This is a genomic window from Nocardia sp. NPDC059195 (genome assembly GCF_042754695.1).
Lineage (GTDB): Bacteria > Actinomycetota > Actinomycetes > Mycobacteriales > Mycobacteriaceae > Nocardia.
This window is the reverse complement of record NZ_JBHZBG010000014.1, coordinates 114,463-161,944: the sequence shown is the minus strand read 5'-3', so window position 1 is coordinate 161,944 and position 47,482 is coordinate 114,463. Positions and strand designations below refer to the sequence as shown.

General features: G+C 68.4%; 42 protein-coding genes and 1 pseudogene (1 of these 43 cut by a window edge). 21 read left to right on the top strand and 22 right to left on the bottom strand.

The genetic code is table 11. From position 1 onward, the window contains the following. Positions 1 to 216: 216 nt before the first annotated feature. From serC to ACFXKN_RS19815, 3 genes are all read left to right on the top strand, one after another. Positions 217 to 1,338: a phosphoserine transaminase gene (serC, locus tag ACFXKN_RS19825; protein WP_378974570.1), complete on the top strand. Its 1,122-nt coding sequence runs from the start codon at positions 217 to 219 to the stop codon at positions 1,336 to 1,338. Positions 1,339 to 1,746: 408 nt separating this feature from the next. Continuing rightward, positions 1,747 to 2,763 (top strand): septation protein SepH, encoded by a 1,017-nt coding sequence (gene sepH / locus ACFXKN_RS19820; RefSeq protein ID WP_379433558.1) that lies wholly within the window; start codon positions 1,747 to 1,749, stop codon positions 2,761 to 2,763. A 147-nt stretch (positions 2,764 to 2,910) separates the two neighbouring features. Beyond that, complete coding sequence (locus ACFXKN_RS19815) at positions 2,911 to 3,648, top strand: DUF6928 family protein (RefSeq protein ID WP_378974560.1); 738 nt, start codon at positions 2,911 to 2,913, stop codon at positions 3,646 to 3,648. 4 nt (positions 3,649 to 3,652) lie between these two features. Here ACFXKN_RS19815 and ACFXKN_RS19810 read toward each other — a convergent pair whose 3' ends face one another. Together ACFXKN_RS19810 and ACFXKN_RS19805 are read right to left on the bottom strand one after the other, a co-directional pair. Then, positions 3,653 to 3,952 (bottom strand): DUF2537 domain-containing protein, encoded by a 300-nt coding sequence (locus ACFXKN_RS19810; protein ID WP_378974555.1) that lies wholly within the window; start codon positions 3,950 to 3,952, stop codon positions 3,653 to 3,655. Further along, entirely contained in the window at positions 3,949 to 4,752 is an 804-nt protein-coding gene (locus ACFXKN_RS19805) for a TrmH family RNA methyltransferase (protein WP_378974547.1), read from the bottom strand. The genes ACFXKN_RS19810 and ACFXKN_RS19805 overlap by 4 nt, the downstream gene beginning before the upstream one ends. A 25-nt stretch (positions 4,753 to 4,777) precedes the next feature. Here ACFXKN_RS19805 and ACFXKN_RS19800 point away from each other — a divergent pair, with 25 nt between their 5' ends. Further along, positions 4,778 to 5,179 (top strand): YccF domain-containing protein, encoded by a 402-nt coding sequence (locus ACFXKN_RS19800; RefSeq protein ID WP_378974542.1) that lies wholly within the window; start codon positions 4,778 to 4,780, stop codon positions 5,177 to 5,179. Here the strand turns inward: ACFXKN_RS19800 and ACFXKN_RS19795 are convergent, their stop codons facing one another. Further along, a complete protein-coding gene (locus ACFXKN_RS19795; RefSeq protein ID WP_378914000.1) occupies positions 5,180 to 5,617 on the bottom strand; it encodes a MarR family winged helix-turn-helix transcriptional regulator in 438 nt (145 codons plus the stop codon). Between the two features lie 62 nt (positions 5,618 to 5,679). Between ACFXKN_RS19795 and ACFXKN_RS19790 the strand changes: the two genes are divergently transcribed. Continuing rightward, a complete protein-coding gene (locus ACFXKN_RS19790; RefSeq protein WP_378974537.1) occupies positions 5,680 to 5,940 on the top strand; it encodes a DUF2530 domain-containing protein in 261 nt (86 codons plus the stop codon). Here the strand turns inward: ACFXKN_RS19790 and ACFXKN_RS19785 are convergent. After that, the gene (locus ACFXKN_RS19785) at positions 5,937 to 7,961 is read right to left on the bottom strand and encodes a neutral/alkaline non-lysosomal ceramidase N-terminal domain-containing protein (RefSeq protein ID WP_378974534.1); all 2,025 of its coding nucleotides are present in this window, start codon (positions 7,959 to 7,961) and stop codon (positions 5,937 to 5,939) included. The two genes, ACFXKN_RS19790 and ACFXKN_RS19785, sit on opposite strands and share 4 nt — an antisense overlap. Here ACFXKN_RS19785 and ACFXKN_RS19780 point away from each other — a divergent pair. Next, positions 7,939 to 8,706: a TetR/AcrR family transcriptional regulator gene (locus tag ACFXKN_RS19780; protein WP_378974529.1), complete on the top strand. Its 768-nt coding sequence runs from the start codon at positions 7,939 to 7,941 to the stop codon at positions 8,704 to 8,706. The two genes, ACFXKN_RS19785 and ACFXKN_RS19780, sit on opposite strands and share 23 nt — an antisense overlap. 4 nt (positions 8,707 to 8,710) lie before the next feature. Here the strand turns inward: ACFXKN_RS19780 and ACFXKN_RS19775 are convergent, their stop codons facing one another. Continuing rightward, entirely contained in the window at positions 8,711 to 11,962 is a 3,252-nt protein-coding gene (locus ACFXKN_RS19775; protein ID WP_378974526.1) for a sacsin N-terminal ATP-binding-like domain-containing protein, read from the bottom strand. Positions 11,963 to 12,846: 884 nt separating this feature from the next. Next, positions 12,847 to 13,689 (bottom strand): annotated as a pseudogene (locus tag ACFXKN_RS19770) (DUF3027 domain-containing protein); the annotation flags it as partial. Between the two features lie 8 nt (positions 13,690 to 13,697). On the opposite strand from ACFXKN_RS19770, the gene ACFXKN_RS19765 reads away from it, so the two are divergent. The 3 genes from ACFXKN_RS19765 to ACFXKN_RS19755 all read left to right on the top strand — a co-directional run bounded on the left by ACFXKN_RS19765 (position 13,698) and on the right by ACFXKN_RS19755 (position 17,031). Beyond that, positions 13,698 to 14,474: a glutaminyl-peptide cyclotransferase gene (locus ACFXKN_RS19765; RefSeq protein WP_378974522.1), complete on the top strand. Its 777-nt coding sequence runs from the start codon at positions 13,698 to 13,700 to the stop codon at positions 14,472 to 14,474. Between the two features lie 68 nt (positions 14,475 to 14,542). Further along, a complete protein-coding gene (locus tag ACFXKN_RS19760) occupies positions 14,543 to 16,504 on the top strand; it encodes an MFS transporter (RefSeq protein WP_378974517.1) in 1,962 nt (653 codons plus the stop codon). After that, entirely contained in the window at positions 16,501 to 17,031 is a 531-nt protein-coding gene (locus ACFXKN_RS19755) for a DUF2771 domain-containing protein (RefSeq protein WP_378974512.1), read from the top strand. Before ACFXKN_RS19760 ends, ACFXKN_RS19755 begins: the two co-directional genes overlap by 4 nt. Before the next feature lie 54 nt (positions 17,032 to 17,085). On the opposite strand, the gene ACFXKN_RS19750 is transcribed toward ACFXKN_RS19755, so the two are convergent. After that, a complete protein-coding gene (locus tag ACFXKN_RS19750) occupies positions 17,086 to 17,511 on the bottom strand; it encodes a cold-shock protein (protein WP_378974577.1) in 426 nt (141 codons plus the stop codon). 162 nt (positions 17,512 to 17,673) lie between these two features. On the opposite strand from ACFXKN_RS19750, the gene ACFXKN_RS19745 reads away from it, so the two are divergent. Beyond that, a complete protein-coding gene (locus ACFXKN_RS19745) occupies positions 17,674 to 17,910 on the top strand; it encodes a hypothetical protein (RefSeq protein WP_378974509.1) in 237 nt (78 codons plus the stop codon). A gap of 373 nt (positions 17,911 to 18,283) precedes the next feature. Beyond that, on the top strand, positions 18,284 to 18,892 hold the full coding sequence (locus ACFXKN_RS19740; protein ID WP_378913991.1) for a transglycosylase family protein: 609 nt from the start codon (positions 18,284 to 18,286) through the stop codon (positions 18,890 to 18,892). A gap of 65 nt (positions 18,893 to 18,957) precedes the next feature. Here ACFXKN_RS19740 and ACFXKN_RS19735 read toward each other — a convergent pair whose 3' ends face one another. Next, positions 18,958 to 19,149, bottom strand: a complete 192-nt coding sequence (locus ACFXKN_RS19735; protein ID WP_378974505.1) for a hypothetical protein — start codon at positions 19,147 to 19,149, stop codon at positions 18,958 to 18,960. A gap of 80 nt (positions 19,150 to 19,229) precedes the next feature. Here ACFXKN_RS19735 and ACFXKN_RS19730 point away from each other — a divergent pair, with 80 nt between their 5' ends. Continuing rightward, complete coding sequence (locus ACFXKN_RS19730) at positions 19,230 to 21,521, top strand: helicase-associated domain-containing protein (RefSeq protein ID WP_378974498.1); 2,292 nt, start codon at positions 19,230 to 19,232, stop codon at positions 21,519 to 21,521. Here ACFXKN_RS19730 and ACFXKN_RS19725 read toward each other — a convergent pair. Next, on the bottom strand, positions 21,518 to 22,027 hold the full coding sequence (locus tag ACFXKN_RS19725) for a hypothetical protein (protein WP_379433557.1): 510 nt from the start codon (positions 22,025 to 22,027) through the stop codon (positions 21,518 to 21,520). The two genes, ACFXKN_RS19730 and ACFXKN_RS19725, sit on opposite strands and share 4 nt — an antisense overlap. A 110-nt stretch (positions 22,028 to 22,137) precedes the next feature. On the opposite strand from ACFXKN_RS19725, the gene ACFXKN_RS19720 reads away from it, so the two are divergent. After that, positions 22,138 to 22,980, top strand: a complete 843-nt coding sequence (locus ACFXKN_RS19720; protein WP_378967942.1) for a hypothetical protein — start codon at positions 22,138 to 22,140, stop codon at positions 22,978 to 22,980. Here the strand turns inward: ACFXKN_RS19720 and ACFXKN_RS19715 are convergent. The 3 genes from ACFXKN_RS19715 to ACFXKN_RS19705 all read right to left on the bottom strand — a co-directional run bounded on the left by ACFXKN_RS19715 (position 22,977) and on the right by ACFXKN_RS19705 (position 27,026). After that, a complete protein-coding gene (locus tag ACFXKN_RS19715) occupies positions 22,977 to 24,368 on the bottom strand; it encodes a M1 family metallopeptidase (protein WP_378967931.1) in 1,392 nt (463 codons plus the stop codon). The genes ACFXKN_RS19720 and ACFXKN_RS19715 overlap by 4 nt on opposite strands. Before the next feature lie 225 nt (positions 24,369 to 24,593). Beyond that, positions 24,594 to 25,259 carry a DUF3239 domain-containing protein gene (locus ACFXKN_RS19710; RefSeq protein ID WP_378967908.1) on the bottom strand — a complete coding sequence of 222 codons (666 nt, stop codon included), beginning with the start codon at positions 25,257 to 25,259 and terminating at the stop codon, positions 24,594 to 24,596. A 99-nt stretch (positions 25,260 to 25,358) separates the two neighbouring features. Further along, a complete protein-coding gene (locus tag ACFXKN_RS19705) occupies positions 25,359 to 27,026 on the bottom strand; it encodes a DNA repair helicase XPB (RefSeq protein WP_378967898.1) in 1,668 nt (555 codons plus the stop codon). A gap of 324 nt (positions 27,027 to 27,350) precedes the next feature. On the opposite strand from ACFXKN_RS19705, the gene ACFXKN_RS19700 reads away from it, so the two are divergent. Continuing rightward, complete coding sequence (locus ACFXKN_RS19700; protein ID WP_378967872.1) at positions 27,351 to 27,995, top strand: LysE family translocator; 645 nt, start codon at positions 27,351 to 27,353, stop codon at positions 27,993 to 27,995. Between the two features lie 168 nt (positions 27,996 to 28,163). Continuing rightward, the gene (locus ACFXKN_RS19695) at positions 28,164 to 28,853 is read left to right on the top strand and encodes a trimeric intracellular cation channel family protein (RefSeq protein WP_378967857.1); all 690 of its coding nucleotides are present in this window, start codon (positions 28,164 to 28,166) and stop codon (positions 28,851 to 28,853) included. 6 nt (positions 28,854 to 28,859) lie between these two features. Here ACFXKN_RS19695 and ACFXKN_RS19690 read toward each other — a convergent pair whose 3' ends face one another. Next, the gene (locus tag ACFXKN_RS19690; RefSeq protein WP_378967850.1) at positions 28,860 to 30,038 is read right to left on the bottom strand and encodes a pyridoxal phosphate-dependent aminotransferase; all 1,179 of its coding nucleotides are present in this window, start codon (positions 30,036 to 30,038) and stop codon (positions 28,860 to 28,862) included. A 173-nt stretch (positions 30,039 to 30,211) separates the two neighbouring features. Here ACFXKN_RS19690 and ACFXKN_RS19685 point away from each other — a divergent pair, with 173 nt between their 5' ends. Then, entirely contained in the window at positions 30,212 to 30,427 is a 216-nt protein-coding gene (locus tag ACFXKN_RS19685; RefSeq protein WP_266297096.1) for a hypothetical protein, read from the top strand. 49 nt (positions 30,428 to 30,476) lie between these two features. On the opposite strand, the gene sigJ is transcribed toward ACFXKN_RS19685, so the two are convergent. After that, positions 30,477 to 31,376, bottom strand: a complete 900-nt coding sequence (gene sigJ / locus ACFXKN_RS19680) for an RNA polymerase sigma factor SigJ (protein ID WP_378967842.1) — start codon at positions 31,374 to 31,376, stop codon at positions 30,477 to 30,479. 113 nt (positions 31,377 to 31,489) lie between these two features. Between sigJ and ACFXKN_RS19675 the strand changes: the two genes are divergently transcribed. The 3 genes from ACFXKN_RS19675 to ACFXKN_RS19665 are packed head-to-tail and all read left to right on the top strand — an operon-like array spanning position 31,490 to position 32,977. After that, positions 31,490 to 32,326, top strand: a complete 837-nt coding sequence (locus tag ACFXKN_RS19675) for an SMP-30/gluconolactonase/LRE family protein (protein WP_378967827.1) — start codon at positions 31,490 to 31,492, stop codon at positions 32,324 to 32,326. After that, the gene (locus ACFXKN_RS19670; protein WP_378967819.1) at positions 32,323 to 32,457 is read left to right on the top strand and encodes a hypothetical protein; all 135 of its coding nucleotides are present in this window, start codon (positions 32,323 to 32,325) and stop codon (positions 32,455 to 32,457) included. Before ACFXKN_RS19675 ends, ACFXKN_RS19670 begins: the two co-directional genes overlap by 4 nt. Next, on the top strand, positions 32,447 to 32,977 hold the full coding sequence (locus tag ACFXKN_RS19665) for an SAM-dependent methyltransferase (RefSeq protein WP_378967812.1): 531 nt from the start codon (positions 32,447 to 32,449) through the stop codon (positions 32,975 to 32,977). The genes ACFXKN_RS19670 and ACFXKN_RS19665 overlap by 11 nt, the downstream gene beginning before the upstream one ends. Before the next feature lie 132 nt (positions 32,978 to 33,109). Here the strand turns inward: ACFXKN_RS19665 and ACFXKN_RS19660 are convergent, their stop codons facing one another. The 4 genes from ACFXKN_RS19660 to ACFXKN_RS19645 all read right to left on the bottom strand — a co-directional run bounded on the left by ACFXKN_RS19660 (position 33,110) and on the right by ACFXKN_RS19645 (position 38,846). Further along, positions 33,110 to 34,306 (bottom strand): PrsW family intramembrane metalloprotease, encoded by a 1,197-nt coding sequence (locus tag ACFXKN_RS19660; RefSeq protein ID WP_378967802.1) that lies wholly within the window; start codon positions 34,304 to 34,306, stop codon positions 33,110 to 33,112. Then, positions 34,303 to 34,965, bottom strand: coding sequence for a hypothetical protein (locus ACFXKN_RS19655; protein ID WP_378967793.1), 663 nt, complete (start codon positions 34,963 to 34,965; stop codon positions 34,303 to 34,305). Before ACFXKN_RS19655 ends, ACFXKN_RS19660 begins: the two co-directional genes overlap by 4 nt. A 23-nt stretch (positions 34,966 to 34,988) precedes the next feature. Beyond that, the gene (locus ACFXKN_RS19650) at positions 34,989 to 35,783 is read right to left on the bottom strand and encodes a CPBP family intramembrane glutamic endopeptidase (RefSeq protein ID WP_378967788.1); all 795 of its coding nucleotides are present in this window, start codon (positions 35,781 to 35,783) and stop codon (positions 34,989 to 34,991) included. Between the two features lie 204 nt (positions 35,784 to 35,987). Continuing rightward, complete coding sequence (locus tag ACFXKN_RS19645) at positions 35,988 to 38,846, bottom strand: ATP-dependent RNA helicase (RefSeq protein ID WP_378967773.1); 2,859 nt, start codon at positions 38,844 to 38,846, stop codon at positions 35,988 to 35,990. Positions 38,847 to 39,081: 235 nt separating this feature from the next. Here ACFXKN_RS19645 and ACFXKN_RS19640 point away from each other — a divergent pair, with 235 nt between their 5' ends. Together ACFXKN_RS19640 and ACFXKN_RS19635 are read left to right on the top strand one after the other, a co-directional pair. Continuing rightward, positions 39,082 to 39,819 carry an NYN domain-containing protein gene (locus ACFXKN_RS19640; RefSeq protein WP_378967762.1) on the top strand — a complete coding sequence of 246 codons (738 nt, stop codon included), beginning with the start codon at positions 39,082 to 39,084 and terminating at the stop codon, positions 39,817 to 39,819. Between the two features lie 51 nt (positions 39,820 to 39,870). Further along, positions 39,871 to 40,488 carry a LysE family translocator gene (locus ACFXKN_RS19635; protein WP_378967754.1) on the top strand — a complete coding sequence of 206 codons (618 nt, stop codon included), beginning with the start codon at positions 39,871 to 39,873 and terminating at the stop codon, positions 40,486 to 40,488. A 50-nt stretch (positions 40,489 to 40,538) separates the two neighbouring features. Here ACFXKN_RS19635 and ACFXKN_RS19630 read toward each other — a convergent pair whose 3' ends face one another. The 4 genes from ACFXKN_RS19630 to ACFXKN_RS19615 all read right to left on the bottom strand — a co-directional run. Continuing rightward, complete coding sequence (locus ACFXKN_RS19630) at positions 40,539 to 41,627, bottom strand: 3-deoxy-7-phosphoheptulonate synthase (protein WP_378967745.1); 1,089 nt, start codon at positions 41,625 to 41,627, stop codon at positions 40,539 to 40,541. A 338-nt stretch (positions 41,628 to 41,965) separates the two neighbouring features. After that, positions 41,966 to 42,436, bottom strand: coding sequence for a carboxymuconolactone decarboxylase family protein (locus tag ACFXKN_RS19625; protein WP_378967737.1), 471 nt, complete (start codon positions 42,434 to 42,436; stop codon positions 41,966 to 41,968). Positions 42,437 to 42,517: 81 nt separating this feature from the next. Then, entirely contained in the window at positions 42,518 to 43,381 is an 864-nt protein-coding gene (locus ACFXKN_RS19620) for an oxidoreductase (RefSeq protein ID WP_378967729.1), read from the bottom strand. A gap of 160 nt (positions 43,382 to 43,541) precedes the next feature. Next, on the bottom strand, positions 43,542 to 47,482 hold the 3' portion of the coding sequence (locus tag ACFXKN_RS19615) for an AMP-binding protein (RefSeq protein WP_378967716.1). Its footprint extends 106 nt past the window's final position; 3,941 of the gene's 4,047 nt are visible here — the last part of the coding sequence; its start codon lies off the right edge, out of view — the gene reads right to left on this strand; the stop codon is at positions 43,542 to 43,544.

Sequence of the window (47,482 nt, the reverse complement as noted above, 5' to 3'; positions counted from 1 at the left end):
GGCTCTAGTCTCGAGCGCTAACCGGCGGCCCCTCAGGGCCGCGGACACGCGCGCGCCAGCGCGCCAATAAACACAGCGTCAAACCTGCCTGGGACAACTGGGCAACGGATCCCGACTCCCCCGCCCAACCTCTACCCACCACAGACGCCCAGTGTCCCGCCTCACAGCGCCACCCACCCCGACAACCGCGATCCGCCCACCACTAAACTCGCCCCCATGACCAGTGCGTTCCCGACAATTCCCGCCGACCTCAAGCCCGCAGACGGACGGTTCGGCTGCGGCCCCTCCAAGGTCCGCCCGGAGCAGCTGCAGTCCCTGGTGACTGTCGGCGCCTCGGTGTTCGGTACCTCGCATCGACAGAAGCCGGTCAAGGACGTGGTCGCCCGCGTTCGCAACGGCCTGCGTGAGCTGTTCTCCCTGCCCGACGGCTACGAGGTCGTGCTCGGCAACGGTGGCACCACCGCGTTCTGGGATGCCGCCGCCTTCGGCCTGATCCGCGAGCGTTCGCTGCACCTCACCAACGGCGAGTTCTCCTCGAAGTTCGCCTCGGTCGCCAAGGGCAACCCCTTCATCGGTGACCCGATCGTCGTCAAGGCCGAGCCGGGCAGCGCGCCCGAGCCCGTGTCGGACCCCTCGGTCGACCTCATCGGCTGGGCCCACAACGAGACCTCCACCGGTGTGTCCATCCCGGTGTCGCGTCCGGTCGGCTCGGAGAACGCCCTGATCGCCATCGACGCCACCTCGGGCGCGGGCGGTCTGCCGGTGAACATCGCCGACTCCGACGTGTACTACTTCGCCCCGCAGAAGTGCTTCGCCGCCGACGGTGGCCTGTGGATCGCGATCATGAGCCCGGCCGCGCTCGCCCGCGTCGCCGAGATCAAGGAATCGGGTCGCTGGACCCCGGAGTTCCTGTCGCTGCCGATCGCGGTCGACAACTCCTCCAAGGACCAGACCTACAACACCCCGGCGCTGGCCACCCTGCTGCTGTTCGCCGATCAGATCGAGTGGATGAACGCCAACGGCGGCCTCGACTGGACCGTGAAGCGCACCCTGGACTCGTCCTCGCGCCTGTACTCGTGGGCCGAGTCGAGCTCGTTCGCCACCCCGTACGTGACCAACCCGGCGCACCGCTCGCAGGTTGTCGGCACCATCGACTTCGACGACGCGGTCGACGCGGCCCAGGTCGCCAAGATCCTGCGCGCCAACGGCATCGTCGACACCGAGCCCTACCGCAAGCTGGGCCGTAACCAGCTGCGTGTCGGCATGTTCCCGGCGATCGACCCGGAAGACGTTTCGCAGCTGACCCGTTCGATCGACTGGGTCGTCGGCCAGCTCTGAAATAAGACCGACATCGGGCCGGGGGGGTGGGGGGGGGGGGAGAGGTGACCACCACCCCCCCGAGCCTGCCAACGTCACAAAAAAACAGGTGTGTTTTGATTAATTTTAAATCCCCCCCCCTGGGGGCGGGTGTTTGACCACCTCACTGTGTGCCCAACACACCGGCCCTTTGCATACATTCGCAAAATTCGCCGAGTTTTGACAGATCTCGGTACCGAGATTTGATGTTGATCTATCACCAAAACCCCTGTACACAAGCGGAATTCGTGTGGTGAGCCGCTCAGATTAGCCCCCTGTGCAGGGTTGGCGCGCGATTTAAGTCGTGCGTGTCTGCTGCCACGGCCAAGTAATGTGCACTACTGTCAAGGAAAGTGGGCGGTGTCGTAGCCGACGCGATAGGGAGGTAACGTGCGTGAACTTCGAGTGATCGGGGTGACGCCCGACTCCACGCACATCGTGTGCAGCGACACCGAGTCCGGTACCAAGTTCCGGTTGCCCGCCGACGACAAGCTCCGCGCGGCGGCGCGCGGCGACCTCGCACGATTCGGCCAGATCGAGATCGAAACGGAGGCGACTATGCGTCCTAAAGATATTCAGGCCCGTATTCGCGCTGGAGCGTCCGTCGAGCAGGTCACGGCGGAGTCCGGGATGCCGGAATCCAAAGTCGAACGATTCGCCTACCCTGTACTACTCGAGCGCGCCCGCGCCGCCGAACTGGCGCAGAAGGCCCACCCGGTGCGCCCCGACGGCCCCGCGGTGGAAACGCTGCACGAGATCGTCACCGCTGCCTTCGCCGAGCGCGGCCACACCATCGAACAGGCCGAGTGGGATGCTTGGAAAGACGAAAAGGGTTTCTGGGTCGCCCAATTGCAGTGGCGGCACGGGCACTCCGAGATCGCGGCGCACTGGCGCTACCAGCCCGACGCGCACGGCGGCTCGGTATCCGGTCTCGACGATCCGGCCAACGACCTGATCGATCCCGACTTCGGCCGCGCGCTGCGTGGGCTGGCGACGATCCTGCCCACGCCGGTTCCGGCCGCCTCGCCGGTGATCGAACCGCCGACCCCGGTGGAGCCGCGTCCGCGCGAGCAGATCGCCGCACCGGCCGCCCGGCCGCAGAGTCGTCCGGCGCCGAACGTGGACGAGTACTACGAGCAGCGTCAGGTCGCGGCAGGCGGTGGCACGGCGGCGATTCCGGCCGCGCCCATCCCCGCGGCACCGATTCCGGCCACGCCGAAGCCCGCCGCCCCGGTACCCGCCGTACCCGCGGCGCCGAGCCAGCCCGCGGCACAGCAGGAGAAGCCCGCTGCTGAGGAACCAGCTGCGGAGAAGCCCGCACCGAAGCCTGCGCGAACCAAGCGAGGCAAAGCGCCTATGCCTTCGTGGGAAGACGTCCTGTTGGGCGTCCGCAGCTCCGGAAACTAACCAACGCCAAGTAGTCGCGAGTACATGGGTAACTCACCGGGCACGCGCTGACATATCACCGACCAGACAGTCGGCCGCCGATGTGACGGAACTCCCGACTGGGTCTGGCTTGATACGCGCAGTGGCGGCACAGATGGGAGGTGGCTGATGTCCGCGGCTTCTTCGATCTGGTACGTCGATACTCCTGATCCTGTCGCGGTGCTGACGGGAAACGTCGAGTCCGATCCTGTTGCGGCGGCGGCGTTGGCCGGGCAGTTGTATCCGGACCATGATGTTCAGCCACACATGGTCGGGACGCTGAGTGGTTGTGCGGCGCCGGATCGGGACGAGGTCTACATCGGGTGTTATCCCGGGTTGACCGTGGTGTGTACGGCCGAGGCCGCGCTGGTCCGGCCGACGAAACTGCCTGATCTGCTGGTGCGGCCGCTCGCTTCCGAGCACACCTATCTGGTGTCCTACGACTCGAAGCCGCACTGGGGCGCGTTCGCGCATTGGGAGCGTGGCGAGTTCCGGCGGTCGTTCAGTTCCACCAGGGTGGACATTCTCGAGAACGAAGGGCTCCCGATGGTGTGGGAGCGAACGTTCTGGGCGGGTGAGCATCCGGTGCCGTGGCGGGGTGCGGATCATCCCGCACCGCAGTCGCTGCCGTTCGATCCGCCGGATTTCGCCGACGCCGCCAATGCCGAATGGCTCGGCTTCCGCTACCTGACCCCGGCCGCTCCCGGCCGGCTCGCACCCGGTGACCTCGCGGTCTGTGGTTTCACGCTGTACCCGAAAGGCCAGGCGCCCGAACAGCAGCAACTGCTGGTGGGCCGCCCCGGTGCGGCGACGCGGCGCAGGCGCGGGCTACTCGGGTGGCTGCGCGGTGTCGATCGGGTGGTGTGAGCCCTCAGCTGATCTCGTCGATGATCACGGCGATCCAGCCGAGCACCACCGCCGCGGCCGCACCGGCCAGCACCCACCGCACCACCGGCGTGAACCGCCACCGCCAGGCCGTCGGCGCTACCCCGCCCGCGGCCACCACGTTCACCGCGATCGCCAGCAGCGGATTGACCGCGGCCAGCGCACAGCCGAAGGCATACACCGCGACCCCGCCGAGCAGCGCGACCAGCACGACAACGGTGCCGCCCGCCGCCCATGGCACCGAATCCGCTTGCGCCCGATACGGACCCTCGCACTCCTGGGTCATGAGATACGCACACGTTCGTAGAACGCCATGGCCGCGGCGGTCGCGACATTGAGCGAATCGGTACCGGGCGACATCGGGATGCGGGCACGAATATCGGTGGCGCGCATGGCTTCCTCGGTCAAGCCGGGCCCTTCGGCACCGAGCAGCAGCGCCACCCGCTCCCCCGTCATGGCCGTCGCTAGATTCACCGCTGCGGGATTCGGCGTCAACGCGATGATCTGGAAACCCTTGTTCCGCACGAGGTCCAGACTCTCCGGCCACTGCGGCAATTGCGCGAACGGCACCCGGAGCACATGCCCCATCGACACCCTCACCGCCCGCCGATAGAGCGGATCGGCACACCGGTCGCCGAACAGCACCGCGTCGGCGCCGAGCCCCGCGGCGTTGCGGAACATCGAACCGAGGTTCTCGTGATCGTTGACGCCTTCCAGGACCGCCACCGTGCGCGCGCCGTCGAGCACCTCGTCGACGGTGAGCTCAGCCGGACGCGGCGCGACGGCGAGTACCCCGCGGTTGAGATGGAAGCCGACCACCTCCGCCATCACCGCCGCGCTCGCGCGGTAGTACGGCAGGTCCCGATCGGCGAGGTCGTCGGCGAGGGTTTCGAATCGTTTCCCCACGCCGAGCAGTGCGCTCGGCGTGAAACGTGAGTCGAGCATCCGCTGGACTACCACTACGCCCTCGGCGATGACCAGGCCTTTTCGGCCCGGCAGGTCCGGCCTGCGGTCGGCATTGGACAGGTCACGGAAGTCGTCGACGCGCGGGTCGGTGGGGTCCTCGATATCGATCACTTCGGCCACCGGCTAATCCTGGCATGCTGGAAGCATGAAGATTGTCCAGTTGATCTTGAACGTGCTCTGGGTGGTGCTGTGCGGGTTCTGGATGGCACTGGGGTACCTACTCGCGGCACTGATCTGTTTCATCCTGATCGTCACCATCCCGTTCGGGATCGCCTCGCTACGGCTGGCCGGGTACGTGCTCTGGCCGTTCGGCCGCACGGTAGTCGACAAACCGAGCGCGGGCGCGGGTTCATTGATCGGCAATGTGATCTGGTTCGTATTCGCGGGTTGGTGGCTGGCGCTCGGCCACGTGTTCACCAGCATCGCGCTCGCGGTGACGATCATCGGCCTGCCGTTCGCCTGGGCGAATCTCAAGCTGGTGCCACTGTCGCTGTTCCCGCTCGGCCATGACGTGGTGTCGGCGGATGCGGCGCGGCCGTCGAGCTGATCACTCCGATTCGGCGACGATCTGGTTCATGATGCCGACGGCTTCCCCGAGCACCGCGATCTGCTCGGGGCGCAGGCCGGCGAGCTGACCGGTCATCCATACCTCGCGGGCATTGGTCTCGTCGGCGATCAGCGCGCGACCGGCGGACGAGAGCGAAACGATGATCTGTCGGCCGTCGGTCGGGTGCGGGCGACGCTGGACCAGGTCGAGGTCGGAGAGCGAGGCGATGACGCGGGTCATCGACGGTGGTTGCACGCGTTCTTTGCCTGCCAGCGCGCCGGGCGTCATCGCGCCGTCACGAGCCAGCGTCGCCAAAGCCGACAGCTGAGTAAGCGAGATCTGCGCGTCGGTACGGCGCCCGCGCAGGTGTCTCGTGAGCCGCACGACGGCCAGTGAAAGATCACCGGCCAGGGCACGGACGTCCGATGGCGTTGTCACAGTGCAGAACTCTACGGTAAATCCGGCTGGGCTGATGGGTTTCACACGGCTACTGTTTGGGTATGGATGCCGGACCTGTCAGTCCCGAGATACCTCAACTGCCCCGAATCCTGGTCGACCCGCGCCCCGTTGTGCTGGGTGGCTTCGCCCTGTGGGCCATCGCGACGGCGGTGGTGTGGATCAACGCGAGCTGGGCCGATGCCCGCCCGGTGTGCCTGATGGGGCTCGTTGTGGGCGTGCTGGGGTCGTCGATCTTCCTCTTGCAGCGTCGTTCCGCGCGGCGCGGGGACAAGGGCGCTCAGGTGGGGCTCGACACCGACTAGGCCACTGCGAATTCGTCGCTGGTCCCGGTGATGGGGCGGAGCGTGCCGTCGGCGCCCAAGACATCGGCGTAGTGCACGAATCGATGCACGCCGGGTTCGGCGGTCGTGGGGATATCCCACGTGAAGCGGGCGATCGAGACCGCGGCGCCCGCTGTGCGCCAGTGGAAGCGGACGTCCCATTCGCCTTCGTTGGCCACCCGCGCCCAGCCCGCCGCGGTCTTTCGCTGCACGTGCAGGAAGGTGTCGCCGCGGCGCGGATTGTGTTTCGGGTGGGCCGAGACGAATTCGACGGCCGCCTGTTCGCCGCGTCCACACGATGACGGCTGGATCAGGACATCACCGAAGCCACGGCCCTGCGGGGTCGCGTCGGGCCCTGGCACGGCGGCGAAGTTCGGCTGTAGCGCCGAGACATCGCGCGGTGCCGGGCCGCGCCCGACCGCCTGCCCCGTGGCGAACGCCTCCGCCAGTCTGGTGAATTCCTGCACATACCCACACAGCGTGTAGCGGCCGAACAGGGTCGAGGCGCCCTCGTAGTGCTGCGCATCGTATTCCTCAGGTGTGGTGACGTATTCGTGGTAGCTGTTCGAATAGCCCTGTAGCAGCACCTGTTCCAGCTCGACGCCGAGTACCGCCGCCACCGCGCGTCGCACGCGCAGCCCGGCGACGATCGTGAATTCGGCGCCCGCGGCGGCCAGATACAGGTCACCGATGCGAATCAGCTGGATCGGCACCACATTCGGCACCCACGGCACCGGCGGCATCAGTCCGAGTGGGGCGAAGATCGCCTTCGGGGCCTGCGCGTCGGCGAGCCAGGCGGGGTGTGGATGGTCGATGCCGCCGAGGAAGTCGACCAGCGGGTTGCGCACACCTTCGGGGATCGGGCCGCCGGGCAGGCCGGGGCCGTCCTCGACGCTGCCCGCCGCCAGGGAGACGCCCGCCGCGGCCGGGGAGGTGCGTCGCGGGGCGCCGTCGGGGGTGAAGCGGCCGTCGATCGTGAGCGCGGCGAGGTCGATGTAGCACAGCATCGAGGCGACCTCGGCCTGCTGCGCGGTACCCTGCGCCGCGGCCTCTTTCGCCGCGTGGTGCTGGCGTTCGCCGAGGATCCTGGTGTTGTCGAACTCATTGTCGGTCGGTCCATGGCCGGGTTGGAGGTCGAGGTTGGGCGACATGTCGCCGGCATTGGTCTGCGCGAAGGCGGCGATGAAGTCGGCGCCGTCGAGGTGGCGCACGCCGTGTTCGAGGTGTTCGGCGGCGTAGCTGGCGTAGCCCTTGTTGTCGGAGCTGATCAGGCGGTTCGCGTTGGTCATCGAGGTGTTGTGGGTGGCGAACCAGGTGAGCGTGCCGACCTGACGACCCTTCCTGGCGAACGCCAACGTGGTCACCGCGGGGTCGATCGCATCGGGGAACACCGTGCGATCGGCGGCCGGATTGCGGTCGAAGGCCACGCGCGAGCGGTTCACGCTGGCGTCGTGCAGTTGTGCGCGGCCGAGGGAGATGGCACCAGGCGCGAAGTCCGCGTCGGCCGCGATGATCGCCTCCACGATCCCGTCGACCTCGGCGTCGAAGACCTGCTGCTGAAATCCCAGCGTCGCCAGCGTGTAGGCGTAGTCGTGCGCGGAACCACCACAACTGGCGTGGGTATGCGTGGAGGTGAGTACGACATTTCGTTCCGAATACCGATCACCGAAACGGCGCGCGAGCGCGAGCAGCACCGCGCCGTGTACCGAGCCGAACACCGCGCCATTCTCCACCGCGACGAACGCGATCCGATTTCCGCCCGCACCGATCACGAACGCACGAGCGCGCGGGCGCAGATGAATTCCCGCCGTGGTCTGTTCGAGTTGGGAGTAGCCCATCATGCCGCATTCCGCGGCCGGGCCCGTGAGGTCGGCGATACCGAGCCCGAATTCGAATCCATCCGGATTCGCGTGCGCGACGGGCATTCCCATACTCGAGAGGACGGGCAGCGCTGTGGCACCCAGTGCCGAGGCGGCGAGCATGGTGCGGCGGGACAGGGACATCGGGCGACTCCTTCGCGACTTCCATCTGGGAGACAACCACATAAACTGGTCAAATGTCCAGGATTTTCCGGCGGACCGGCGAATTGACTGTTCGTGGCGCGAGCGCTTAACTCGCACAGTGTCCTCCCGATTGAGCGTCGAAGAACGACGAGCCCACCTGATCGAGGCAGCGATCGGTCTCGCCGAGAAAAAGGGCGTGGCGGGCGTGACCACGCGCGATGTCGCCCAAGCGGCGGGCGTCTCGCTAGGTGTGGTGCATTACTGTTTCGAAAACAAGGACGCGCTGATGACCGAGCTGGTCAAAGCGCTGTCTATGGAATTGCGGGATTCCGTTGATGCCGATGAATCGGTATGGGAAGACGCCGGAACAGGAAAAGAAGCATTTCAGAAATTGGTGCGCCGCGGATTGGAACTGATGTGGCGCAACATCGAAGCCACTCCCGAACGGCAGTTGCTGACCTACGAGACCACCACCTACGCGTTGCGCGAGGGTGAGTCGACTCCCGCCAAGCTGGCGATCGCGCGCGAGCAGTACGGGTTCAATGACAACACCGTCGCCGATGTGATCGACCATTGCCGCGAGGCGACCGAAACGCAGTGGACCACGCCGGTGACGGCGCTGAGCCGGTTCATTCTCAATGTGATCGACGGGATTGTGCTGCGGTGGCTGGTCGATGACGACAGTGAGTCCGTGCAGGTTCAGCTCGATCTGCTCGCCGAGATGATCACCGCCCACGCGGAGTAGTCCACTACTGGCCTCGCGGCACCTGTACGTGGACCACATCGCCTTCGCACCACCACGGGACGCGGACAGTGCCCGAGATCGCGCCGCGCAGATGCACTTCGAGAGTCTCGTGCAAGACCAGGTCGCCGGTGGCGTCCCGCGGGGACCACAGCTGGCGCAGCACCACGCCCAAAGGTTCCGCGGCCCAGGTGCTTCGGCGACCGGTGCCGAGCACCTCGGCGCTGATCTCGTCCGAGACCAGCGGTAGGTCCAGCAGGGTGGCCAGCGCCTCGGCGTGCGCCGTGTCACCGACGACGAGGCGCACCGAGGGGACGACCAGGCCGAAGCAGGGCTGATCGAGGACCATGACGGTGCTCGCGTCGACGACGTCGCCGGACAAGGCGCGGATCTGCTCGGGGAGATCGAGTTCGCGCGGATCGAGAACGCCCGCCGCGACCGCGGCGGCCAGGCGGGCATGGGTTCGGGCGATTATCTCGGGGGCAGGGGTTTTCGATGGATCGGCCAGGGCGTCGAGGAGTTCCTCGGCCAGCTCGGCGGACATGATGTCAGGGCGGACGAGCACGGGGCGCAAGGTGTCGAGATCAGCGCCCTCTATGCCGATCGCCTCGAAAACTGGTAGGAGCCCGGCGAATTCGTTGTCGTCGGGGTGGTGGAGCCGACCCAGCGGAATGCCGTCGATGTGAGCGTGGCGGTGCAGCCACCAGGTGGTGTAGCCGTCGCGATCGGCGAGCAGCGCGCGGGTGCGTGGCTCGGACAGCAAGTGGCGCAAGGCTTGCGGCCAGCGGTCTTCGTCGACCAGGTCTAGATCCCGGACCGCTGTCAGCTCGCGTGGATCATCGGAAAGGCTGTTCCACCAGGACTGTTCGTCGTCGAGGTCGTGGTCGGGGCCGATCGGCTCCGGGTCGGTGAGTATCGCGAAACCCCAGCCGACACCGATCGCGCGCAAGGCCCGCTCGCCGTACTCGGCGACGGTGGTGTCGGCGATGGTGCCGAAGGGCGAGTCCGCGGCCAGGATGTCGGCCAGCGGGGCTCCTGGGAGCAGTAGCTCGTCGGCCGGGCGGAGTTCGCCGGTGTCGTCGGGCAGTTCGAGCAGGCCGAGCCAGTCCGGTAGCGAATCGGCGGAGGCGAAAGGTGCCAGTTGGAGGACGGCGGCGACGGTGTCCGGGTCGGCCGGATCGTGCTCGAGCAGGTCGCGCAGAGCCGGATCGGTGAGCAGGTCATCCGAACTCGCACTGCGGGCACCCAGCCGACCCAGGAGCGGGTGCGTGGCGTCCGGGTGGGCCAGGCGAGCCCAGTGCACCGGCACCGCCACCGTGAGCTGATCATCGAGCACCACGGTCCGCGGCCCGGTCACCAATCGCCCGTCGGTCAGCGGCACGGCCAGCGCGCCGAATTCCTCAGCGGTCCTGGTATCGACAACGAACGGTTCCAGCGCGGCGTAAAGCCGCCGCCACCACCGTGGTTCACGTTCCAGCCCGCTCGACAACTCGGCCAGTGCGGCCGGCCCGAGCCGATGGACATCGAGGACCGCCAGCTTGTCCTGACCGGCGCGTCCGGACAGCTCCGGAATCACCAGTGGCCCGGTGATCTCGGCCAGAATCGTCGCCAATTCCGGTGTGAGATCGGGAAATACGCGCGCCCGGGTCGGCGTGCTACATGGCAAGTCCGCTCCGGCGGGTCCGTACGTGGCCGATGCTTCCGACGCGAAGGGGTCGGGGAGGTCGCCGCGCAACGGTGCGGACTCACCCGGCCCGAACGTCGTCGCGAGGCCGGAGCCGTCGTCCCCGTCAGCTGCGAGGAGATCCATGAGGTCTGGAACATCCTTGCCGATCGGCGCGGTTTCACCGGGGACAGCGAGGCTGTCGTCACCGGGCGCTGCCGATTCGCCAGTTGTGCCGCCGGGCCCGGCATTTCGCGGTGTGGGTTCGATGGGGTCCCACGGGTCCGCTGGTTCGGTGTTGCGAACGGCACAGACCGGCAACCAGGGGTTGGTGCGAAGCTCGGCGATCACGGCTTCGCGGAGGAGACCGTCGGCTTCGCTGCGGGCGAAGCCGGGGGTGGGGACCAGGACGAGGCGGTCCCGGGGCGGGAGCGCGCGGGCGAAATCCGCGTAACCCGTTGCCAATTCGGTGAGGCGGGCGCCGGGGAGGAGGCGGCGGCGATCGGGTTGCATGGGGATGTCGGCGACCAGGATCGCGGGGAGGGAGAGTTCCTCGTCGGAGCGCGTGGGTGCTCGCAGGACGTCCGGGGCGGTGGCGACTGGGCGGCCGTCTCGCAGTGGGAGTAGCCAGCGGGCCCTGGGAGTGCGGTACTGCCACCACGTTCGGCGTGCTCCGGACGGGAGGGTGATTGTCAGCTGGGAGAAGGTGCCGGTCTCATCGGCGGTGGCGGTGGCGGTAGCGGCCGTGGCGGTAGCGGCATCAGCCGTGGCGGCAGCGGCCGTGGCCGTGGCGTCGGCGGCTGTGGCGTCGGCGCCGGCATCAGCTGCGGCGTCAGCGGCAGCGGCGGTGTCAGCGGCAGCGGCGGTGTCAGCGGCAGCGGCGGTGTCAGCGGCGGAGGCGGCACGAGCCCGCGTTGGGTCGGGGCGAACGGCGTCAGCGGGTTGGGCAGTGGCGAGGATGGTTATTGCGCTGGTGCATTCGTCGGTGTCGATTCGGATGCGCTGCAGGGCAGGCAGTTCCAGGAGGAGGTCGGGGGCCTCGGCTCGCATGGCGTCGAGGAGGGCTTCGGCGTCGATGTCGTCGCGGAGGTGGACGACGATTTCGGTGTCGGTGCCCGCTGGCGGGGTGGTCGGGACGGGCCAGGCCAGTCGCAGGACCGGGGGTGCGATCGCGGCCAGGTCATCGGGGACGCCGATGCCGATGTCGTGCAAGGCGTTCAGCGTCGCCACGCGGGAGAAGCGGATGGATCCGGTCGTCGAGCGGATCTCGATCTCATCGCCGACGGACCGCACCGCGGTGAAGCCGACACCGAAGCGACCCACCTGGGTGGTGTCGGCCTTTCCGGAGGCACGCAGCGCTGTCAACGCGTGCACACCGGAAACGCTCAGTGGCGCACCGGTGTTCGCGACGTGCAGGCGCCCGTCGAGCACCCGCACGAGCAGCGCACCCGCGACACCGGCCTTCGCCGCGGCGTCGGCCGCGTTCTGCGCGAGCTCGGTGAGCAACCGATCCCGGTAGCCCGCGGCCACCAGATCCGCCTCACTGGCACTGTCCTCCCGCAACCGCGTCGGCGAATCCCGCCACGCCGCAAGCACTCCGGCCCGCAGCTGCGCGGTGCCGAACGGGTCCCCCGCTCCGTTCAGCGCGACACCGACGATCCGTGCTCACTGACATCAGCAGACTCCGCACTCTCGCCGGATCCCGCACCGCTTGCCGCAGCATCGTCTTCCGCGGGCGCGTCAGCACTCACGTCCGCTGTCTCGGCGACTGGCGCAACATCCGTGCCCGACGCAACATCGGGCGACGTTGCGGCCACGCCCGAAGCGACATCCGCGACCGGCGCGGCATCCGTCTTCGACGCAACCTCAGCAACCGGCGCAGCATCCGTCTCCGACGCAACCTCAGCAACCGGCGCAGCATCCGTCTCCGACGCAACCTCGGCAACCGGCGCAGCCTGAGTATCCGCAACGGCGTCAGCGTCGAGCGCAACATCCGTGCCCGACGCTGTGTCGGCGGCCGACACGACCTCGGCGGTCGGCTCGCCGTCGGTGTTGGGCCCGGCATCGATGGCGAGGTCGTTCGCGACAACCTCGGCAACTGATGCGATCTCAGCTGTGACGACCTCGTCAGCGGACTCCGGCAGCGCGCCCTCGACGAGCGCCGAACGCTCGGCCGCCACCGCGGCGACTGCTTCGGCCTCGGCGGTTTCCTGCTGATCGCCCGCCTGCTCGGCCGCGGCCTCGCCGATCTCGGTCAACGAGTCAGCGGGACCCTGCCCGGTCGCGGCCTCGGAGACCGAGGCGATCGTTTCAGCTGAGACCTCGACGACATCGATTGCCGGGTCGGTCGTCTCGGCGACAACCTCCACGACCACCGTCGCGGAATCGGCATCAGCGGGCTCAGCCACGACATCGCCGACCACCGTCGCGGGATCGGCATCAGCGGGCTCAGCCACGACATCGCCGACCACCGTCGCGGGATCGGCGTCGACGGGCTCAGCCGTGGCATCGCCGGTCACCGTTGCCTGATCGTCGGCGGCCTTGTCGATCGCGTCCTCGACAGCGGGGCGGACGATCTCGACGAAATCGACCGCGTGGTCGTCGAAGGCCTCGTACAGGGGGGAACCGTTGCCGCTGGGGGCGGCCACGTCGGAGTGCGCGCCGCAGCCGTAGGCCACGTTCACAACGTGCCCGTCGGCGCCCATCGCATTGCCGCAGACGCCGAAGGACTCGCGCAGCGCGCCGGCCAGCGGCAGGTAGAAGCCGCACAAGCCGCAGGTCGACGGGGCGGCCTTGGCCATTTCGGTGTCGGGGCCGAACTCGGTGAACCAGCGCTCGGCGGCATCGGCGCGGCCTTCGACGCTGAGTACCTGCACGCGGCCGAGGCCGACCTCGCGGGCCACCTCGTCGATCACCGGATCGCCCGTGGCCACGTAGCCGGGGACCAGGCGCGGGTCGTCGGCGGGCGTGGCGAGCAGGTCGCCGGGGCCGAGGTCGCCGGGGCGGACCCGCTGGTCCCACGGGATGAAATCGGGGGCGATCAGGGCACCGATGGCAGGCAGCAACGCCGACTCGCTGACCGTCGCGTGGTCGGCGCCAGGGGGCGCGGCGACGACGACGGCCCACTGCCAGCCGCGGTAGCCGGGCAGGGTCGCCTCGAACCGGTGGGTGGCCGCGGTGTCGTCCTCGGCGCTCACCCCCAGATGGACTCCTACCCCGTCGGGTTCCAACGCGACGAGCGCACGACGTGCGACCTCGGCCGCGTCGGCCAGAACGGGACGCACGCCGGACTCCGAAACAGATACTGCGCTCACGGCATACATTTTGCCGTATGAAGTGCAATCGCAGTTCGTTGGCCGTCGCAGTGCTGGTCAGTGTGCTCGGCGCGGGTGCTTGTAGCGGATCCCCCGAGCCCGGACCGCCGCGCTTGCGAGTCGAGGTGATCGGCTCGTCACCGCACGATCCGCAGGCCTTCACCCAGGGTCTGGAGGTGGTCGACGGCGTCCGCTACGAGAGCACCGGCATGTGGGGCGTGTCGACCGCGCGGGCCACCGACCAGCGCACGGGCACCGAAACAGCTCGGGTCGACCTGCCCGGCCGGGTGTTCGGCGAGGGCATGACCAGGGCGGGCGCGATCGTCTGGCAGCTGACCTGGCAGGACGGCTTCGCCATCGCCCGCGACCCGGTCACCCTCGCCGAAACCGGTCGCGCCGACTACGCGGGCGAGGGCTGGGGTCTGTGCGCGCAGCCAGACCGGCTGGTGATGAGCGACGGCACCGGCACCCTCACCTTCCGCGACCGGGTGACGTTCGCCCAGACCGGTTCGGTGACCCTGTCCGGTTACCGCGATCCGAAGCCGAACGAGTTGGACTGCGCCGAAGACGGCACCGTCTACGCGAACAACTACCCGTCGGACGAAATACTGCACATCGATCCCGAGACCGGCCGGATTCTCGCCGTCATCGAGGCGGGCGGGCTGCTCACACCCGCCGAACGAGCGGGCGCCGACGTGCTCAACGGCATCGCTCACCTGCCCGGCACCGATCGGTTCCTGCTGACCGGAAAGTACTGGCCGCGCATATTCGAAGTGCGGTTCGTCGCGAAATAACACGATGTGGCCGACATTGCCGCGGCGCGAGTGAACACGCACAGCCCGAGTGCGACAGAATTGGACTTGTGACGACGCCCCGCGATCCATCCGGTCCCGACCGTGGTCGCCGGGACGGTACCGCCGCCGATCCGCACCCCGGCTACGGGCAGTACCCGCCGCGCGCACCGCGCAAGGTCTTCCCCCGGCCCGAACGGCCGCTGCCCGCCGAGCCGCCGACGGTCCGGTCGAAAAGCCTGTTCCACCGCAACCGCCCCGCCGACCCCGCCGCGCCGACCACCCCGGTGCCGAACGCAGGACGTGCCGGGCGCACACCGGACTCACGCGATCAGCCCCCGAACGCAGGACGTCCCGGACCCACACCGGACTCACGCGATCAGCCCCCGAACGCAGGACGTCCCGGACCCACGCCAGACCCTCGCGATCAGCATGAGAAGGGCCTGCCGATCCCGTCGCGCGACGAGCACGCACGACCGGTTCCACCTCGCGATGAGTATCCGGCTCCGGGCCGCGATGACCGAGGTCGGCACGCCGACCTCGGCCCCGAAGGCACCCGCCCCTTCCCGCGCGACGAAGGCGCCGACGACCCGGTCAACCAGCGCGTCCCCCGCAAACTCACCGTCACCCGGGTAGCCGCCATGCGCAGCCGCGAACTCACCGAACGCGGCATCGCCACCTTCCAGCGCGCCGCCAAGGCCGACGGCGCCGATCAGTCCGGCCTGACCGCGCTCACCTACGCCACCATGGCGAACTTCGCGCTCGACGCCGCGATCGCCGTGGCCCTGGCCAACACCCTGTTCTTCGCCAGCGCCACCGCCGAATCCAAAACCAAGGTGGCCCTGTACCTGCTGATCACCATCGCCCCGTTCGCGCTGATCGCGCCGCTGATCGGCCCGCTGCTCGACCGCCTGCAACGCGGTCGCAGGCTGGCGCTGGCGACGACCTTCGCCCTGCGCGTGGGTTTCGCGCTGCTGTTGATCTTCAATATCGACACCTGGGGCCTGTATCCGCTGGCCCTGTGCATGATGGTCGGCTCGAAATCCTTCGCGGTTCTCAAGAGCGCGGTGACTCCGCGCGTGCTGCCACCGGATATCGACCTGGTCCGCACCAATTCCCGGCTCACTGTCTTCGGGCTGGTCGGCGGCACCATCGGCGCGGGCTCGCTGGCCGCACTCGCCGCCCTGATCGCCGGTTCCACCGGCGCGTTGATCTTCGCCATCGGCATCGCCATCGCGGGTGCGTATCTCAGCCTGCGCATTCCACGCTGGGTCGAGGTGACCGAGGGCGAGGTCCCCGCGACGCTGACCTATCACGGTCCCGATGCCCATACCGAGGTCATCGAACGCGGCCAGGAATCCTCGGTGCCGCCACGGAAACGGCGTCAGCCACTCGGGCGCGCCGTCGTTACCGGCTTGTGGGGTAACAGTTCGATTCGCGTGCTCACCGGCTTTCTCACCTTCTACATCGCCTTCGTCGCCAAGGGTTCGGGCGGCAGCCCCACCGAACAGGCCGCGATGCTCGGCCTGGTCGGCGCGGCGGCGGGCATCGGCAACTTCGGCGGCAACGCGACCGGCGCCCGGCTGCAACTGGGCAGGCCGTCACCGGTGGTCCTCGGCTGCACCGGCGCGTGCGCGGTGGTCGCGCTGTTCGCGGCGTTCACCGGAAACCTGTTCGGCGCCGCCGTGGCCGCGCTGGTGGCCTCGGCGGCCAGTGCCCTGGCGAAGGTATCTCTCGACGCCGCCATCCAGGACGACCTCCCGCCGGAGTCGATCGCGTCCGGCTTCGGGCGCTCGGAGACCGTGCTGCAACTGAGCTGGGTGGTCGGCGGGGCGGCCGGTGTGCTGATGCCGACCGAGTACTGGAAGGGTTTCGCGTTGATCAGCGTGATCCTGCTGGCCGGACTGTTGCAGACTTTCGTCAGCTACACCGGGCACTCGCTGCTGCCGGGTCTGGGCGGCAATCGCCCCCAGCACGTCGAGCAGGAAGTACCCAACACCCATCCGAGAGGGACAGGAGACCCCACCTGGTGAGCAAGCTCAACGCTCGAACGATCGTCGCGCTGGTCGCGGCCGGACTGTTCGCGGTCGTCGCGGTGACCGCGGTGTGGGTGGGGGTGGCGGTATCGAAGGCGCCAGCGCACAACCCGCAGCTCACCGCGTATGCGAACGGCACGACGATCACCGTCGACCCGTTCATGTACTGCACGGTGCGGATGGAGAACTGCCGGTACGGCGAGACCGCGCCGCTGGAGGTCCCCGACGGTGCGCCCGTGCAGCTGTCGCTGCCCGACGCGGTCTCCGAGTCACCCTGGCTCATCCAGCTGATCTACCAGCGCCCCAACGGCGAACAGCTGGACCGGGTCCTCAGCTTCGCCGATTACCCGGACCGCGCCAGGGCACTCACCATCGAGTCGAAGCCGGAACCGGACCTGCGCCTGATCGGCATCGAAGTGCAGCTGCCGATCCTGGCCCGTGACATCGCCACCGGGCAGGAAAGCTACATCCCGCACGCCGCCTGGTCGATCGTCACTCCCGAGCCCGCGCCTCGCGAGTCCTGAGCCGAGAGAACCGGCCCCGAACGAATGTCGTTCGGGGCCGGTTTCTTTCACATCTCAGTGGTCGAGTTCGCGAGCCACGGCCCGCACCACCTCGGAAATCCGCTGGGACATCTTGCGATCCGGATACTTGCCCCGCCGCAGGTCCGGCTGCACCGTGCTCTCGAGCAGCGTGATCATGTCCTCGACCAGGCCGTGCAGCTCGTCGGGCGTCTTGCGTGGCCCGGCGTCTTTGCGCTCGGGCGCGCGCCCACGGTCACGATCGCGAACGACAGTCGGCGGAGCCTCGAGCACCGTCACGCTGAGCGCCTGCGGGCCACGGCGACCGGCGGCCATGCCGAATTCGACACGCTGTCCGGGCTTGAGTCCCTCGACGCCCTCGGGCAGCGCGGACGAGCGCACATAGACGTCCTCGCCCTCGTCTTGAGACAGGAAGCCGAAGCCCTTCTCGACGTCGTACCACTTCACCCGGCCGGTCGGCACTGCGCTCACCCGTTCATCATTCGGCACCCGAACCCTTGTGGCCCGGGTTACACAATTTTGCTTGTCGCGAAAAGAACGCGCCCCCCAACAAGGCGGGACGCGATGTGATGCGAGTCTACCCCGGTGGCTATATCGCGAGCACACCAGTTTTACGGTTCACCCGTGACGAACTCACCAGATCCGGCCTCGCCCGGTCCGCGACGCTCCGGCGATCGCCTGCTGCACGTGGCTCTCGTCCTGTTCGGAATCGGAATTCTGGCGGTGATCGCGATCTTCGTGACGCCGATCGTGTCCGACAGCGATCCAGGGCTGTGGCTCTACGGCCTGGCGATGCTCGTGCCCGTCGGCTTCCTGCTGGCGCTGATATTCGCGCTGTGGTCGGGCCGACGCGCACGTTGAGGCGTCAACCGATTACCTCGCCATCGGTAATCCAACCAAACATGTGATCTTCATCACATAACGGCACGGTCACGAAGTGAGCGCACAGCCGTCGCGCACATTCGCCACCCCAACTACCTGCGCGGACACATCGGGGATCACCCTGAGACGACCCCGAGACCCACCGGGACCCGCCGGTTACCAAATAGTGACATTCGCCGCTGACCGTCGTACCGTTTCTCTCAGCCGGGGTAACCCCCGGAACCACCGGCCCGCCGCACCGAACCTCACCCCGCGGGTACCGGACCCCGATTGGAAACAAGGGGTGAGGGCGGACCGGGAGACCTCTCAGTCCGGGCCACATGCAGGTGCGAACGAGAGGAAGAAACCCGATATGAGTGGACGCCACCGCAAGCCGACTTCCACCGGGCGCACAGCTGCCAAGGTCGCCGTCACCGGCGCGATCTTCGGCACCGCAGCTGCAGCCCTCGCAGGAAACGCCAGCGCGGCCCCTGACTCCGACTGGGATCGCCTCGCACAGTGTGAAGCCGGCGGCAACTGGGGCATCAACACCGGCAATGGTTACCAGGGTGGGCTGCAGTTCTCGCCCTCCACCTGGAACGCACACGGCGGTGGCGAGTACGCCGCCTCCGCCAACAACGCCACCCGCGAACAGCAGATCGTGGTGGCCGAAAAGGTTCTCGCTTCTCAGGGTTGGGGCGCTTGGCCCTCCTGCTCCTCGCAGCTCGGCTTGAGCAGCGGACCGTCCGAGCGTGTCGCTCCCTCGGCGCCGAGCTGGGCCCCGCAGGTCACTGTGCCGCAGGTACAGGATCCGAGCCAGGAAGTGTTCTCGGCCGTCGACCGCGCACTCACCGTCGTGCAGCAGCAGGGCATCGCCGTGCCGCAGCAGGCTCTCGACTTCGTCAACTCCGCCAAGGGTTCTCAGCTGGACCCGGCCGTGATCGACTTCTTCCAGGCGAACAAGGGTCTGCTGCCCTCCTGATCGCCGGTAGACACAACAAGAGCCCGCATCCTCGAGGATGCGGGCTCTTGTCTTTCTCGTCCGAATTACACCCGGTTGATGGTGGTCTGGGGATGCACGTACGGCAGCGTTGCGGCCGGGACGGGAAACTCGGTGTCCTCACCGAAAGGCGAGAGGTTACCGGCGCGGGTCGACGACAATTCGGTCACGGCGTGCTCGCCGTCGGCCACCTCGGGCCAGCCGTTGTCGACGTAGGGTTTATTCGATTTGTTCACCACGGCCTCATTCTGGCATATGGATGATGTCGCACCCTTCGCTCAGTCCAGATCGAGGCGGCCTAGAACTGTAGGCTCGATCAGTGATCGCGACAGACTCTCTCGCCGATTGGCTCGGTGCGCGCACTGATGCCCAGCTGGTGAAATTGCTGCAGTTGCGGCCGGACCTGGCGGTGCCGCTGCCCGCGTCGATGTCGGTGCTCGCGGTGCGCGCCCAGCAGCGGGCGTCGGTGTTGCGGGCCGCCGACGACCTCGACACGCTCGAGTTCGCGATCATCGAGGCGCTCACGGCCAATGAGGACGCCCGCACGATCGGCGCCGAGCTCACGCGGCTCACCCGCACCACCCTGCACGCGCAGCTCAAAGATCGCGTGACCAAGACCGCGTTCACCGCCGCGCTGACCCGTCTGCTCGACCGCGCGCTCGTCTGGCAGGTCGGCGACGACCTCGACCTGACACCCAGTGCCGCCGAAGCCCTCCCCTGGCCGCTGGGCGCGACGACAGCGCTCCCGGACGCCCTCACCGAACCCGAGGTCGTCGCCGCGCTGGCCACGGCGAGTCCACCCGACCGCGCGCTGCTGGACAAACTCGCGACCACCGGCCCGCGCGGTCGCACCAGGGACGCCGCGCCCGGCACCGACCCCGAGCGTCCGGTGCCGCGTCTGCTCGCCGCCCGGCTGCTGCACTGGATCGACGACGAGACCGTGGAGTTGCCCGTCACCGTCGGCCAGGTCCTGCGCGGCGAACCCGTCACCGACCCGCACGCGCTCGCCCCGCCCAAACCCGCACTCGTCAAGAACACCGCCACCGAGGTGAATGCCGTCGGCGCGGGCGAAGTGGGCGAGCTGCTGCGCGATGCGGGCGACCTGATCGACGCACTCGGCAAGCTGCCCGCCCCCGCCCTGCGCGCAGGCGGACTCGGCGTGCGCGAATCGCGCAGACTGGCCAAACAGACCGGCATCGACGAGCTACGTACCGGCTTGCTGCTCGAGTTGCTGGCCGCCGCGAAACTCGTCGAAAAGGGCCTGCCCGAGCCGACCCCCGACCTCGACGCCACCGACGACTTCTGGGCACCGACGCCCGCCGCGGATTCCTGGCTCGACGCCCCGCCCGCCACCCGCTGGGTAACGCTCGCGCAAGCGTGGCTCGAGCTGGATCGGATGCCGTGGATGATCGGCATGCGCGACGCCGCCGACAAGCCGATCGCGGCCCTGTCGGCGGAGCTGCGCGTCCCGCACGCGGTGCGCGACCGCGCGGCGATCCTCGGCTTGCTCGCCGAGTACCCGACCGGTACCGCCATGACTCCCGCCGACATCGGCAAGCTGCTGGCTTGGCGAATGCCACGCCGCCGCAGACACTTCCGCCTCGAAGCCGTCACCGCGACCCTCGCCGAAGCAGCGATCGTCGGCCTGCTCGGGCGCGGCGCCCTCGACTCCGCCGCCAGGGCCCTGCTGCACGGTTCGGTCGCCGACGCCGAATCGGAAATGGCCGCGGCACTGCCGAAACCGGTCGACCACGTCCTGGTCCAGGCCGACCTCACCGTGATCGCGCCCGGCCCGCTCGTCCCGGAACTGCGCGGCAAGATCGCCCTGGTCGCCAACGTCGAATCAGCGGGCGCCGCGACGGTGTACCGGGTCAGCGACGCCACGGTCCGCCGCGCCCTCGACGCCGGACTCACCGCCGCCGAACTCCACGCCCTGTTCGCCACCCACTCGCGCACCCCCGTGCCGCAGTCGCTGACCTACCTCATCGACGACGTGGCCCGCCGCCACGGCCAGCTCCGGGTAGGCATGGCCCAGTCCTTCCTCCGCAGCGACGACCCGGCCCTGCTCGCCCAGGTCCTCGCCGCCCCCGTAGCCGAAACCCTGGCCCTGCGCGCTATCGCCCCCACCGTGGCGATAGCCCTGGCCCCGCTGACCGAGATGCTCGACCAACTCCGCACAGCGGGCTTCGCCCCCGCGGGCGAGGATTCCGGCGGCACCATCGTCGACCTGCGCCCCCGCGGCGCGAGGATTTCGGTTCGCCCCCTGGCTCGCAGGCCCTACCGGCCGACCCCGCCCAACGACGACCAGCTCTCCCAGCTGGTCACCGAACTCCGCGCGGGCGAACGCGCCGCGGGCGCCCGCACCGGCCGTTCGGTCCGCACCGACGGCACCCGCACCGGCACCGCGGCCACCCTCGCGCTACTCCAGCTGGCAGCGCGAGTAGGCCGCCCGGTCAACATCGGTTACGTGGACGCCCAGGGCGTAGCGACCCAACGAGTAGTCGAACCGCTCCGAGTAGGCAACGGCCAACTGGACGCGGTAGACCCCGTCAGCGGCGCCACCCGCCACTTCACCCTCCACCGAATCGCGTCGGTGGCCCTGCTCGACTAACCCTGTGGCTTTGCCATACAAAACGTCGTCTTGGGCTCAGGAACCGTCCGGAACTGCGTGGCGTCCGCGCCACACAGCAGCTCATCGGTCTCCCCATCGATCCGCTTGACCACCTTGAACGAAGCCTCCGGCGCGGTGCACGCGACAGACTTCGCAGGCCGCGTCCCCGCATCCGCGTAACAACTACCCTCGGCGAAGTTGGGCGCCAAGCACAGGGTGTTCTTCGCGTCTCCGACAGTGCCGTTGAAGGTGGCGTTGCCCGCAGCGCAGTCCGCCGTGCCGACGTTCACGATCCGGTAGTTGGCCGTCGCCGACGAGCAGTCGCCGACCGTCGCCTTCATCGCATCGGCAGCGTTGTCACTGACCTCCACGCACGACCCCGCCGCGACAGCACCGGCCGACGACGAATCATCGGACGAGCACGAAACCACCGCGCCGACCAGGGCCATCGCGGCCACCGGTCCGAGCACGATCCGCGCCAACAGTCGCTTCTCTGGGAAAATCACTGAAAACCTCACTCACCGAACGGTTCAGGGCCAATACAACCGCCGGTGACGATACCCAAGTGCCCCGCGCCCGCGCTCCCCCGTCGAGCAACCTGTCTACCATCACAAAGATGACCCTCGACGACGTCGCAGGCGAGCTGTACACCCTCGACCCCGGCGACTTCGTGTCAACCCGCGCCGAGCGCGCCGCCCAGGCCCGCGCCGACGGTGACCGCGAGCTGGCCAAGGCCATCACCGCCCTGCGAAAACCCACGGTCGCCGCCTGGACGGTCAACCTGCTGGCCCGCCACGCGCCGAAGGAGATCGCCGCTCTCCTCGATCTCGGCGATGCGCTCCGGTCGGCTCAGCGTCAGCTCTCCGGCGAGAAGCTGCGCGCCCTCGGCACCCAGCGTCAACAGGTTGTGAACGCGATGACCAAGCGGGCCGCCGAGCTGGTCGCCGAACACGACCGTCCGGCGACCGAGCAGGTGCTGCGCGAGGTCGGCCAAACTCTCACCGCTGCGCTGGCCGACCCCGACGTCGCCGACCTGGTCCGCGCCGGAGTCCTGCCGACCGCCGTCACCTACGACGGCTTCGGCCCGGCCGGGCTGGTCGCGATCACCGGCGGAAAGGCCACGCCCAAGCGCACGAGCAAACCCGCCCCGAAGAACACCGAAGCCGAGCGGCGAGCCGAGGCCCACAAGGAACTCGACGATGCCGAATCCGGGCTGGCAGCGGCCGCTGCCGATCGCGATGAAGCCGAAGCCGCTGCCGCCCAGGCGAAATCCGACCTCGATGCGATCGAGACCCGGATCGCCGAGCTACGCGAAGAGCTCGAACACGCTGAACAACAACGCCACTTCGCCCACACCGCCGAACATCGGGCACGTGGTGAATTCACCGCCGCGCGTGGTCAATTCGATCGGATGCAGCGCTGGGTCGAGCGGGCCCGCGCTCGTCTGAGCGAGGACTAGGGGCCCAATGTGCCCGGATAGAGGAACGCGTCACGCGGCGGCCTTGTGCCATCGAGCCATTCGGCCAGGAACTCGCCGAGCGGCATCGAGGTCCGGCTCTGCAGGAACTCCCGGAATTCCGGCATCGAGGCATGACCGTCGCGATGGGCGTTCACGAAATCCCTGATCGCCGCGAAGAACACGTCCTCACCGATCAACTTCCGCAGCGCATGCAGGAACAGCGGCCCGCGGTAGTAGACGGAGGTGAACTCGTCGCCGACACCGGGAGCCGCCAGCGCGATCTTCCAGAACTTGGGCTCGTCGAGGTACTTCGCGATCGTCTCGCGATACTCGGTGTCCACATCGGCATGGTCGATCCGCTCCGGCCACAGATAGTCGGCGGTATAGCTGGCGAAACATTCGTTGAGGCAGATGTCGGACCACTGCCGCACCGACATCGTGTCGCCCCACCATTGATGGGCCAGCTCGTGCACCACGGTGTTCAGATCGGTCCACGGCGCGTACGTCGGCCGGGTCTGGGTCTCCAGCGAGAACGGCAGCTCCGTATCCACATAAATGCCACCGGCAACATCGAACGGGTAAGGGCCATAAAGACTTTCGAGGAAGTCGAGGACCTCGGGCAGCCGCTGCTCGTCTTCGCGATTCTCCTCGGAATCCGGCGCGAACGCGCTCAGCACCGCGGTACCGTTGGCCCGCCGCTGTTCGAGGAAGGTGAAATGATCCACCGCGACCGTGGTCAGGTAGCCGATCGTGGGCTGGCGCGTCTCCCACGTGGTGAACAGCCGACCGTCGCGCACCACATGCTCGGTGCGATCACCGGTCGACATCACTTCCCACTCGGCGGGCACCGTGGCGTGCAGCGTGAAAGTCGCCTTGTCCAGCGGGGTGTCGTTGAGCGGGTACCAGGTGCTCGCACTGTGCGGCTCGCCGATGGCGAACGCACCGCCGCTGGGCGCGTAGGTCCAGCCCGCGCCGTCGGTATCGGCGGCCTCGCCCGCGTAGTCGACGATGATCCGCATCGGCAGTCCGGGCGGCAGGGGTAGCAGCGGCGTCACCACCAGCTCGTGCTCGCCGTCATGGGCGAACCCCGCGGGCTGCCCGTTCACCGTTACCATCAGCACCTCGGGCCCGCTGTAGTCGAGGTTGAACTGCGCCAGCGGCTGGGTCACGCGGCCGTCGATGCGGGCGGTGCCGCGCAGGTGGTGATCACCGGGTTCGTAGTCGATCGACACGTCGTAGTGGGTGACGTCGTAGCCACCGTTCCCGTCGAGCGGATAGTACGGATCGCCCAGCCCAGGCGCCCCGATCAACGTCGAATCCGCCGCTACCGGGCGAACTCCCAGCGCCACCAGCGCGAACACCACGCACAACCCGGCCGCCCATCGCATGTCGAAGACACCTTTCGCCGACCGGATCGCACGGACCCAACCATCGTCGCAGGCGCGCGCCACGGACCCTAATAGGCCGAGGCCGGGGTCCGCCTAATGGGCGCGGACGCGACAGCGTTCATCAGCCGCGCACGGCCGGAGCGAAGGCGGAGGTTACGCCTAATGGGCGCCGACGCGACAGCGTTCATCAGCCGCGCACGGCCGGAGCGAAGGCGGAGGTTACGCCTAGCCCAGGTCGGAGGGCAGCTGTTGCGGGTCGAGCAGCAGGCGCTTGGTCGCCGTGCGTTTCACCCGGGAGGCCAGCGCCAGGTTCTGCGCGAGCAGCCGCCATTCGACCTCGTTGATGGCGTCGCAGGCTCGCGCGATCACCGCGTCATCGCGGGTACCCCAGGCGATCGGCATGGCGGTGACCAGTTGCCAGCGTTCGCCGACCTGGCGAGGGGCACGATCGGTGCGCACCGCGACGGCGGGCACCCGCTCGCCCGGCTGCGGTGTGTGTCCCGGCAGCGCGCGTACTTTGCGGGTGATCAGCGCCCAGCTGCGCTCCGGCGCGGCGGGTTCGGCGATATCGACCAGGGCGAGCAACACGATGCCACCCGGCTCGGCATCGCTGACGACGGCCGGTACGAGGACACCGTCGTGATAGAGCTTCTCGATGCTGGAACGGTGCGGCGTCCACAACGCCACCCACAGCGCGATGCCCGCGATCAGCACGCACACCACCGCGAGCAGAAACCCCCACGCCTGCCCACTCCACACCAGCGCCACCGTGGCCGCGACAGCGAGACCGGCAGCCAGCAGGGCTACCAGGCGCAACCTACGCAACCCGGTGAACGTCTCGTTCACCGCATGAGCGTGTTCACGGTCGACCACGAATTCGAAGCGGCGCACGCCTTCCTTCCTAGCACAAGTTGCGGAGGAATAGCCTCCACTTATCTGCCGAGGGGTTCGCACTCCGCACGCTACCCCCCTTTGACCTGGCGAACAGTGCTACACGCCGTCCCCGATGGGCGGACCGAGCAGGTCGTCGGCGTCAACGATGCGGTAGGCGTAGCCCTGCTCGGCGAGGAAGCGCTGCCGATGCGCGGCGTATTCGGCGTCGAGGGTGTCGCGCGCGACCACCGAATAGAAATGCGCCTGTCCCCCATCCTGTTTCGGCCGCAGCAGTCGACCGAGGCGCTGAGCCTCTTCCTGACGGGAACCGAAGGTGCCCGAAACCTGCACCGCCACCGACGCTTCCGGTAGGTCGATGGAGAAGTTGGCCACCTTGCTCACCACCAGCACCGGGATCTCGCCGGAGCGGAAGGCGTCGAACAGCGCCTCGCGCTCTTTGTTCTTGGTGGCACCGGTGATGACGGGGGCGTTCAGATCGACGCCCAGTTCGTCGAGCTGATCCAGGTAGGCGCCGATCACCAGGGTCGGCGCGCCCGGGTGGCGGGCCAGGATGGACTCGACGACCGGGATCTTGGTGCGGGCGGTGGAACACAGCTTGTAGCGTTCCTCCGGCTCGGCCGTGGCGTAGGCCATCCGCTCGGCGTCGGTGAGCGTGACCCGCACCTCGACACAGTCGGCAGGCGCGATCCAGCCCTGCGCCTCGATGTCCTTCCACGGGGCGTCGTAGCGTTTCGGGCCGATCAGCGAGAACACGTCGCCCTCGCGGCCGTCCTCACGCACCAGCGTGGCGGTGAGACCGAGCCTGCGGCGGGACTGGAGGTCGGCGGTCATCCGGAAGACCGGCGCGGGCAGCAGGTGCACCTCGTCGTAGATCACCAGGCCCCAGTCGCGGCTGTCGAACAGCTCGAGGTGCTTGTACTCACCCTTCGATTTGCGCGTGATGACCTGGTAGGTGGCGATGGTGACCGGGCGGATCTCTTTGCGCTCACCGGAGTACTCGCCGATCTCCTCCTCGGTGAGCGTGGTCCGCGCCAGCAGCTCGCGCCGCCACTGCCTGCCCGCCACGGTATTGGTGACCAGGATCAAGGTGGTGGCCTTCGCCTTGGCCATCGCGGCCGCGCCGACCATTGTCTTGCCCGCGCCACACGGCAGCACGACCACGCCGGAACCGCCCGCCCAGAAGGAGTCGGCGGCCATCTCCTGGTAGTCGCGCAGGTGCCACTTGCCCTCGGTGTAGTCGAGGCCGATGTCGTGCGCCTCGCCGTCGACATAACCGGCCAGATCCTCCGCTGGCCAGCCGATCTTCAACAGCATCTGTTTGATGTGTCCGCGCTCGGACGGGTGCACGATCACGGTGTCGTCATCGACGCGAGCGCCGAGCATCGGTGCGATCTTCTTGTGCCGCAACACTTCCGCGAGCACCGCGCGATCCAGGCTGATCAAGCACAGCCCGTGCGCGGGATGCTTGACCAGCTGCAACCGGCCGTAGCGGCCCATCGTGTCGACGATGTCGACGAGCAGCGGCTGCGGCACGGCGTATCGCGAGAAGCTCACCAGCGCGTCGACGACCTGCTCGGCATCGTGGCCCGCCGCGCGGGCATTCCAGAGCGCCAGCGGCGTGATCCGATAGGTGTGCACATGCTCGGGCGCACGTTCCAGCTCCGCGAACGGGGCAATGGCCTGCCGCGCGTTGCCTGCCAGCTCGTGGTCGACCTCGAGCAGCAAGGTCTTGTCGCTTTGCACGATCAGCGGACCGTCGGTCACTGGACTCCTTTGCGGCCGGGGCCGCGGGTTCGGGGCCTGTAACCCCTCGATTCAGCACACGAGACTCGCGCCTGCGGCGCATGCGCTTCGAGCGCTGAATCGAGGGGGCGGCCCCGAACGGGCTCGTAAGACTCGCCCTGTGCGGGGTTGCGTTCGGCCTGAGTGCTCTGAGTTGGTGTGCCGTGTCCTGGTTGGGCGGCCCGTTCAATTGTACGGACCCGGTCCGACATAGCCCCTGCGGAGAATGCGCGAGGGGTGAGCACGGGTCCAGCGGATGCTGACTGGACCGCGACAATTCCCTCGTGACCGGGGGAAACTCGGTGCATGCTTCAGACGACGGCGGTTCTCGGGGTTGCGGCGGCGGCACTCGGCATGGTGCTGACACCGGGGCCGAACATGATGTATCTGGTCTCGCGCACCGTCGCGCAGGGGCGTCGGGCGGGGATGATCTCGCTGATGGGGGTCGCGGCCGGGTTCGGGGTGTATCTGATGGCAGCCGCGGCGGGGATCACAGCGGTGTTCGCGGTGGTACCCGGTTTGTACCTGGCCGTGAAGCTGGCCGGGGCGGCGTATCTGTTGTGGCTGGCCTGGCAGGCGATCCGGCCGGGTGGGGTTTCGGTGTTCGCGCCCGCCGACCTGCCGCACGACCCGGCGCGACGCCTGTTCACGATGGGGTTGGCCACCAACCTGCTCAATCCGAAGATCGCGATCATGTACATGGCGCTGATCCCCCAGTTCGTCGACCCCGAACGCGGCGCCCTCTGGTTGCAGAGCCTGTCGCTGGGAGCCATCCAGATCACGGTCGCCCTCACGGTCAACGCCATGATCGTCCTCGGCGCCGCCGGCCTGGCCACCTTCCTCGCCGCCCGCCCCCTGTGGCTGCGCACCCAGCGCTACCTCATGGGCACCGCCCTCGGCACCATCGCCGTCCTCCTCGCCACCGACAAGGCCCGCCCCACCCCCGCCTGAAGCTCGTCGCCAGGACCGACCACACCCAACTAGTACGCCTTGTCACCTCGATGCGTCGCCACCCGCGTACACACCCTGGGCCCGGTATTACGTGATGTGTCCTTACCGCCCCCCGCGACACCTCACGTGTCACGCTGCTCCGGACAGCTGAAGTGGAAGGAGCGTGCCGTGAGCGTTGGGGTGCTGGTAGCGACGTTGGCCGCAGGACCTTCGGCGACAGAACTCGATTCAGCGGTGACCGCGGTACACCGCGGCGGTGAGCTACTCGGCGTGATCTCGTTCGCGGCGTCCGGGGCGCTGGTCGCCGTGCGCAAGCGGCTCGATCTGTTCGGCATGGTCGTGCTGGCGTGCGCCACGGCGCTCGGCGGCGGAATCGTGCGTGACCTGTTGATCGGGCGAACTCCCCCGGCCGCGTTCACGGATCTGACCTACCTGTCCGCGTCGATCGTGACCGCGCTGATCCTGTACTTCATCGCGCCATCGCCCCGCCTCACCAAGGGCCCGCTCGAAATCGCGGATGCGATCGGGCTCGGGCTGTTCTGTGTCACCGGAACCGTGATCGCCGACTCGGCGGGGCTCGGTGCGCCCACCGCCGCCCTGCTCGGCATGACGACCGCGATCGGCGGCGGCGTGCTCCGCGATGTGCTCAGTGGCGAGGTGCCGAGCGTGCTGCGTCCCGATCAGGATCTGTACGCGATCCCCGCGCTGTTCGGGGCGGCCGCCACTGCCGCGCTGCTGCACTTGGACGTGTACGAAGCATGGACCGGACTGCTCGCCGCGGCGGGGGCGGTGGGCTTCCGGCTGCTGGCCCGCCATTACCAGTGGCACGCACCGCTGGCCCGCCACGCACGTGACTGACCCGTGTCAGCGCACGGCGATGCCGGTTCGGAGTCGGCGGATTCCTTCGTCTATTGTCTCGTCGCGCTTGCTGAAGGTGAAGCGCACCAGGTGTTTCCAGTCATCAGGGTGATCGGCGAAGACGCTCACCGGCACCGCGGCGACACCGAGTCGCGCGGGGAGTTCACGGCAGAACGCCAAGCCGTCCTCGGCGCCGAGCGGCCGGATATCGGCGCAGACGAAGTAGCCGCCGTCGCTGGCCGAGACCGTGAACCCGGTGTCGCGCAATGCCTGCGAGAGCCGCGTTCGCTTGTCCGCCAGCCCGTCGCGCTGGGCATGCACCCAGTCCAATTCCTCGTTGATCGCATGCGCGACGGCAGGCTGGAACGGCCCGCCACCGACAAAGGTGAGGAACTGTTTGGCCGCGAGAACACCGTCGAGTAGTGGTGCGGGCGCACAGGCCCAACCGATCTTCCACCCGGTGACATTGAAAGTCTTTGCCGCACTGGACACCACGATGGTTCGCTCGCGCATCCCGGGCAGCGTGGAGATGCTGATGTGCTCGGCGCCGTCGTAGACGAGGTGCTCGTACACCTCGTCGGTGAGCACCAGCAGATCGTGTTCGACAGCCAGCTCGGCGATCGCGGTGAGGTCGGCTCGGTCGAGCACGGCGCCGGTGGGGTTGTGCGGCGAATTGACCATCAGCATGCGGGTTTCCGGTGTGATCGCGGCGCGCACGCTGTCCAGGTCGAGCACGAATCGGTCGCCGTCGGGTACCAGGCGGGCGGTCCGTCGCCGCGCGCCGGCGAGGGCGATCGCGGCGGCGTAGGAGTCGTAGTACGGCTCGATCAGCACCACCTCCTGGCCGGGCTCCACGAGACCGAGCACGGCGGCACTGATCGCCTCGGTCGCGCCGACGGTCACCAGAATTTCGGTGGCCGGGTCGTAGGCGGTGCCGTAGCGGCGGGCTCTGTCCTCGGCGATCGCCTGGCGCAGCGCAGGCATTCCGCGGCCGGGCGGGTACTGATTGAGCCCGTGGGCGATGGCCGCGCGCGCGACCTCGAGCATGCCCGCTGGTCCGTCGGTATCGGGAAAGCCTTGGCCCAGATTCACCGCGTCGTGACGGACGGCCAGCTCGGTCATCTCCGCGAAAATGGTCGAGCCGAAGGGGCGCAGGCGGGCGACGGTGGGCGGCACAGGCGGCATCTCCGCAGCGTATCCCACTATTCGCCGACGTTGCCGAACGATAGCGAACACGCATGTTTCACAAACGTTTTCCCGCGTTGACCTGCGCTATTGTGCGTTTCCCCAACCTCAGCTAGCCTCGCCGTGTTCTACCTCACACACCACGTCGTGGTGGTATATCGAAAGGGGCTCACATGGCCTCACCTCTGCTCGACTTCATCCTGCAACCGGCTGCGTCGGAGGTAGCCGGTTCGGCCCTGCGGTTCATCCGGGAACAGTTGTTCGGCGGCCAGATCGTCGACATGTTCACCGGTTCGGCCACGCCGGACAACAACATGGGCTCCTCGACCGGCGACCACAACCTCGGTTCGTCGACCGGCGATCACAACTGGGGATCCACCTACCCCTAAAGCACATCAGCAACTGCTGACCCCCGCACGCCTTACTGTGTTGCGGGGTTCAGCGGGGGCGGGCGCCGGATAGTTTCAGTACGTTGGCGAAATCGTATGCGGCCCAGATCTTTCCGTCGCGCACTGCGAAGCCGAGCACGCGCACCGGGCGTCCGAACGGTGAGTTCGGGTCGGTGATCACCAGGCCCGATTGGCCGTTCACCCTGGCAGCGCCCAAGTCCAGGCCGGCTTCTTCCTGATGCTTGCGCCAGAGGCCGAGCGCCAGACGGGCGATTTTCTCTTGTCCGGCAACAATATTCAGCGCGGTCTTGGTCGTCCCACCCGCATCGGCGGTGAATGTCGCGTCCGGATGCAGCGTCGCGGCTACCGCGGCGACATCGCCGGTGGCCAGCGCGGCCAGAAACCGTCGCACCGCCTGATCGTGCACATCGTCGGCGACCGGTTCCGGTGCCCGCGCCACCGCTCGGCGCGCTCGCACCGCCAATTGCCTTGCGGCATCGGCGGAAACGCCGAGTATCGAGGCGATCTCGTCGAAGGGCACGCCCAGCCCCTCGTGCAGCACCAGCGCGACCCGCTGCTGCGGCGTCAACGCGTCGAGCACCACCATCGCCGCCATCCGGCTGTCCTGATCGCGCACCACCACATCCAGCGGATCCGGCGTGCGCGAGGACGCCGTCGCTGAGACGATCGGCTCCGGAAGCCATTGCCCCACATAGGTTTCGCGGCGCACGGCGGCACTTCGCAAGTGGTCGAGGCAGATTCGGCTGACCACCGTCGTCAGCCAGGCGCGCAGATCGCCGATCTCCGACTGGTGCACCCCCGCCATCCGCAGCCAGCTCTCCTGCACCGCGTCCTCGGCGTCGCCGACACTTCCGGTGAGCCGGTAGGCGACCGAAAGCAAGTGCGTTCGATGCGATTCGAACAGGTCGGCGAGAAACGGGGAAACCATCGAGTCAGATCCTACGGAGTACCCCACCGCACTCCGCCCCACGGGTCGCCCACCGATGATTCCGCGCACGTCATCTCGTCTGTACTACTACTGCCTACGACAAGGACGGCTCCGTGAGTACATCCGAGATCGTGCTGGAAGGAATCGTGTTCGGCGAGTCACCGCGCTGGCACGACGGTCGACTGTGGTTCTCCGACTGGGGCGCGAACCAGGTGATCGTCCTCGACGAGGATCACCGCCCCGAGGTCGTCGCCCAGATCCCGTCGTTTCCGATGTGCATCGACTTTCTCCCGGATGGCCGATTGGTGATCGTCGACTCCGCCGCCAGGCGTCTGCTTCGGCGCGACCCCGACGGGTCGCTCGTGGCCTACGCCGACCTCTCGCCCGTGTCGGACAAGCCGTGGAACGACATCGTCATCGACGAGGGCGGCAATGCCTACGTCAACAACATCGGCTTCGACTTCCCCGGCGGGGAGTTCGTGCCCGGCCTCATCGCGCGCATCACCCCCACCGGTGAGGTGCGGCAGGTCGCCGACGGACTCGCGTTTCCGAACGGCATGGCGATCACCCCCGACGGGACGACGCTGATCGTGGCCGAGTCGTACGCCGATCAGCTCACGGCTTACGACATCGCGGCCGATGGTGGGCTGAGCGCTCGTCGCGTGTGGGCGGCGACCCCGGGCGATCACCCCGACGGGATCTGTCTCGATGCCGAGGGTGAGCTCTGGTACGCGGACGTGGGCAACCAGCACTGTGTCCGGGTCAGGGAAGGCGGCGACGTGTCGGCGCGGGTCCGGCTCGACCGTGGCGCGTTCTCGTGCACGCTCAGCCGCGACGGGGATCCGCGGTTGTATGTCGTCGGGCAGAGCTGGGGCGACGCCGAAGCGACCGGACCGACGGGACAAGTCGTCGCCTTTCCCGCGCCCGCACCGGGTGCGGGCAGGCCGTGAAAATCCGGGCCCCCGGCTGGGCGAGCAATGCGCCGGTCCGGGCGATCCGCACCGCCGAGGACGGCCAGGTCGAGCCGGTCGAGGGGTGGCCCGAGAGTGTTCCCGCGGTCAGCGCCGTCGATGGCGGATGACGCGCGGTTCGACTGGTTCGCCGACACCATGGGGGTGCGGGCGGGCGAACGTGTGCTCGAGCTGGGGCCCGGTTCCGGCGCCTCGCTGACGCGGATCGCGGCCCGGCTCGGCACCGGACGAATCGTCGGGATCGACCGCTCGGCCACCGCGCTCGCACAGGCCGAACGCCGCTGCGCCACCGAGATCGCCGCCGGACGCGTCCGCCTGGTCGAAGGCGAGATCGGAAAGGTGCGGGCCGAGCGGTTACTGGACCAACTCGACCCAGGCGAACGATTCGATCTGATCTTCGCGGTCAACGTCAACCTGTTCTGGACCGGTCCCGCGACCACCGCCTGGTCGACGATGCGCCGATGCCTCGCCCCCACCGGCCGCATCTGGCTCTGCTACGGCTACGGCACCCCCGACAGCCCCACCCCACCCACTGCCCGCCTCGCCGACCGCCTCACCACCGCCGGCTACCACTGCGCCCTCGTCACCACCGACACCCTCCTAGCCGCCCGAGCAACGCCGATCTCCTGACGATCACCAGGCGCACACCAGGAAAGCCACTGCGATGTTGCGTGATCGCCTGGTGATCAACAGTCCAGTCACCGGTTTCTGAAGTCGGCTTCAGTGATGGTCGAAGTCGCGTTCAGCAGCGCGTGACAGTGTTCAGACGCGGACCGGCAGCTGTGCCTGGGTGACCGGGCGCCCGTCGCGGATACGGGTGATCTCCGAGCGTGCGAACTCCACCCGTGGTGTTTCCCCGCCGCGGTCGGCGGCCAGCGCGTCGGCCAGGTCGTAGATCGCGTCGAGGAGGTGCTCGTTGCGGGCGCGCCCGGCCCGGCCGGTGCCGTTCTTGCGGAATACCCGGCGGCCCTTGGCATCCGCGCAGGCTGCCGCCGCCTCGTCCTCGGTGAGGACACCGGTCTCGACCTCGGGTGCCAAGATCCGGGCGAGGAAGTCGCGTTCGCGCGGAACTGTGTTCGCGAAGACGCCCGCGGCGATCGACAGGGCGATGATCATGGTGCCTGCGATGATCACGATGCTGCCTATGGCGCTGTCTCCGGCGAAGTTGCCCATCGAGTCCCAGAACCCGTGCAGCAGCATCGCCACCACGATCAGGCCGAGGCCACGCCCGATCTTGCGGGGTTCGGCGGGGCGGCCGAGCAGATACACCAGTCCGGCACAGAAGATCGCGGTGTAGAGCAGGTGCCCGGTCGCGCCGGTGACCACGCGCAGCACCACGGTGCTCATCGAGGCGTCGACCTGGTTCGCGCCGAACTGTGCGGCGCCGGCGTTCATGCCGTAGGCGATGTCCTCGATGATCTCGAAGCCCAGGCCCAGGAACGCGCCGACGATGAAGCCGTCGAACGCCGTACGGATCAGGCGCGGCGCCAGGGCGATGATCAGCAGCAGTCCGAAGCCCTTGGCGGTTTCCTCGGTGAACGGTGCGCTCAGGCCCGGACCCCAGTCCTGGGCGAAGGCATGACCGAAGACCTTGCCGTAGATGCCGATCAGGGCGGTGTTGGCGTAGGAGGCCATCGACCAGGTCGCGGCGAACCCGCCCCAGCAGAACGCGGCGACCAGCAGTTTCGTGGGCTGGCGGGCGTAGCGGTCGATGTGGGCGACGAACCACCAGAACAGCGCACCGTAGACGGCGAACACCACGGCGGTGACCGCGATCGCGCGCCCGTAGGCGGGATAGCTGCTCGCGATGCGCGAGACGAACAGCATCGCCCCGGAACCGGTGATCAGCAGATACACCCAGAACGCGAGGTTGCGTGGCTGGTAGAAGGTGAAATCGCGGCCCCAGCCGGAGTTCTCGATAGCCAGGAACCTGGCCTGGGTCAGGTCGTTGCTGCTCACCGCGGGGCTCCGATCGGTCCGATACTGGCGATCATCTCGGCGACCTCGCCGAGGATGTCCTGACCCGGCTGCGCCGGGCCGACGGCCACGACTTCGATACCGGTGCCGTCCTGGACAAACGCGGCGAGCACACCATCCACACCTGCGGCCGCGTAGCGAGTAATGACTCCGGTCAGACCAGCCTGGGTGGTGATGGCGACCGGGTCACCGGTCGCGGTCAGCGCCCCGCCGAGAAGTTCGTCGGTGCGCTGGATCTGGTCGAGCAGGGCACGGGCGTCACCCTCGAATTTGCCGGTGCGGACCACGAATTGGGTACCACCACGGGTGAGCGCGGCCTGCGGCGGGTAGCCCTGCCCGCTGGGTTCATCGCTTCGGCGTTCACCGGCGACCAGGGACCAGCCACCTGCGGCGGTGAAGCCCACCTGACCCTGCACCGCGATCACGTCGCCGGCGACGGTCACATCCTTCTCCGGGATCGCGGCGTCGATCTGCGGCAGCAGCATTGCCTGCAGGAAGGCCAGGACGAGCACGACCAGCGCGGGCAGGATGGTCCGCTTGTCCATGCCGAGCCAGCGGCGATCCGCCGGGACCCAGCGGTCACCCGGGTCGAAATACTGTTCCGAGAAGACCCGCTCGGCCTCTCGCTGATGTGTTCCCACGGATGTCTCCCTCGATCTACAGGTCAGGGCGCCGTCGCCGGAGCGGGCTCGATGCTGCGCCGCTTCACCAGCAGCACGATCGCCAGCACCGGATACAGCAGGACCGGCAGCAGAGCACCGAGATAGAAGGTCTGATCGATCAGAATCGACGTGCCGGTCAGCAGGGTGAAGTCGAACAGGCCGTGCAGCACCGAGTTGACGGTGTTGCCGCGCGTCACCCGGCGGGTCAGGTAGAAGAAGTAGCCGGCCAGGCTGACCATGATCGCCTGGCCGATCGCGTTCGCGCCGTGGGTGATGCCGTTGGTCAGGTGCACAGCGCCGAAGACGATGCTCGACCACAGTGCGACCTTGCCCTCGGTCAGCCCGTGATCACGCAGGACCACCACCCCGATCCCGCGGAACATGCCTTCCTCGCCCCAGCCGACGAACTGCGTGGCGATCAGCAGGACCAGCGTGTACAGCAGACCCTTGTCCGACAGCGCGCTGTAGTTGATGCCGAAGACGATCGCGACGAGGAACACGATCGGCACGACCCGCACCCACGGCCGGGTCGGGCGATCGTCGTGCAGGACCGGTCGCATCCAGCCGAGATAGGCGATGACACCGTAGGTGAACGCCAGGGCGACACCGAGCGGGATGATCATGCCGTAGAACACCGCACGCGTGGACAGGAAGTCGTCCTCGCCGGTCAGCTCGGTCATCAGCATCCCACCGAGCTGGATGATCGCCAGATAGACGATCACGATCAGCGCGAACATCGGATACGAGAGACTGCGACCGGTTCGTGTGACCGAACGCGCAGTTTCAGGCGTGCTCATGCGGGTAAAGATAATCGCTCGGAAAGTTGGACGCTTGATATTGGCCGTGTCGCTCAACGCTCAACGCCGTGCTAGCGATCTTGTGGCTACCACGCAAAGGTAGCTCCGAACTCTCCGAACCGTTGCCAGGACGAGAAGTAATCATGCTGGTGGTGGCGATGCTCGGCGGTAGTCGTGATCGAGACGAAACCCGGTGATGAACAGTCAGTTCGGGCGGTTGGCGGCTCGGCGGGCGGTGCCTCGGTGGGCGGGGATCGTGGTGGGGTCTTCGGGCCAGGCGTGTTTGGGGTAGCGGCCGCGCAGGTCGGCGCGGACTTGGGGCCAGCCGTTCTTCCAGAAGGAGGCCAGGTCGGCGGTGACGGCGACGGGGCGCTGGGCCGGGGAGAGCAGGTGGAGCAGGATGGGGGCGCGGCCGTCGGCGAGGGTGGGCGGGTCGGTCCAGCCGAAGATCTCCTGGACTTTGACCGCGAGGATCGGCTGGTCGGCGGAGTAGTCGAGGCGGACGCGGCTGCCGGAGGGGACTTCCAGGCGTTCGGGGGCCAGTTCGTCGAGGCGGGCGGCGGTGGGCCACGGGAGTAGGCGGCGTAGGGCGGCGCCTGCGTCGATGCGGGCGAGGTCGGAACGGCGGCGGGCGGTGGACAGTTCGGGGCCGAGCCAGATGTCGAGATCGGCGAGGAGCGCGTCGCTGTCGACAGCGGGCCATGGTGCGCCGAGGGTGCGGTGCAGGAAGTCCAGACGTTGCCGCAGGCCCCGCGCATCATCACTCCAGCGCAGCAGGTCCAACCCCTCCGACCGAAGCCCTTGCCGCACAGCCTGTTCCACCAGCGCTCTGTCGGGCTGACGTAGCGCCTTCTCCGACAGGATGATCGCGCCCAACCGCTCCACCCGCCGAGCCACCACATCACCGCCATCCCACCGCACCTCATCGGCCTCGACCACCAACCCAGGTGCGGCCTCCCGAGCGAGTTCCTCATCGGCGATGGCCGCCAGGCGGATTCGGCCCTCTGCCCGACCGGGATCGCGATCAGCGATCGCCACCGCAAGCCACTCCGCCGCGGCCAGCCCCGAACCCGGCGGCTGTGTCACCGCGGTACCGCCCGCCATGAGATACGTGGACGACCCAATCGACCGCCGCCGAGCCAACCGCTCCGGCTGCGCCAGCGCGATCAACAACGCCGCGACATCCCCTCCATACCCACCACTCTCGTTCCCTGCCCCGCCGACGACACGATCGCGCCCACCCGGTCGATCTGCCGCCGAGCCGATGCTCGCCGTGTTCGACGCGTCTGACGAGACATCGATCTGTGTCCCACTGGCGCTCGGCCGGTCACGCCGACCCACTCCGGGCGAAGCATCAGCCTGCGCACGGCGCCCACCTGATCCGGCATCAGACCGGGCGAGCTGGTCGTCGGTGTTCGCGACGAGTCGCGTCAGTCGTTGCACTTCGCGGGTCCAGCGGGGTGGGCGTTCCGAGCGCAGGGTGCGCAGGGCCGCTGTCGCGTCGATGCCGGGGGCGAGGGAGTCGTCGTCCATCAGGACCACCATCTCGGCGGCGGCTTTCGCGCCGACTCGTGCGGCGCCGTCGAGAAGGGCACGGGCCAGCCGGGGGTGCAGGCCGAGGTCGGCCATTGCTTTGCCACGGGGCGTGATGTGGTCGGAATCGCCGAGGGCGCCGAGGGCGCGCAGGACGGTTCGGGCCGCGGCGAGGCCACCCGCCGGTGGGGCGTCCCACCAGGCGAGGCCGGTGCCGTCGGGGGTGCCCCAGCAGGCCAATTCCAGTGCGAGGCGGGTGAGTTCGGCGGTGCGGATCTCGGGTTCGGGGTAGGCGGGCAGGGTTTGGTGTTCGTATTCGGGCCAGCAGCGCCAGGCGTGGCCGGGCGCTTCGCGGCCCGCGCGGCCTGCGCGCTGTTCGGCGACCGCCGCCGAAACACGCACTGTCGCAAGGCCGGACAGGCCGCGCCGGTGGTCGACGCGGGACACCCGGGACAGGCCGGAGTCGACCACCGCGCGCACGCCGGGGACGGTGAGGCTGGATTCGGCTACGGCAGTGGACAATACGACTCGCCGTCGCGATCCCGGCCGGAGCGCGAGATCCTGGGCCGCACCCGCGAGCCTGCCGTGCAGCGGAACCACGTCGACCCCGTCGAGGTCGCGCAACAGCCCTGCCGTGCGGTTGATCTCGCCGACGCCAGGCAGGAAGACGAGCACATCACCGTCGATGGTCGCCAGCGCACTGCGGGTAGCCCGCGCGACCTGCGCTTCGATCCGCTCGCGAGGCAGAGCCGAAACATAGTCGACCTCAACCGGATAGGTCCGCCCGCGTACTTCCAGAACCGGGGCACGCGACCGGTCGACCGAGGTCGCCCGTTCCACCGACACCGAACTCCCCTCGGCCCGATCCGCTCCACCACCGACCCCAGCCCTACCAGCCACAGCTCCACCACCGTCCGCACCCGGCCCAGCCGCAGCTCCACCGACCGCACCCGGCCCAGCCGGAGTTCCGCCTCCGTCCGCGCCCTGCTCAGCTCCTCGCCCGGTCTCCCCTGTGCCGAGCAGTTGTGCCAACCGATCCGCAGCCACTGTCGCCGAGGTCGCCAGCACCCGCAGATCCGGCCGCAACCCCGACCGCGCGTCGAGCAACAGCGCAAGCAGCAGATCGGCGTCCAGATGCCGCTCGTGACATTCGTCGAGCACCACCGTGCCGACCCCGGCCAGCTCCGGATCGCTCTGCAACCGCCGCACCAACAACCCCGAGGTCACCACCTCGATCCGCGTCCGTGCCCCGACCTTCCGATCCCCACGCACCGCATACCCGACGGTCTCCCCCACCCGCTCCCCCAGCAGCGCCGCCATCCGCGCAGCCGCCGCCCGCGCGGCCAACCGCCGAGGCTCAGCCACCACGATCCGCCCCGACGACCCCGCCGCCAGCGCCAACGGCACCAACGTGGTCTTACCGGTGCCCGGCGGCGCGACCAACACCGCGACCCCGCGATCGGCCAGTGTCGCGGTGATCCGCTCCAGCGCCGGTCGCACCGGAAGGTCGGGAAGTTCGGGAAGCTTCATCACCGACCAGTCTGCCGCTCCGCCAACACGGCTCCCCAACCGCCCAACGACCGGCCATCCGGTCACGCCGCGCCCGAACATCGCAACGAGCAAACGTAGTTGACCTGCGCAACGATCACCTCTAGCATGTAGCTACCAACCCAGTCCTCACGTAGGGCTGGGTCTTTTTTTGCCCGACTAACGGACAGTCGGTGGCGGGGCGCTCATTCACACTGCAACTTCGGTGGGGGGAATCATGCGGGTCGGCGTGTACATCGATGCATTCAATTTGTACTACGGCATGCGAGGAATCTGCGGCCGGGGAACCTCCGGCTGGCGGTGGCTCGACGTGCGTGCACTCGCAGAATCATTGTGTGGTTGGCGGGGATCGACCGTCCACCGTGTGGTCTATTGCACGGCGCGAGTCGATCCGAAGGACAACCCTGACGCGCACCGCGATCAAAGCGTCTATCTCAACGCGGTTCAGGCGAACGGGTCCATCGACGTCCTCGAGTTGGGTCGTTATGTCGCCTGGCCGAAATCAGCACCACTCGCACGCTCCAACAAGTCCGGCCAAGCTGAGCTGGTCATCGCGAACGGAAAGCAAGAGTGGTCGTCAGATCTGCCGATCCGCTCCGCCACCAACCCACATGGCGACGATGTACTGATGGCGACCGTACGAATGCGAGAAGAGAAGGGCTCTGACGTCAACGTGGCCACCCATTTGCTGACCGACGTGTTCTGCGGGCAGGTCGACGGTGCCATCGTGATCTCCAACGATTCCGATCTGGCGCTACCCGTACACACCGCACGACAGCATGTACCGGTCGGGACGGTGAATCCCAGTTCGCGACAGCTCGCGGGCGCGCTGCGTGGCACCGCAACGGAAGGCGCCGGCCGACACTGGTGGGCGCGGCTTTCCGCTCAGCACTATTACTCGTCGCAACTGCCAGATCCGGTGGATAGCCACTGGCGAAAACCGAAGGGCTGGTAGGCGTAACCGTCTGCCTTCCCAGGTGACCGATCGCTGGTTACGCTGCGGGAGATGAGCATCGAGTTCGCGTTGACCACGCTTGTCATCGTCGCCACGCCGGGAACGGGCGCCCTTTTCACCCTCGCGGCCGGGCTTTCCCGGGGAGCGAAGGCGAGCGTGATCGCGGCCTTCGGCTGCACGGTGGCGATTGTTCCGCACATGATCGCGGCGATCACGGGCCTGGCCGCGCTGTTGAACACCAGCGCGATCGCGTTCCAGACCTTGAAGTATCTCGGTGTCGCGTATCTGCTGTACATGGCGTGGAATACGTTGCGGGACAAGGGCGCACTCGCGATTCCGACGGTAGGCGCCGAGGCGCGACCTTCGGCGCGGCAGGTCATCACCTCGGCGGTGCTGCTGAATATCCTGAACCCGAAGGTGACGATCTTCTTCTTCGCGTTCCTGCCCCAGTTCGTCCCGACCGGCGCACCGAACGCACTGGGTCGCATGCTCGAGCTCAGCGGGTTGTTCATGCTGGTCACGTTCGTGGTGTTCGCGGGTTATGGGGCAGTCGCCGCCGCGATGCGCACCTATGTGCTCTCGCGCCCGGTGGTGGTCCAGTGGATGCGGCGGGTGTTCGGCGTCTCGTTCGTGGCCCTCGCGGGACGCCTCGCGGTTCAGAACCAGTAGACACAGCAGTGCGGGCCCCGGAATCCGAGGCCCGCACTGTCGATCGAAGGTTACCCGCGGCGCGCGGCCACAGCCTCGGCCAAACGGTCGAGCTGGGTGGCGGTGGTGTTCCAGTCGATGCACGCGTCGGTGATGGACTGGCCGTAGGTCAGGTCATCGGCCTTACCGAGGGTCAGATCCTGGCGACCCGCGACGAGGAACGACTCCAGCATCACGCCGACCACACCCTGCTCGCCCGCGGCGATCCGGTCGGCGATGTCGGTGACGACGTCGACCTGCTTGTTGTGGTCCTTGTTGCTGTTGCCGTGGCTGGCGTCGACGACCAGGCGCTGGGCCAGCGACGACTTCTCCAGGCGCAGCTTGGCCTCGGCGCAGGACGCGGCGTCGAAGTTGGTGCCGTTGCTGCCGCCGCGCAGGATGACGTGGCAGTCGGGGTTGCCCGAGGTGCGGATCAGCGCGGAGCGGCCGTCGAGGTCGGTGCCGGGGAAGACGTGGCTGGCGGCGGCGGCGCGCACACCGTCGACCGCGACCTGCACGTCACCGTCGGTGCCGTTCTTGATGCCGACCGGCATCGACAGCGCACTCGAGAGCTGCCGGTGGACCTGGCTGGCGGCGGTGCGGGCACCGATCGCGCCGTAGGAGACCAGGTCGGCGATGTACTGCGGGGTGATCGGGTCGAGGAACTCACACGCCACCGGCAGGCCGAGGGCGGTGATGTCGACCAGCACCTTGCGGCCGATGCCGAGGCCGGTGTTCACGTCGAACGAGCCGTCCAGGTGCGGATCGTTGATCAGACCCTTCCAGCCCAGCGTGGTGCGCGGCTTCTCGAAGTACACGCGCATCACGATGTGCAGCCGGTCGCTCAGTTCGGCGGACTTCTCGGCCAGCTTGCGGGCGTATTCCAGCGCGGCGGCGGGGTCGTGCACCGAGCACGGGCCGACGATCACCATGAGGCGGTCGTCGTCGCCGTTGAGCACGTCGACGGTGGCCTTGCGGCCCGAACGCACGGTGTCGGCGAGGTCGTCGGTGATCTGGTGGACCATGCGGACCTCGGCGGGCGAGCGCAGAGGGCTCACGCTGAGGGTGCGCTGGTCGTCGAGGTCAGAATGCCGCGAGTCGACATCGGCTGCGGTGGTCATGAGATGTGGGTCCTTTGCGTTAGGAGGCCGACCCACGGAAATCGCTACCGTCGAGCCGGGCGTTAATCCGGCTCGAGGTGGAGGAAGTCAGCGCGCAGGGTCGCAGACCGGCCCACCCAGGGCCGGATAGCTAAACCAGAAATATGCGCGCTGCATGCCGTGGACTGTACCACCGGTAAAACGCCGAAAGGTCGGCCATGGTTGCCCGGAGTGTGGACCGTCACATCGCGCCACTCGTCCGAGGAAAGAAATCGGCCCGGTGGAGCAGGTGCTCGGCCTGCCCGCGCGCACGTTCGCGCAGTGGGCGGCCGAGCACGGGCACCGATTCCGCTGAGCCGTCAGCCCCACTGGCCGGGCACATAGTCCCCGGCGGGGGTGTGGGCGATGGCGTTGAGGCGGTTCCAGGCGTTGATCAGCGCGATGGCAGCGATCAGGGCCGCGATCTGGTCGTCGTCGTAGTGCAAGCGGGCCTGGTCGAAGGTGTCGTCGCTCACGTGGCCGCCGTCGGCGGTGCGGGTCGCTTCCTCGGTGAGGGCGAGGGCGGCCCGTTCCGCCTCGGTGAAGACATTGGCCTCCCGCCAGGCGGCGACCAGGTTGATCCGCACCGGGGTTTCGCCCGCGTGGGCGGCGTCCTTGGTGTGCATGTCCACGCAGTAGCTGCAGCCGTTGATCTGCGAGGCCCGGATCTTCACCAGTTCGTAGGTGGACTTGGGCAGCGGCGAATCGTCGATGACCTTGCCCGCCATGCTCATTCGCTTGCTGAAGCTCGCGGTGATGGCGTTGCCGTAGAGGTTGAAGCGCGCTTCCATGATGGCTCCTTCGTCGTGGGGTTCATAGAGACGACGAGGTAGCCGTTCGCGGTGTGACGCCGTGTGACATCGATCACCGAATCAGATCAGGCCGCAGAGCTTCTCGGAGAGTTCCCACAGTTCAGCCGCGACCTTGCGGTTCCTTGCCGTCGGCGCGATGCCTGCCCGGGCGGGGTTGCCGCGCAGACCGAGGAAACCGTCGGGGCCGTAGAACGCGCCGGGCACCACATCGGCGGTGGCGGCGAACAGGGTGGGCAGCGCGCCCTGTTCGGCGGTCGGGGCGAGCGTGCGGTTGCCCAGCCACATGAGTGCGTCCTGGATGGACTCGGTGTGCGACATGAGTTCGGTGGCGGCGTAGCCGGGGTGCGCGGCCACCGAGATCACCGCGGCACCCTCACCGGCCAGGCGACGCTGGAGTTCACGGGCGAACATCAGGTTGGCCAGCTTGGACTGGCCATAGGCGAGCCAGCGGTCGTAGCGGCGCTGCTCCCAGTTGGGGTCGGCAAGGTCGATCTTGCCGATGCGGTGCGCGACGCTCGACACCGTGACCACGCGGTCGGTGATGCGGTCGAGCAACAGGTTGGTGAGCGCGAAGTGACCGAGATGGTTTGTGCCGAACTGCATTTCGAAGCCGTCGGCGGTGCGGCGCAGCGGCAGGGCCATCACGCCCGCGTTGTTGATCAGCACGTCGACGCGCTCGATCGAATCGGTGAAGGCGCGCACCGAATTCAGGTTCGCCAGGTCGAGTGCGCGGACCTCGGTCTCGCCGGGCATCCCCGCGGCGACCCGCTCCGCCTTGGCGACATCGCGACAGGCCAGGATCACGGCCGCACCCGCCCCGGACAGCGCACGCGCGGTGGCGGCGCCGAGACCACTGTTGGCACCGGTGACGATGATCGTGCGGCCGGTCTGGTCGGGCAGGTCAGCGATAGTCCACTTACTCACTGGCGGAAGTCTAGCAACGCCGGGGGAATGCGCGAATCGGCAAGTGCCGGTGCATAGTTCGCACCCAGCACCACCGCGCACCGGCCCTGGCGAGCGCGCCTGGCGAACATTTCGGCACCGGCCGGAATCGGCACCCCGAGTGCGCGGTGGTGTGTGGTCATCACGACTGCGCCAGGACCTCTTCGTCGGTCATCGCGGCGACTTCCAGATACATCGTCGCGACCAGCTCGAGCCTGCCCGTGTCGCCGGAGTCCTTCTCCCGCTCCAGCATTCGCGCCGCCAGCGCAGCGACACTGCGGGCGGTGAACAGGTCGGCGACGACGGTGTCGGGGGCGTCGAGCCATTCGCGGATGCGGGCGACGGCGGTGGTGGCGAGCACCGAATCGCCGCCGAGGGCGAAGAAATCGTCGGTGACACCGATCTGCTCGGTGACCAGCACCTCGGCGATGACCGCGGCGAGCGCGCGTTCGAGATCGGTGCGCGGTGCGACGAATTCCTCAGTGCCCTCGCCCTTCTCGAGGACGGCGCGAATGGCCTTACGGTCCGGCTTGGCGTTCGAGGTGAGCGGCAGCTCGGCCAGCAGTTCGAGCCGGGTCGGCACCATATAGACCGGGACCAGCTCGGCGGTCGCGGCGAGCACCACGTCGACGTCGAGAACCACGTCCGGGGTCGGCACCACCAGCGCGACCAATTTCGGCGCGGCCGTACCGACCACCGCGGCGACCGCGTGGCGGATACCGGGCACAGCGCGCAATGCGCTCTCCACCTCGCCCAGTTCCACCCGGTAGCCCCGGATCTTGACCTGGTGGTCGGCGCGGCCGAGGAATTCCAGGCCGCCGTCGGGCAGGTAGCGGGCCAGGTCGCCGGTGCGGTACCAGCGCAGGCCCTCGTGGGTGACGAAACGGTCGGCGGTGCGCTCGGGGTCGTTGCGGTAGCCGGCGGCCACGCCGTCACCGCCGATCCACAGTTCTCCGCTCACCCAATCGGGGCAGTCATTGCCCGCCGGGCCGACGACACGGCACTGCACATTGCGCAGCGGGGTGCCGTAGGGCACGGCCGTCCACTCGGCGGGGACCCGCCCCTCGACGACCTCGCAGATGGTGGAGTGGATCGCGGTTTCGGTGGCGCCACCGAGCCCGGCGAAACGGCTGTTCGGGGCCACCGCGGCGAGGCGCGCGGGGAGCGCGACGTCGACCCAGTCGCCGCCGAGAATCACCGTACGCAGCGATGTCAGCGGCGCCGACGGTGCGGCGGTAGCCGGTGCGGTCCGAGCGTCGTCGGCGACCTGCGCCGAACCCGAAACATCCGTGGCTCGGGGCGAGCCCGCAGCACCCGAGCCACGGGTGCTGGGCGCGGCGGTGAGCAGCATGTCCAGCAGGCTCGGGACACAGTTGAGCAGCGAAATCCGGTGGCGGCGAATGAGTTCGACCCACACGGCAGGGTCGGTGCGCTGCGCGTCGTCGACGGTGACCACCGCACCACCTGCTGCGAGCAGGCCGAAGATGTCGTAGACGGAGAGGTCGAACTCGAGGGCAGACAGGGCCAGCGCGCGGTCGGCGGGGCCGAGGTCGAAGCGTTCGTTGAGGTCGTCGATGGTGTTCATGGCGGCGCGGTGCGGCACCTCGACACCCTTGGGCTTGCCGGTGGAGCCGGAGGTGAACAGCACGTAGGCGATGTTCTCCGGGTCGCCGAAAAGCGGGCGCGCCAACGGTTCCGCGTGTGTGCGCGCCTGCGCCAGGTCGATCGCCCGCGTGTCCGGGATCTGCGCACCGCCCACGGTGAGCACGGCGACCACGCCCGCGGTGCTGAGGATTTCGGCGCGACGGGCGGCGGGCTGATCGAACCCGATCGGCACGTACACCGCGCCTGCCGCGAGCACCCCGAGCACCGCGACGATCTGGTCGGGGCCCTTCGGGAGCTGCACCGCGACCGAATCACCCGGCGCCACACCGACTTCCCGCAACGCACCGGCCACGGCCAGCGCGTCGGCGGCCAGCGCGCCATAGGTCAGCTGTCCCGCGGGCTCCCACAGCACCGCGGGCGCGGACGGATTCGTCGCCGCGTTCGCGAAGAACCCGGTGTGCAGCAGCCCGCCGGTCACCGGCCCCGCGGTGGCGTTCACGCGCGCCCGAGTAGCGGCCTGCTCCACCGGAATTCGCACGCCGGCCTCGGCCTGCCACCCCGCTCCCCCGGCGAACCGCGCGCGTTCGGTTGAGTCAACCGGAACTTCCGCTGCTTCGGTGGGTACGACCGGCAGCGTCGCCGAGGTCACGCCGTCCGCCACCTGCGGCAGGTGGGAGCCGTTGGCGACCGCGCCATTCGAAGACACCTGGGCCGGCGCAGGCTCGAGCGATGCCTCGGCAGGCTGGCCGCCGAGGCGTTCGATCGCTTCGATGTAGCGGGTGAACATGGCGTCGACCATGCCCGCGGGGAAGGCGGATTCGCGGATGTCCCAGTTCAGCAGCAGACCGCCGCGGACCTCGGTGATCTGCGCGTCGAGGAGGACCTGCGGGCCCTGCGAGATGATCCACGCGGGGTCGCCGAAGGTGTCGGTGACGACGTCGGGGAAGAGTTCGCCGAGGTTGAGGGCGCTGGTGTAGACGATAGGAGCCAGCACCGGTTCGCCGCGGTGACGGCCCAGGTCGCGCAGGACCTCCAGGCCCGAGTACGCGGAGTGCGCGCCCGCTTCGTGGAGGCGTTGCTGCAGGGCGCGGGCACGGTCGGCGACGGTGGCGGGCTCGGTGACATCGACTTCGAGCAGCACCGAGGAGGTGAAGTCACCGACGACACCGTCGACCTGCGGGTGCACCGGTTCACGGTGGAACAGGGGCAGATTCAGCAGAAAGCGGCGCTGCGCCGACCAGCCGCCGATGGTTTCGGCGAACACCGAGGCCAGCGCCATCGCCGGGGTGATGCCGCGGGCGTGCGCGGCATCGAAGACCTGCGCCTTGGCGTGCGGCGAGAGCCACCGGTGCAGGCGGATCGTGCGGTTCGGGTCCGAGATGTGCTGGGCCGATGGAAGTTCCGGCGCACCGGGCAGCTCGCCGAGGCGGTCTTGCCACCAGGCGCGATCACGGGCCCGTTCGTCGGCGAGAGCGGGAATCGAGCGCTCGTCGCCGGCGCGCTGCTGGTGGTTCGCGGCAATGCCCGGATGGCTGGAGGCAGCACCCTGCGCCTGGTCGGCAGGGATGTTCAGCTGGTCGGCAGGGACGTTCAGCTGGTCGGCGGCGGTGCCCGGACGGCGGTTGTCCGGCTGGTGCTCGGCCAGGTACTGGCGGAAGGTGTAGTCCTGGGGCGGTAGCTGTTCGCCGTGGTAGAGCCGGGCAAGGTCGGTGATGAGGATGCGGTAGCTCATCGCGTCGGCGGCGAGCATGTCGACATCGAGGTGCAGGCGGGTGCGGCCATCGGCGAGGCGGGTGAGCGCGATATCGATCACCTGACCGTCCTCCACCGCCATCCGCTGATGCGTCCGCGCGCTGCGCAACTCCCCGAGGCGCTGCTCGGCCTCCTCGGCGGATGCCTCGCGCAGATCGGTCACGCCGAACACCGCCCGGCCGGGCCGGTCGAGGGTCTGCTGGGTGCCGTCGGGCAGGAACCGGGTGCGCAGCATGGGATGGCGCGACAGCAGCTGCTCGACCGCCTGCTCGAGCCGCTCGGGATACACATCGGCGCCATCGAATTCGACGTAGAGATGTGCCGCGACACCACCGAGCTCCTGCGCGTCGGACCGCCCGATCCAGTACGCGTGCTGCATGGGCGCGAGCGCGAACGGGGTGCCGTCATCCGGGACGAGCACGGATTCGGTCGCGGTGGACTGGACGCCGTCGACACCTGCTGTCGTGCCGATCGCGGCGGCGCCGGGTGCCCCGCCCCCGATCGCCGCTTCGGCAGCAGCGACGTCGGCGGCCGGGGAAGCCACGGTCGACTCGTCGGCACCAATCGCCGCGAGGTCATCGGGGTCCGCCCCGTTGAGCAGGGCGTGCCAGGCGTCGACAGTGGGATGGGCGGCCAGGAGGGCGAAGTTCACGGCGATGCCGCGCTTGCGCCAGGCGCCCGCGAGCTTCATGGTGCGGATGGAGTCGAGGCCGAGCTGGATCAGGT

Coding starts and splice junctions, on each gene's coding strand:
- ACFXKN_RS19665 (WP_378967812.1), top strand. CDS start 32,447: ATGGCGGATGACGCGCGGTTCGACTGGTTCGCCGACACCATGGGGGTG.
- ACFXKN_RS19645 (WP_378967773.1), bottom strand. CDS start 38,846: ATGAAGCTTCCCGAACTTCCCGACCTTCCGGTGCGACCGGCGCTGGAG.
- ACFXKN_RS19780 (WP_378974529.1), top strand. CDS start 7,939: ATGGTGCGGCGGGACAGGGACATCGGGCGACTCCTTCGCGACTTCCAT.
- ACFXKN_RS19690 (WP_378967850.1), bottom strand. CDS start 30,038: ATGCCGCCTGTGCCGCCCACCGTCGCCCGCCTGCGCCCCTTCGGCTCG.
- serC (WP_378974570.1), top strand. CDS start 217: ATGACCAGTGCGTTCCCGACAATTCCCGCCGACCTCAAGCCCGCAGAC.
- ACFXKN_RS19815 (WP_378974560.1), top strand. CDS start 2,911: ATGTCCGCGGCTTCTTCGATCTGGTACGTCGATACTCCTGATCCTGTC.
- ACFXKN_RS19810 (WP_378974555.1), bottom strand. CDS start 3,952: ATGACCCAGGAGTGCGAGGGTCCGTATCGGGCGCAAGCGGATTCGGTG.
- ACFXKN_RS19785 (WP_378974534.1), bottom strand. CDS start 7,961: ATGTCCCTGTCCCGCCGCACCATGCTCGCCGCCTCGGCACTGGGTGCC.
- ACFXKN_RS19720 (WP_378967942.1), top strand. CDS start 22,138: ATGACCCTCGACGACGTCGCAGGCGAGCTGTACACCCTCGACCCCGGC.
- ACFXKN_RS19800 (WP_378974542.1), top strand. CDS start 4,778: ATGAAGATTGTCCAGTTGATCTTGAACGTGCTCTGGGTGGTGCTGTGC.
- ACFXKN_RS19625 (WP_378967737.1), bottom strand. CDS start 42,436: ATGGAAGCGCGCTTCAACCTCTACGGCAACGCCATCACCGCGAGCTTC.
- ACFXKN_RS19630 (WP_378967745.1), bottom strand. CDS start 41,627: ATGACCACCGCAGCCGATGTCGACTCGCGGCATTCTGACCTCGACGAC.
- sigJ (WP_378967842.1), bottom strand. CDS start 31,376: ATGGTTTCCCCGTTTCTCGCCGACCTGTTCGAATCGCATCGAACGCAC.
- ACFXKN_RS19640 (WP_378967762.1), top strand. CDS start 39,082: ATGCGGGTCGGCGTGTACATCGATGCATTCAATTTGTACTACGGCATG.
- ACFXKN_RS19650 (WP_378967788.1), bottom strand. CDS start 35,783: ATGAGCACGCCTGAAACTGCGCGTTCGGTCACACGAACCGGTCGCAGT.
- ACFXKN_RS19635 (WP_378967754.1), top strand. CDS start 39,871: ATGAGCATCGAGTTCGCGTTGACCACGCTTGTCATCGTCGCCACGCCG.
- ACFXKN_RS19685 (WP_266297096.1), top strand. CDS start 30,212: ATGGCCTCACCTCTGCTCGACTTCATCCTGCAACCGGCTGCGTCGGAG.
- ACFXKN_RS19790 (WP_378974537.1), top strand. CDS start 5,680: ATGGATGCCGGACCTGTCAGTCCCGAGATACCTCAACTGCCCCGAATC.
- ACFXKN_RS19700 (WP_378967872.1), top strand. CDS start 27,351: ATGCTTCAGACGACGGCGGTTCTCGGGGTTGCGGCGGCGGCACTCGGC.
- ACFXKN_RS19765 (WP_378974522.1), top strand. CDS start 13,698: ATGAAGTGCAATCGCAGTTCGTTGGCCGTCGCAGTGCTGGTCAGTGTG.
- ACFXKN_RS19715 (WP_378967931.1), bottom strand. CDS start 24,368: ATGCGATGGGCGGCCGGGTTGTGCGTGGTGTTCGCGCTGGTGGCGCTG.
- ACFXKN_RS19740 (WP_378913991.1), top strand. CDS start 18,284: ATGAGTGGACGCCACCGCAAGCCGACTTCCACCGGGCGCACAGCTGCC.